The organism is Acidobacteriota bacterium, assembly GCA_040754075.1.
Classification (GTDB): Bacteria; Acidobacteriota; Blastocatellia; order UBA7656; family UBA7656; genus JBFMDH01.
Window position 1 is genome coordinate 1 of record JBFMDH010000018.1, and the last position, 57,671, is coordinate 57,671.

The 57,671-nt window shown below is 47.9% G+C and carries 47 protein-coding genes (1 of these 47 running past the window's edge); 18 read left to right on the top strand and 29 right to left on the bottom strand.

Translation table 11 applies throughout. The annotated features are described in order from the left end of the window. The first annotated feature begins 411 nt into the window (after positions 1 to 411). The 6 genes from AB1757_18625 to cutA all read left to right on the top strand — a co-directional run bounded on the left by AB1757_18625 (position 412) and on the right by cutA (position 10,147). Complete coding sequence (locus tag AB1757_18625) at positions 412 to 1,041, top strand: TetR/AcrR family transcriptional regulator (GenBank protein MEW6129060.1); 630 nt, start codon at positions 412 to 414, stop codon at positions 1,039 to 1,041. Positions 1,042 to 1,271: 230 nt separating this feature from the next. Then, positions 1,272 to 2,864 carry a carboxylesterase/lipase family protein gene (locus AB1757_18630; protein ID MEW6129061.1) on the top strand — a complete coding sequence of 531 codons (1,593 nt, stop codon included), beginning with the start codon at positions 1,272 to 1,274 and terminating at the stop codon, positions 2,862 to 2,864. Between the two features lie 79 nt (positions 2,865 to 2,943). Next, positions 2,944 to 3,924 (top strand): alpha/beta fold hydrolase, encoded by a 981-nt coding sequence (locus AB1757_18635; protein MEW6129062.1) that lies wholly within the window; start codon positions 2,944 to 2,946, stop codon positions 3,922 to 3,924. Positions 3,925 to 4,763: 839 nt separating this feature from the next. After that, positions 4,764 to 8,201, top strand: a complete 3,438-nt coding sequence (locus tag AB1757_18640) for a carboxypeptidase regulatory-like domain-containing protein (GenBank protein MEW6129063.1) — start codon at positions 4,764 to 4,766, stop codon at positions 8,199 to 8,201. Positions 8,202 to 8,539: 338 nt separating this feature from the next. Beyond that, positions 8,540 to 9,694 (top strand): alpha/beta hydrolase, encoded by a 1,155-nt coding sequence (locus AB1757_18645; GenBank protein ID MEW6129064.1) that lies wholly within the window; start codon positions 8,540 to 8,542, stop codon positions 9,692 to 9,694. A gap of 99 nt (positions 9,695 to 9,793) precedes the next feature. Further along, positions 9,794 to 10,147 (top strand): divalent-cation tolerance protein CutA, encoded by a 354-nt coding sequence (gene cutA, locus AB1757_18650; protein MEW6129065.1) that lies wholly within the window; start codon positions 9,794 to 9,796, stop codon positions 10,145 to 10,147. On the opposite strand, the gene AB1757_18655 is transcribed toward cutA, so the two are convergent. The 4 genes from AB1757_18655 to purH all read right to left on the bottom strand — a co-directional run bounded on the left by AB1757_18655 (position 10,131) and on the right by purH (position 15,873). Beyond that, a complete protein-coding gene (locus AB1757_18655) occupies positions 10,131 to 11,879 on the bottom strand; it encodes an amidohydrolase (protein MEW6129066.1) in 1,749 nt (582 codons plus the stop codon). The genes cutA and AB1757_18655 overlap by 17 nt on opposite strands. A gap of 8 nt (positions 11,880 to 11,887) precedes the next feature. Further along, complete coding sequence (locus AB1757_18660) at positions 11,888 to 12,778, bottom strand: hypothetical protein (GenBank protein MEW6129067.1); 891 nt, start codon at positions 12,776 to 12,778, stop codon at positions 11,888 to 11,890. Between the two features lie 71 nt (positions 12,779 to 12,849). Continuing rightward, the gene (locus AB1757_18665) at positions 12,850 to 14,229 is read right to left on the bottom strand and encodes an AAA family ATPase (GenBank protein ID MEW6129068.1); all 1,380 of its coding nucleotides are present in this window, start codon (positions 14,227 to 14,229) and stop codon (positions 12,850 to 12,852) included. A gap of 66 nt (positions 14,230 to 14,295) precedes the next feature. Next, a complete protein-coding gene (purH, locus tag AB1757_18670; protein ID MEW6129069.1) occupies positions 14,296 to 15,873 on the bottom strand; it encodes a bifunctional phosphoribosylaminoimidazolecarboxamide formyltransferase/IMP cyclohydrolase in 1,578 nt (525 codons plus the stop codon). A 191-nt stretch (positions 15,874 to 16,064) separates the two neighbouring features. On the opposite strand from purH, the gene AB1757_18675 reads away from it, so the two are divergent. Further along, positions 16,065 to 17,426, top strand: coding sequence for a sialidase family protein (locus tag AB1757_18675; GenBank protein MEW6129070.1), 1,362 nt, complete (start codon positions 16,065 to 16,067; stop codon positions 17,424 to 17,426). 147 nt (positions 17,427 to 17,573) lie between these two features. Here the strand turns inward: AB1757_18675 and AB1757_18680 are convergent, their stop codons facing one another. Then, positions 17,574 to 18,632: an alkaline phosphatase D family protein gene (locus tag AB1757_18680; protein MEW6129071.1), complete on the bottom strand. Its 1,059-nt coding sequence runs from the start codon at positions 18,630 to 18,632 to the stop codon at positions 17,574 to 17,576. Positions 18,633 to 18,855: 223 nt separating this feature from the next. Between AB1757_18680 and AB1757_18685 the strand changes: the two genes are divergently transcribed. From AB1757_18685 to AB1757_18695, 3 genes are all read left to right on the top strand, one after another. Continuing rightward, entirely contained in the window at positions 18,856 to 19,218 is a 363-nt protein-coding gene (locus AB1757_18685) for a 4Fe-4S ferredoxin (GenBank protein ID MEW6129072.1), read from the top strand. 25 nt (positions 19,219 to 19,243) lie between these two features. After that, positions 19,244 to 20,266, top strand: coding sequence for a proline racemase family protein (locus AB1757_18690; protein MEW6129073.1), 1,023 nt, complete (start codon positions 19,244 to 19,246; stop codon positions 20,264 to 20,266). A gap of 477 nt (positions 20,267 to 20,743) precedes the next feature. Beyond that, complete coding sequence (locus AB1757_18695) at positions 20,744 to 22,981, top strand: hypothetical protein (GenBank protein ID MEW6129074.1); 2,238 nt, start codon at positions 20,744 to 20,746, stop codon at positions 22,979 to 22,981. 151 nt (positions 22,982 to 23,132) lie between these two features. Here AB1757_18695 and AB1757_18700 read toward each other — a convergent pair whose 3' ends face one another. Further along, on the bottom strand, positions 23,133 to 23,462 hold the full coding sequence (locus AB1757_18700) for a helix-turn-helix domain-containing protein (GenBank protein MEW6129075.1): 330 nt from the start codon (positions 23,460 to 23,462) through the stop codon (positions 23,133 to 23,135). A gap of 108 nt (positions 23,463 to 23,570) precedes the next feature. On the opposite strand from AB1757_18700, the gene AB1757_18705 reads away from it, so the two are divergent. Then, positions 23,571 to 24,341, top strand: coding sequence for an SDR family oxidoreductase (locus tag AB1757_18705; GenBank protein ID MEW6129076.1), 771 nt, complete (start codon positions 23,571 to 23,573; stop codon positions 24,339 to 24,341). 218 nt (positions 24,342 to 24,559) lie between these two features. Here AB1757_18705 and AB1757_18710 read toward each other — a convergent pair whose 3' ends face one another. Continuing rightward, positions 24,560 to 25,342 (bottom strand): hypothetical protein, encoded by a 783-nt coding sequence (locus AB1757_18710; protein MEW6129077.1) that lies wholly within the window; start codon positions 25,340 to 25,342, stop codon positions 24,560 to 24,562. A gap of 35 nt (positions 25,343 to 25,377) precedes the next feature. Continuing rightward, positions 25,378 to 25,647, bottom strand: a complete 270-nt coding sequence (locus tag AB1757_18715; protein ID MEW6129078.1) for a hypothetical protein — start codon at positions 25,645 to 25,647, stop codon at positions 25,378 to 25,380. Positions 25,648 to 25,791: 144 nt separating this feature from the next. Between AB1757_18715 and AB1757_18720 the strand changes: the two genes are divergently transcribed. The 3 genes from AB1757_18720 (at position 25,792) to AB1757_18730 (ending at position 29,198) form a co-directional block, all read left to right on the top strand. Then, positions 25,792 to 28,011, top strand: coding sequence for a winged helix-turn-helix domain-containing protein (locus AB1757_18720; GenBank protein ID MEW6129079.1), 2,220 nt, complete (start codon positions 25,792 to 25,794; stop codon positions 28,009 to 28,011). 138 nt (positions 28,012 to 28,149) lie between these two features. Then, a complete protein-coding gene (locus tag AB1757_18725; GenBank protein ID MEW6129080.1) occupies positions 28,150 to 28,578 on the top strand; it encodes an ester cyclase in 429 nt (142 codons plus the stop codon). 134 nt (positions 28,579 to 28,712) lie between these two features. Next, positions 28,713 to 29,198 (top strand): RidA family protein, encoded by a 486-nt coding sequence (locus AB1757_18730; protein ID MEW6129081.1) that lies wholly within the window; start codon positions 28,713 to 28,715, stop codon positions 29,196 to 29,198. A gap of 16 nt (positions 29,199 to 29,214) precedes the next feature. Here the strand turns inward: AB1757_18730 and AB1757_18735 are convergent, their stop codons facing one another. From AB1757_18735 to AB1757_18815, 17 genes are all read right to left on the bottom strand, one after another. Then, positions 29,215 to 30,351 (bottom strand): FAD-dependent monooxygenase, encoded by a 1,137-nt coding sequence (locus AB1757_18735; GenBank protein ID MEW6129082.1) that lies wholly within the window; start codon positions 30,349 to 30,351, stop codon positions 29,215 to 29,217. Positions 30,352 to 30,360: 9 nt separating this feature from the next. Next, the gene (locus tag AB1757_18740) at positions 30,361 to 31,260 is read right to left on the bottom strand and encodes a HEAT repeat domain-containing protein (GenBank protein ID MEW6129083.1); all 900 of its coding nucleotides are present in this window, start codon (positions 31,258 to 31,260) and stop codon (positions 30,361 to 30,363) included. A 119-nt stretch (positions 31,261 to 31,379) separates the two neighbouring features. Further along, on the bottom strand, positions 31,380 to 31,952 hold the full coding sequence (locus AB1757_18745; protein MEW6129084.1) for a hypothetical protein: 573 nt from the start codon (positions 31,950 to 31,952) through the stop codon (positions 31,380 to 31,382). A 25-nt stretch (positions 31,953 to 31,977) separates the two neighbouring features. After that, the gene (locus AB1757_18750; protein MEW6129085.1) at positions 31,978 to 32,400 is read right to left on the bottom strand and encodes a DUF420 domain-containing protein; all 423 of its coding nucleotides are present in this window, start codon (positions 32,398 to 32,400) and stop codon (positions 31,978 to 31,980) included. Positions 32,401 to 32,498: 98 nt separating this feature from the next. Next, positions 32,499 to 32,762 carry a hypothetical protein gene (locus tag AB1757_18755; GenBank protein ID MEW6129086.1) on the bottom strand — a complete coding sequence of 88 codons (264 nt, stop codon included), beginning with the start codon at positions 32,760 to 32,762 and terminating at the stop codon, positions 32,499 to 32,501. Positions 32,763 to 32,782: 20 nt separating this feature from the next. Then, positions 32,783 to 33,370, bottom strand: coding sequence for a cytochrome C oxidase subunit IV family protein (locus AB1757_18760; GenBank protein MEW6129087.1), 588 nt, complete (start codon positions 33,368 to 33,370; stop codon positions 32,783 to 32,785). A 37-nt stretch (positions 33,371 to 33,407) separates the two neighbouring features. Continuing rightward, positions 33,408 to 34,082, bottom strand: a complete 675-nt coding sequence (locus AB1757_18765; protein MEW6129088.1) for a cytochrome c oxidase subunit 3 — start codon at positions 34,080 to 34,082, stop codon at positions 33,408 to 33,410. 21 nt (positions 34,083 to 34,103) lie between these two features. Beyond that, on the bottom strand, positions 34,104 to 34,802 hold the full coding sequence (locus AB1757_18770) for a cytochrome c oxidase subunit 3 (protein MEW6129089.1): 699 nt from the start codon (positions 34,800 to 34,802) through the stop codon (positions 34,104 to 34,106). Positions 34,803 to 34,974: 172 nt separating this feature from the next. Then, positions 34,975 to 36,789 carry a cbb3-type cytochrome c oxidase subunit I gene (locus tag AB1757_18775; protein MEW6129090.1) on the bottom strand — a complete coding sequence of 605 codons (1,815 nt, stop codon included), beginning with the start codon at positions 36,787 to 36,789 and terminating at the stop codon, positions 34,975 to 34,977. Positions 36,790 to 36,890: 101 nt separating this feature from the next. Beyond that, positions 36,891 to 37,757, bottom strand: coding sequence for a cytochrome c oxidase subunit II (gene coxB / locus AB1757_18780; protein ID MEW6129091.1), 867 nt, complete (start codon positions 37,755 to 37,757; stop codon positions 36,891 to 36,893). Positions 37,758 to 37,839: 82 nt separating this feature from the next. Beyond that, a complete protein-coding gene (gene cyoE, locus AB1757_18785) occupies positions 37,840 to 38,742 on the bottom strand; it encodes a heme o synthase (GenBank protein MEW6129092.1) in 903 nt (300 codons plus the stop codon). A gap of 5 nt (positions 38,743 to 38,747) precedes the next feature. Further along, entirely contained in the window at positions 38,748 to 39,698 is a 951-nt protein-coding gene (locus AB1757_18790) for a COX15/CtaA family protein (protein ID MEW6129093.1), read from the bottom strand. Between the two features lie 113 nt (positions 39,699 to 39,811). Then, positions 39,812 to 40,636 (bottom strand): hypothetical protein, encoded by an 825-nt coding sequence (locus AB1757_18795; protein ID MEW6129094.1) that lies wholly within the window; start codon positions 40,634 to 40,636, stop codon positions 39,812 to 39,814. Positions 40,637 to 40,715: 79 nt separating this feature from the next. Further along, on the bottom strand, positions 40,716 to 44,192 hold the full coding sequence (locus AB1757_18800) for a hypothetical protein (GenBank protein ID MEW6129095.1): 3,477 nt from the start codon (positions 44,190 to 44,192) through the stop codon (positions 40,716 to 40,718). A 95-nt stretch (positions 44,193 to 44,287) separates the two neighbouring features. Further along, a complete protein-coding gene (locus AB1757_18805; protein MEW6129096.1) occupies positions 44,288 to 45,241 on the bottom strand; it encodes a cytochrome C in 954 nt (317 codons plus the stop codon). Positions 45,242 to 45,470: 229 nt separating this feature from the next. Then, positions 45,471 to 46,433 (bottom strand): cytochrome b N-terminal domain-containing protein, encoded by a 963-nt coding sequence (locus AB1757_18810; protein ID MEW6129097.1) that lies wholly within the window; start codon positions 46,431 to 46,433, stop codon positions 45,471 to 45,473. A 123-nt stretch (positions 46,434 to 46,556) separates the two neighbouring features. After that, positions 46,557 to 47,315 (bottom strand): Rieske 2Fe-2S domain-containing protein, encoded by a 759-nt coding sequence (locus AB1757_18815; protein MEW6129098.1) that lies wholly within the window; start codon positions 47,313 to 47,315, stop codon positions 46,557 to 46,559. Between the two features lie 252 nt (positions 47,316 to 47,567). Here AB1757_18815 and AB1757_18820 point away from each other — a divergent pair, with 252 nt between their 5' ends. Next, on the top strand, positions 47,568 to 47,840 hold the full coding sequence (locus AB1757_18820; GenBank protein ID MEW6129099.1) for a glutaredoxin family protein: 273 nt from the start codon (positions 47,568 to 47,570) through the stop codon (positions 47,838 to 47,840). 422 nt (positions 47,841 to 48,262) lie between these two features. On the opposite strand, the gene AB1757_18825 is transcribed toward AB1757_18820, so the two are convergent. Then, the gene (locus AB1757_18825; protein ID MEW6129100.1) at positions 48,263 to 51,775 is read right to left on the bottom strand and encodes a S8 family serine peptidase; all 3,513 of its coding nucleotides are present in this window, start codon (positions 51,773 to 51,775) and stop codon (positions 48,263 to 48,265) included. A gap of 915 nt (positions 51,776 to 52,690) precedes the next feature. Here AB1757_18825 and nrdD point away from each other — a divergent pair. From nrdD to AB1757_18840, 3 genes are all read left to right on the top strand, one after another. Continuing rightward, positions 52,691 to 54,787 (top strand): anaerobic ribonucleoside-triphosphate reductase, encoded by a 2,097-nt coding sequence (nrdD, locus tag AB1757_18830; GenBank protein MEW6129101.1) that lies wholly within the window; start codon positions 52,691 to 52,693, stop codon positions 54,785 to 54,787. 85 nt (positions 54,788 to 54,872) lie between these two features. Beyond that, positions 54,873 to 55,334, top strand: coding sequence for a hypothetical protein (locus tag AB1757_18835; GenBank protein MEW6129102.1), 462 nt, complete (start codon positions 54,873 to 54,875; stop codon positions 55,332 to 55,334). 65 nt (positions 55,335 to 55,399) lie between these two features. Further along, positions 55,400 to 55,924: a metal-binding protein gene (locus AB1757_18840; protein ID MEW6129103.1), complete on the top strand. Its 525-nt coding sequence runs from the start codon at positions 55,400 to 55,402 to the stop codon at positions 55,922 to 55,924. 15 nt (positions 55,925 to 55,939) lie between these two features. Here the strand turns inward: AB1757_18840 and AB1757_18845 are convergent, their stop codons facing one another. From AB1757_18845 to AB1757_18855, 3 genes are all read right to left on the bottom strand, one after another. Beyond that, positions 55,940 to 56,887: a hypothetical protein gene (locus AB1757_18845; GenBank protein ID MEW6129104.1), complete on the bottom strand. Its 948-nt coding sequence runs from the start codon at positions 56,885 to 56,887 to the stop codon at positions 55,940 to 55,942. 67 nt (positions 56,888 to 56,954) lie between these two features. Continuing rightward, positions 56,955 to 57,329, bottom strand: coding sequence for a cupin domain-containing protein (locus AB1757_18850; GenBank protein MEW6129105.1), 375 nt, complete (start codon positions 57,327 to 57,329; stop codon positions 56,955 to 56,957). Positions 57,330 to 57,351: 22 nt separating this feature from the next. Further along, positions 57,352 to 57,671, bottom strand: partial view of a D-sedoheptulose 7-phosphate isomerase gene (locus AB1757_18855; protein ID MEW6129106.1) — the 3' portion only. The gene runs 259 nt beyond the window's last position; only the last 320 of its 579 coding nucleotides appear in the window; its start codon lies beyond the right edge, outside the window — the gene reads right to left on this strand; it ends in the stop codon at positions 57,352 to 57,354.

A 57,671-nucleotide genomic window follows, 5' to 3' on the forward strand; every position in this document is an offset into this window, starting at 1 on the left:
GGAAGAAAAACAGATAAAAATAGATTGGCAATTTTCCATAGAGTCTGCAAGAAGCAAATTGAACAGGCATTATGAGAAGGTCAATGCAGACAATCAGAAATATAACAAAACTTAAAAAACGGTGTACAAGTCTGTTTAAACAAATCTTTTGCCAACTTTTTGCTGTTAAATTTCCCATTCAATGATTTATGCCAGGGGTTCTTGAATTGAGGCAGATACAAAAATTTAATTGTTTGGTTTTGTTGGGTTGTCGAACGAACTTGACACTATTGAAATTGAAAAGTATTTTTTGGTCTTAAAAACAGAACCGTTAGATTGGTTGCAAAGAATCTGTGGGAAATAATATTAACTGATCAGGAGACATCCTTAAACGATTAAATTTGCTCCTGATGAAACGATAGTAACTAAATTATGAGCACCCACAAAAACCCCTTCACTCTCCCTGATAAAATTGAGCCTGACCGATTAGATAAAATTTTCCACGCGGCGGCGCAAATCATTTGCGAAAAAGGCTACGATGCAACCTCAATGAATGACATCGCCGATGCCGTTGGATTAACCAAGTCTGGCCTTTATCACCATATTTCAGGAAAACGCGATCTACTTTTTCGCATTATGAATTTTGGCATGGATGCCCTGGAAGAAAAGGTCATCACCCCGGCAAGACAAATTCCCGATGCCGAACAACGACTTAGAATCATCATCTCTAACCATGTTCAGTTAATCACCAATCGCAGCACTGCCCAAGGTACGAATCCGGTCACCATCGTTGTTGAAGAGGTCGCCGGATTAACTTTGCCTCAGCGACGTAAAATTGATCGCCGGAAACGCGCTTATATGGAATTGATCAGAGATACGATCTATCAATTGCGTGATGAAGATAAGTTGCGCGATATTGACCCGACCGCTGCCACCTTTAGTTTGCTCGGAATGATTCTCTGGGCTTCGCGATGGTACATTCCAGGTGGTCGTTTATCTCCTGAACAGGTCGCTGTAGAAGTTTCCAAAATGGCGTTAGGCGGTTTGCTACGCCACTCCTGAATCTCAGCCCTTCACATTTTTTTAGAAACTCATTGACAATATTTTCGACTCCATATATTATCCGACCGTCTGGTCGGTCGGATTCAGATAAAGGCTCTCTCAAACAAAAAATTGTAGCCGACGATGTAAAACAAATTTACCAAATTCGATTGGCTTACAAGCGTTTTAATCAAGGTTGATTTACATTTCCTTTTTTGATTGGTAAGTGATTCCATCCTCAGGGAGGTTATATGTCTCGCTATTTTCTGGCATTCATCTTAACCATTGGGTTGATTGGGTCAATCTACCTCGTGCCGCAGGCTTCTCCTTCCTCTACAGATAATTTCAACGGAATCATAAAGGTTGAAGATGGGCTAATTTCCGGTTCAACCCTTGAAGGCGTGCGCATTTTTAAAGGAATTCCCTATGCAGCGCCTCCGATTGGCAATCTTCGATGGAAACCGCCGCAACCGGCTTTACCCTGGAACGGGGTACGTGAATGTACTGAATATGGTCCGGATTGTCCGCAAGCCCCGTATGCACAAACATCCTTGTACTATGCACAACCCAGGAGACAGAGTGAGGATTGTCTCTATTTAAATATCTGGTCATCTGCCAAACCGGGGGAAGCGCAACCGGTAATGGTTTGGATTCACGGAGGAGCGTTGACGCGCGGGTCGGGCGCAACCAAAACTTATGATGGCACGAGCTTTGCCAAAAAAGGCGTCGTACTAGTTACTATCAACTACCGGTTAGGACCGCTTGGATACTTAGCCCATCCTGAATTAACCGCTGAATCGCCGAACCAATCCTCCGGCAATTATGGCATTCTCGATCAAATCACCGCCTTAAAATGGGTGCAAAAAAATATCCGCGCCTTTGGTGGCGACCCGAATCGCGTCACCATTTTCGGCGAATCGGCAGGCTCATGGAGTGTGAATGCGCTGGTCGCTTCCCCGTTAGCGAAAGGGCTTTTTCATCGCGCCATTGGTCAAAGTGGCGGGTCGTTTGGACCGATGACCTCCTTGAAGGAAGACAAAAAAGGCTTCATTTCAGCCGAAAAAATTGGTGCGGCATTTGGCAAAGCGATAGGCGCAGAATCATTGCAAGCGATGCGAACGGTTCCCGTAGAAAAAATTATCGAGGTTTTTAATAACGATATTGAAGGAAGGAAATTTCGCACTTCGCCGAATGTCGATGGCTGGGTCTTACCGGATGAGATTCGCAATATTTTCGCGAAAGGTAAACAAAATGCGGTGCCGGTTATCATCGGGTCGAATGCCAACGAAATGACCTCGCTTACGACACCGGCAATTCTCCCAAAAACAATGGCTGATTATCGCAAACGTGTAAAGTCGCAATATGGGGCGATGATAAAAGAATTCGATGCGATTTATCCGGTTCAAAACGAAGCGGACATCGCCGGAGCTATTCTGGGAAGTATGCGCGATGTAGCTTTCACATTACCGATGCGTACCTGGGCAAAGATGACCGGAACCGGAAAATCAAAAGCCTATCTCTACTATTTCAGTCACGTGCCCCCGAATCCGAATAGTAAATATCTTGGTGCTTATCACGCAGCAGAGATTGCCTATGTCTTTAACAATCTCAATCGACAAAATCTGCTTTTACAGGAAGCAGATTTTCAACTTGCCCAACTCATGATGAATTATTGGGTGAATTTTGCGAAAACCGGTAACCCGAATGGAAAAGGATTGCCGCAATGGACGGCGTATAATCAAAAAGAGGAGCCTTATCTCGAATTTGGAAATCCGGTTCGGTCTGGTAATCATTTATTAAAACCTCAACTTGATTTCATTGAGAAGTTTCAAAATCAACCTTAACGGTAGCATTTTTCGTTTGTATTTCTGAGGAAAATTAATGCGGCAACACAACCTGAAAATAACCGGATTCCTAACCATAATGTTGGTCTTAACCGGCATCACCATTTCGGCGCAACAGAATCAAACTCGTCCGCCCGACCCGGCAGCCGTTCGTCAATCTGCGGCTTCAACGTTTAAAGCGCCTGAAAATCTTGATTTTCGCACTGCCAATATTATCAGCGAAGGGGTGCGCCTACAGGCTGAACTATTCTCCTTAAAATCAATGGCAGGCAAATCCTTGCCAACCATTATTATGGCTCACGGTTGGGGCGGGACAGCGGCTAACTTTCGTTGGGATGCCGTTCAACTTGCTAATGCCGGGTATCTGGTTATTACCTTCGATTATCGCGGCTGGGGACAAAGCGATGGGCGACTGATTCTGGTTTCCCCTCCCGATAAAAAAGAGGGTCGAAAATTTACCGCACTGGTCGAAGAACTCCGCGAATATGTTGACCCCATCGAACAGACAACCGATTGGTTCAATGTCATCAATTGGGCAATGGGCGAACCCACCGTAGATAAAAACCGCATTGGGCTGCGTGGTTCCAGCTATTCCGGTGGGCATGTCTTTTATGTTGCGGCGCGCGACCCGCGCGTCAAAGCCATTGTCAGTCAGGTCGGCGCATTTGATTCTCGCTTGGTGGTAGCCGATGCCGAACAACTCAAAATTACTCAAACCGAAGCCACTCGGCGAGCGCGCGCTGAACTCGGCTACCCTGAACCACGCGCCAAAGTGATTGGCAATTTAATCGGTGCGCCCATTCGCGACAAATTGATGCATTACGCGCCAATCGAGGAAGCTTCAAAGGTCAAAGATTGCGCAGCACTTTTCATTGTCGCCGATAAAGAGGAGCTTTTCGATAACAAAGACCACGCAAAACTGGCTTATGAGCGAATGCCCGGAACCAAGAAAAAATATGTTTCGGTTCCCAATATCACGCACTATGGAATCTACAGAGAATCCAGAGAATTGGCGATTAAATTGGCAATCGAATGGTTCGATCAATATTTGAAAAAATAAATTATTGATTAAGCAATTTTCTCAAGAATAGATTATCAGATAACCGAATACTGGATTAATTGTGGCGCAAACCAAAATATAGATGAATTGCACAAATCAAGTTTGCGCCTCGAATTTGAAGCAAAACGGATGGCAGGCTGGTTAGACGGTTACGATTTAGTGTTCGTTCATTGAACCACATTCCGTCACCCGGTTCCATTCGTTACCGGCTTCAGTCAGTTTGGCGGGAGTATCATTATATGCAATCCCACAGAAGTTGTTCGCCAAAAGTCATGATGCTCTCGCCAACGTTCAATACCACCTCAACCTTACAGGGTTGAGAACGACTAATACTTTTGGCGTCATCAGTCGATTTCATACTGGATGGAAGCCGGCTTGATAAAAACATTCATTGTTTATGTTGTATTCCGGTCGATACGCCTGGATTCATATGGTTGTTGTTTTTTATTTCAGTTCATAAATTGGAAAATCAGGTAAGGCTCTCGATTCTCCAATCACCCTCGGACTCAAACAACTTCTGAAAGAAGATTCGGAATCTAGGTGTTTCATCACTCTCTACTGTAGAAAACTCCGTATCTTTATGTCATCAGCGTTTCGCTCCCCCTAAAACCTAGGGGTCGGGAATCGTCTATGACAAAGCCAATCGCTCAATTAAAACTCTGAGGATTTTGAAAATCCTAAAACCGGATATCCGCTCGCCGTTCCGGTTTACGCTACAAGGTTGTTCCTAAGGTAAGTGCTCTTTTCTTACCTTGATTGAAAACATGCGAGGAGGCAAAAGCCTGCTGCTCAAAACCCGCCGCATCCATAAAAGCGATGCGGACACAGGAGGATATTGTATGCAGTCTAAGCTAAGCTTTTTCATCCGTCTGCTTACCATTCTGACACTTTCCACACAAACAAATTTCCTGGCTCTCGCTCAGAATGCGACTGGTTCAATTAATGGCTCAGTGAAAGACCAAAGCGAAGCGATTATCACCAACGCCAACATCATCGCTAAAAATAAAGCAACCAACGCCACCAGAAGAGTCAAAGCCGGTGAAGATGGTGCCTTCACCTTTGATAATCTGCAACCCGGTCAATATGAAGTGAAAGCCGAAGCCGAAGGATTCACCACGCAAATCATTTCGCTCACCGTTGAAGTCGGAACCACCACCACGCAAAACTTTTCAATGAGTGTCGGCGCAGTTACCGATGTCATCGAAGTAACCGGAACTTCAACACCGATTATCAACAAAACCGATTCCAGTATTGGCGGGGTGGTCAACCGCAAACAGGTTGAAGAATTGCCTTTAAACGGGCGCAGTTTCCTATCGGTTGCGGGGTTGGAACCCGGCGTAACCGTAACCTATCAGGCAACCTCAGGGGTTTTAAATCAAAATGATTTTTTTCAAGTCGGCGTTGGCGGCGCACCGTCTTATATGACGACGATTTCGGTCGATGGGGCGCGGGTCAATGACCGAATCACTGGCGGCACTTCGCAGAATTTCTCATCGGAAACCGTGCAGGAATTTCAAATCAGCACCATCGGTTTCGACCTTTCAGCCGGTACGGTTTCATCAGGGGCAGTAAATGTCATTTCACGAAGCGGCGGAAATAATTTTCACGGCAGTGTCTTCTATTTTTATCGCGACCATAATCTCGCAGCCTTTTCCGGGCTTAGACGACCTTGCGACCCGATTGCCCGCAGCCCGCTTTGCAACAATACGGAATCTCGAAAACGCATTGAAGACCCGTTCTTCGTTCGACGCCAATACGGCGGGACATTTGGCGGACCCGTAAAAAAAGACCGCTTATTCTTTTTCGCCAATTATGAACGCAGCGACCAGGTCGGCGCGCAAACCGTCGCTTTCACAGACCCGCTGCTTTTTGGTTTCAATCACACCGCCAAAGTTCCTTTTGACCAACATCTGGTAGGCGGGCGCGTCGATTATCGCATCAGCGATAAACACACAGCATTTTTGCGAGGAAATATCGATAAAAACGACAGCATTTCAGGAACCGGTCTGGCATCAAACTGGATTGCATCGAGCAATTTTTCGTATCAGACCCAACTCAGCTTAACCAGTGTGCTGACCTCGAAACTCGTCAATGATTTTCGATTCTCTTATTCCTATTTCAGAAACCGTCTATTCCCGCCATCACAATCAGACTGCGAACAGCTTGCCGGTGATCCGGGTTTTTGTTTTGGTGTTGGCAGCACTTTAATTTCCTTCTTTGGTGGATTGTCGATTGGCAACAATGCCAACGTTCCGCAAGACAGACACCCGCGCACCTATCAATACACGGAAAATCTCAGTTGGACAAAAGGCGCACACCGTTTGCGTTTCGGTGGCAACTATGAACACGTCTACAGTCACGGAAGTTGGAACCGAAATTTCGCAGGGACACTCGCGACCTTTAACCCAACTACCATTTCAACAACCAACCCGGCTTTATACGCCACCTTACCGGCAAGTTTGAAGCTTGGTTATACGGGCCCAAGACCTACGTTTGCAGAACTGCTGCAACTTCCGGTGACGGGATCGCTGACCATCGGTATCGGCGACCCTAGCCAACCGGTTGCCTATCTTTACGACAAATTGAACACCAATAATCACCTCAGGTTTTATGCTCAGGACGCCTGGCAAATCCGCCAAAACTTTACTTTGAATTACGGACTTGCCTGGTCTTGGGAAGATAATGTGGTCTATCACGAACTCGATAAACCACAATACCTGAAACCGCTGGGAATCAGCCTTGGCAAGATTCCCCAGGATTTAAATAATTTTGATCCGGCATTGGGGTTTGCCTGGTCGGTTAATGATAAAACCGTCATTCGCACAAGCCTTTCCCTTCACCATATGTCTGCCAACCGCAGTTACCTCAAATTGCAAGACCAGATTTTAAGTGGTCCTGCCGGTAGCGGCTTAACCAGCGCCAGTTCGGCGGCGGTTCCCAATCCGAAATTCGGACAACCCGGTCAACCGGCATTTTTGACATTCAGCACCACCTCGCCGGTCGCTTTCTCGGCGCAAGAATTAATCAACTACATTCCAACCATCCTCAGTGTAGTAAATTCAAGAGCCTATACCGGAGAGGATATTTCCATTCGCAACATCGAGGTTCGTAAACAGGCGCCAACCTTTTTAACTGAAGGATTCTTTGATGAGAATTTTCACACGCCTTATACCATTCACCTGAACGCGGGTGTTCAGCGTGAAATCATGCGCAACCTTTCGGTGTCAGCCGATTTCGTCATGCGTCGAGGTGTGAAATTCGGCGCCTACGAAGGCTATATGGTGGATGTGAATCGCTGGAACCGCTTCAGCACCTACAACCTGCTGCCGAGTGGCACAGCGATTCCGGTGCGTAACCCGGTGATTCCTGCCTGTACAGGAACGCAGGCATCTGACCCCAAAGCTCAATGTTCAACGGGGGTCATTTATTACGGCAAACCGGGCATTTTGTCCCGCTATAGCGCGTTGAACGTTAAAGTCGATAAGCGATTCAGCAGTGGTTTCCAATTAACCGGCGCTTACGCGCTCGCTCGTTACACAACTTATGTTCCCCTGGGAATCGTCAATCCCAACAGCTTCGATGATGAATCGAAGAATTTCGGACTCAGTGGGGCGGTTCCCAAACATCAATTCACCTTCAGCGGCATCTGGGATTTGCCCGATTTTAAAGGCGACAATCGCTTCTTGCAGGGCGCTTTGAATGGCTGGCAACTTTCATCCATCATTCAAATGCGCAGCAAAGATTTCACTTCAGTTCAACTTGGCACCCTAGACCCGGAGGGTGATGGAACCTTTGTCTTTATGCTGCCGGGAACCACCATCAATGGGTTTGGTCGAGGGTTTGACGCTGATGATATTCGTCGATTGGTGAATGAATATAACGCCAGATACCCGGCACCTCAGACCGCCTTGCTCTCACAGATTACCCGCGCCCAACGCGATGCAGTGGGAACGCCTTTTCCTTATATCGTGTTACCGGAAAAATTTGATTCAGGCGACACCTTTATCACTCACGATTTACGATTGACGAGAGTGATTGCACTCACCGAAAAACTGCGATTGAATGTAATTGCTGAAGGTTTCAACATCTTCAATATCGCAAATTTAACCGGATTCAGCGGGTCGCTCGCCAGTGCTGCCTATATTCGCCCCACAGCGACTGTGCCGGGTCGCCCGAATCCCAACAATATTTTCGGACAACCGACCAACCGCGTCAGCCCGATTTTTGGAACGGGCGGACCACGCGCTTTTCAAATCGCCGCCAGATTACAGTTCTAAAAATTTTCAAAATGAACATTTCGAGGCTGATGGAATTATCCATCAGCCTTTTTTATTTATCGAAATATCTTCTTTTCAAGTTTTTTTAAATTGTCACGATTTACTGGATTTTTTATCCGACTGAACAAACCATTGATGGATAAAACTATTGCGCCAGACCACGCGCTATCCTAATATCCGATTGAGTTATCCTGAGAATTCACAATCGATGTTTGCATTGTGAGAATTCAGCCTGCCCCTAATCAGCTAATCGAAACATCATTCTCACTACGATTTTAAATCACAATTTTTCATCGGGCTGGTCTCGATGAATTGAATGTTTTTGAGAGGGTTGGTTTATGAAAATAACTTCACGCCTGATTACCTTGACCATTTCTGTATTTATTTTTGCCTTGATTGCAACCGGGCAAGATATGCCGGTAAGAACTACCTCGGTTCAAACCGAATATGAATGCATTCGTTTGATGAGTTCCAATAGAACCTTACCGCCGGGACCACCTGAACCATTCGTTACCTATCACCATGTCTGGAGTCCCAACCTTCACACCTACCGGTTTGCTTCCGGGGGCTTGAATCTGGCTTATAACGTTGAAGGTAAAGGCAAGGAATTAGCCATCGTCGTCGCTGGCGGGCCCGGGCTTCCGCGTGAATATTTTCAACCCGCGCTTGCGCCTCTCGGACAATATATGACGCTGGTTTATTATGACCGCCGCGCCGATGTGTTAAGCACTAAAACCAATCAATTCGTCTCGGTTTCCGAACTCGCGGATGATGTCAATGAACTGAGGAAAACTCTGGGTTATCGCCGGGTCACACTCATCGCTCATAGTTTCGGGGGGGCTATCGCACTCAATTACGCCTTGCGCTATCCTGAAAATGTCAAACGCTTGATACTGGTCAACACCTCTGCCTTTGTCGAAGACCAACGTGAGGTTGAAAAACGCTTGACCCAATCATTAAACACCGAAGAAATGGCGACCCTCAATCGCAATGATTTGCCTGGTCGAACCACGGTTTCCTGTGACACTGTGCGAAACCGCTATCGGGTATTTTTCCCGCATTACTTCAGAAAACCGCTCGAAGAATATTTAGCCGAAAGCAATCTTTACGCCGCCTATTTTGATGCGCTCGCCCGTAAGCTTTCATTCGTTACTCCCGAAGGAAAATTTGACGTTCGCTCAAGACTTGGAGAAATTAAGGTTCCGACTTTAGTCATCGCGGGTAAATATGATCTGGTTACGCCTATTCGTCACGCGGATGAATTGGCTCAGGGAATTCCCAATTCGCGTCTGGCAGTTTTCAAACACAGCGGTCACTTCGCTTTTATCGAAGAGAATTTTCTATTTACCGAATGGGTTCGCCAGTTCGTTACCTCAACCGTTGATTTGCAGGAGGATTTGGATATTCGCATCGAAATCGCTACACCCGGAAACGAAAAACCGGCTGATAAAACCAGCACCACGGATGGCGCAAAAGATCCAAACAATCGATAAATAAAATTTTATTGATTGATGAAAGCGCGGTGTTGATAATTCAACCCGCGCTTTTGTTTTGAACGAAAGCCAAAATAGCCGAGAAGAGTTGGCTCAATTATGAAAAAATCACTGGTAGTTATCTCAACCGTTCCCAATCTGGAAACCGCTTATGCAATTTCCGAATCTCTGGTTCGCGAACATCTGGCAGCCTGCGTAAATGTGATTCAAGGTATTCAATCGATTTACTGGTGGGAAGAAAAAGTCAATAAAGACGATGAATTACTCCTCTTCATTAAAACCACCAAAAAAGCCTATAAACGATTGGAAAAGCGCGTAAAGGAAATGCACCCGTACACCACCCCTGAAATCATTGCGCTGGAGATTAAGAAAGGCTCGAAGTCCTATTTAGACTGGTTAAATCAATCGGTTCTCTCGAAAACCAAAAAGAAAAAATCTAACGCATCGGTTTAATCTCCATTTTTTTATTCGATTTTCTATTCAGACTTTCTTGCCGGTAAATTTCTTTACCGCCTAGAAACGTCCGTATAACTTTCACTTGATGAATTTCAGTTTTGGGAATGGCAAACAGATTTTTATCAAGCACGATTAAATCGGCATTTTTTCCAACGGCAATTGAACCCGTCTCTTTCTCTTCAAAATTCACATACGCGCCATTGATGGTGTAACCGGCAAGGGTCGCCGGTAAATCAATGAGTTCTTCCGCGTGCCAGGCATCACCTTCACCAGCCGTCAGTCCTCGGCGAGTAACCGCAACCTGCATGGCATCCAAAGGGTTCATAGAGGTCACTGACCAATCACTGCCCATCGCGACAACCGCTCCCGAGCGCATCGCACTACCAATCGGGTACAACCAGCGTGAACGTTCCGCGCCTAAAAACGGTTCGGTGAGTTGTGTGATGTAGGGGTCTGCATAAGCCCACAAGGGTTGAAAGTTGGCTATCACATTCAGTTCGCGAAATCTGGGAATATCCTGCGGGTGAATCAATTCAAGGTGAGCGATGTGATGGCGAGAATCGCGTGAACCATTGATTTTCCGGGCATATTCGTAAGCATCCAGCGCCATTCGTACAGCCCGGTCACCGATGGCGTGTACGTGTATTTGAAAACCTTCGCGGTCTAAAGCCGCAACCATTTTATTTAAGGCATCGGGTTGCCAATTCGGTTTCCCGCGTTCGCCATTCATCCCAAGGTAGGGTTCCAGTAGCGCCGCCGTATGCGGTTCGATGACCCCATCCGCAAAAATTTTCACCGCAGTGGCGCGTAAATTTTTTCCCTGGTATTGCCGGCGCAATGATTTGAATCTGGCAATCTGCTGCAAACCATCATCCGGGTCTGCGTACAAAGCTGCAACTACGCGAGCCGTGAGTTCGCCGCGTCGATCCAATTCCTGATAGATTTCCAGTTCATCTTCATCAACGCTGGCGTCCTGCAAAGAAGTGATGCCGAAACCGGCAGCCATTTTCAATGCCCGCCGTAATCCTTCAAGCCGATCCGCTCTGGAATATTGGGGTAAAAATTTGCCGACCAACCCGGAAGCATCTTCACGCAAAGTGCCTGTGGGTTCGCCGGTCTCAGGGTCGCGTTCGATTCTGCCATTGGTTGGATTCGGTGTCTCTTTGGTGATCCCGGCAATTTCCAAGGCTTTTGAATTCACCCACGCTGAATGCCCATCGGCAGCAGTTAAATAAATCGGTCTATCGTTGGCAATTTTATCGAGCAGTGATTTGTGTGGATTGGCGTCTTTAAAAATAAATAATTGCCAGCCGCCGCCGCGAATCCATTTCGCCTGCGGGTGGGCGTCAACGAATTTACGAATGGTTTCTAAAACCTGATCTTCAGTTGTCGCTTCGTTGAGATTGCATTCGCCGAGTTCGACGCCTCCGCTGATGGGATGAACGTGAGAATCGTGAAATCCCGGCAATACAAACTTGCCCTGTAAATCAAGGACGCGAGTTTGCCTGCCTTGAAATTTTTTTGCGCCATTTGTGGAGCCGACATAAATGAATCGACCGTCTTTTATAGCAACCGCTTCTGCCCAGGTTCGCGCGCCATCAACCGTATAAATTGCACCGTTGCGCAATATCAAATCGGCAAAGGTGGGTGAACCGTTTTGGGCATTGAGAGATGTTGAAAATAAAAAACCGGTGAGAACGAAGATTAACAGGCGATTGATTTTTTTCATGAAGCTTTTTAGAACCCTTTGCTTTTCAGGTAGGTGACTGCTGCCTGGTAATACTGCTGGGCAAGCTGAATATCTTTTTCACAAACTGCATAAAAGGAACGGGCGCAATTCGTATGTGGCGAAGTTTCCGATAGCGCCAGATCAATGGTTAATTGCGCGTCATCCCGAAACAACGGATTCGGGTTGTCTTTGTTGAGAAAGGCGATATAGAGCGATTTAATAATCAACGCCCGCTCTCTCAGTAAATCTTCGCGGGTAACCGCTAAACGGAAAAAGTCGATAGTGACTTGAGCGCGCAGATAATTTTCAGAACCGGGATTGCCTTTTGGAATCGGCAGAATCCCTTGAAAGGTGATGATTTTTTCGGGGTCGGTATCAAGGCTGCCAATCGGATAGAGCAGGCAAGGCTTTTCGGTTTTCAGTTGTATGAAATTATCGCTGTCAACAAACCTTGCCGTCCCGAAAATCGGAAAGTAATCCGATTTACAGGTCGAATTGCAAACCTTACAGGTCGTCGCATAATTTCGGATATTGTAAGACAGCAAATAATAACCGACATCAGCTTTGTTGCCGGTGGTGAATGAATAATTGAGTTGCAAATCCTGTTTGATTTTCGCCGTGGGCCAGGCTCTCACTTTGCTCTTTGGGCGAAAATGTTCAACATCATGCTCGATTTTTCCCAACTCGCCGCCTTCAAGTTTGCGTTCACAATAGGCGCATTTTCCGCGTTGCAAAACCATATAAACATTTTTGATTTCGCTCCAGGTCCCTTGCGCTTCCTCGTATTTTTGCAATTGGCGAAATTTTTCGACTTTGGTTTTTGCAGCATTCAACCACCCGGCGGCTTCCGCTTCAACCAATTGTTCGAGTTTGGCTTTGGTAACTTTATAGCGAATCATTTCTTTGTCAGGTGAAATCCCAAGTTGGTTTATTAACAGTCTGGTGAATGCCTATTTTTTCTTTGAAAAACTTATAACTTTTTCTTAGTTGTTCCCTTTACCTTTGCCGAAATTTTTTTGCGGCTTCTGCGGTTATCAACTGACCTTTTCCGATTTACCTTTTCGACAAGCCCATGCGCTTGCGAATTATCGGCGCGAACCACTTCGTTTTGCCCGGCGAGCTTTCGCATGATTTCCAGTGCGGCTCTGGGGTCTTTTTCCGTCGCCTGTTTCGACAGGCTCTGCAATTCATCAACAAAACCGGGAGCGCGCGTGGTGGTCAGATTGAAATAGGAACTTAAAAGCACCTGCTCGGCATCCAGTCCATAAATCCGCTCGTCATATTTATGAACCTGCGACGCGCCGGTCGTATCGGTTTCCATAACGAAAATATTTTCTTTATGCAGGGAACCGGCAACAATCGGGCTATGAGTGGAAAAGACGAATTGCAGATTGGGAAGCGCTTTTGAAACCCTGGAAATTACCGACCGCTGCCATTCCGGGTGCAGGTGCAAATCAATTTCATCAACCAGCACGACGCCATAATTATCAACCAGTTTTGCGCCGCTCGGCGCTCCCATACAGATGTGATATAGCAAATCGGCAATCCAACCGATATAGGCGCGATAACCGTCAGACAGCGCGCCGAACGGAATTTTTATGCGTTCAAATTCAAAATGGTATTCGCCATTTTCAAATACACCGGAAAATTTCGCCTCATCGGGCAACAGCCGATTAATCAAATTGACTACCTGTTTATAGCGTCCGGGATTTTTGGTTTTAAATTCCGGCAACCAGACCGGAAGCGGCGTCAGCGGCACATCGCTCTCAAAAAGCCCCGCGACTCTTTGATAGCGAAGTAATCTCGATTTGGCGCGCGCGCTCGCATCGAATCTTCCGGTGTCTTCTACGCGACGGGTTGCGCCATAACCAACCACCAGAAACGCCGGGTTATTCTCATAAAACATATTGTGCCAGACCGCGCCTTTTTGCTGACCGGCAGACATGGCGCTTTCCGATTCAAGCCGCTCGGTTTCTCCGATGCGCAGGATTCGCGTAGTCATGTGCTCAACCCGCGTCACACCGCGTTTGGCAGTTCCATCAGCGTTCACATCCTGTGAGTGTAATAAAACTTCTGCGGTAACTCTGGCTTCCTGAATTTGTGTAGCTTTGCTGCCGGTTCGCCTGACCAGACGATAGGGCACATATCCCGATTGCGTAATCACCGGCGCAAGCGTCGCCAGGGCTATCGCTTTCAATGTGGTGGTTTTTCCTGCGCCGTTCATTCCCAGCAACAGATTGATGTTTTGTAAATCCGGTGCAGCCGCTTTCAGATTGCCGGGATACTGAAACTGCAACGCGGTATCTTTGAAACAACGCAGGTTTTCGATTTTTAATGAGGTTACATACAATTCGTTTAAACCTCTCTTAATGGTTAATTGTGTTTAATCCGTTTGGCGAAGTTTATAACAAAACCTTCAATGTTTGAAGTGCCGCATACCGGTTAAGACCATCGCCAGATTATGTTCGTTGGCTGCCTGAATAACCTCTTCATCACGCACAGAACCACCAGGTTGAATAATCGCTGTGATTCCGGCTTTAGCGGCTTCATCAACCCCGTCGCGAAAGGGGAAGAAAGCATCCGAAGCCAGCACGGTTCCGGTTAAAGGCAACTGGGCTTTCATTGCGCCGAATTTTACAGAATCCACGCGGCTCATCTGCCCCGCGCCGACGCCGACGAGTTGTCCTTCGTTCGCATACACGATGGCGTTGGATTTTACGTGTTTACAAAGCACCCAGGCGAATCGCAAGGCGCGCATTTCAGCTTCATCAGGTTGTCTAGATGAAACGACTCTTAATTTACCTTCATCAATCACGCCGCGATCTTTATCCTGAACCAATAGCCCGCCGCTAATCGAGCGGATATCGTATTGCGAGTTTTTTGAAGTGCGGGTTTTGATGAGGCGGAGATTTTTTTTGGCTTTGAATATATCAAGCGCCGAATCTTCATAATCCGGCGCGACTATCGCTTCAAAAAAAGTTCCGGCAATGGCGCGCGCGGCGGCTTCGGTAACTGTGCGGTTAAATCCGATAATTCCGCCGAAAGCCGAGACCGGGTCGGTGGCTTTGGCTTTTTCAAATGCTTCCTGAACATCAGCGCCGAGAGCCGCGCCGCAAGGGTTAGTGTGTTTAATAATGCAACAGGCGGTATCGGAAAAATCCGAGACCAATGACCACGCGGCTTCCAAATCAATCAGGTTATTGAATGAAAGTTCCTTGCCTTGCAATTTATCGGCGCGGGCAATTCCCTGCTCTTCAGAATCGGTGACATAAAGCGCGGCGCGTTGATGGGGGTTTTCACCATAACGCAGGTTCATCTCTTTGTTACCGAAAAACGTAAACGTCGCGGGCAATTCATCAATAGGTTTTTCGATGGTCAAAGTCTCGTTGGCGTCATTCAAGAACATCGAGTCATTTAAAAAGCTGGCGATTGCGGTGTCATATTTTGCAGTCGTGGCAAAGGCTTTTTTGGCTAAACCGAAACGGGTTTGCAAACTCAGGCTGCCATCCTGTTTATCCAATTCGTCGGCAATCGCATTGTAATCTTCGGATGAAGTGACGACCGCAACATCGTGAAAATTTTTCGCCGCCGAACGAATCATCGACGGTCCGCCGATGTCTATATTTTCGATGGCTTCTTCGGCGGTGACACCGGCTTTCGCAACCGTTTCGCGAAACGGATACAGGTTGACCACCACCATATCGATATATTCAATGGCGTTTTCGCTGACCTGCTTTTGATGTTCCGCATCTTCACGAATCGAAAGAATACCGCCGTGAACTTTGGGATGAAGGGTTTTCACCCGCCCGCCTAATATTTCAGGAAATCCGGTTAAATCCGCAATATCCCGCACAGCAATACCCGATTGTCTGAGCAGGTTGGCGGTTCCGCCTGTTGAGATAATTTCAACCGAATGATTTTTTAATCGACCTGCAAATTCGACGATGCCGCTCTTATCGGAAACACTAATCAATGCGCGTTTGACTTTATTCAAGGTGATCTCTCCTCTAAATAAAAAATGAAAAGTTGATAAGAATTCTGAGGCGAAACTTTATCACAACAGGGGAGATGCAATAAAATGTCTGCCTGTCAAAATTGTGTATTTGCCCAGTCAACGAATGATGATATGCAGTCTTTTGAGAATTTCATTCTCGCATTTTCCTAACTGATAAGGAGCAACTGTTGATGAAATTTTTTTGTAGCGGTCTGTTGAGTTTGTGTCTCATTGCCGGCAATGCCATCGCGCAATCGAACACCGTTGTTCGCATAAGCGATGACAAAGCCATTCAACCTGCCGAAGTCTCTATCGCCATCAATCCAACCAACCCTGACAACCTCATCGGTGTTTCATTCCAGTATGGCAGACCGGGCGGCACCAGCAATTTTGCCTACGTGACCAAGGATGGCGGCAAGACCTGGAAAACCATTGAGACCAAAAATGTCAAAGGCATCACTCAGGGCGATGATGTCATCACCTTTGATAGCCAAGGCGCGGCGCATCACGCTTTCATCGCCTTCACGGGGATTCGCGTGGTGAAGCCTAAACGCGCCGTGACCGGCATCATTGTCAACAGCAGCCGTGATGGCGGACTGAATTGGGATGAACCGGTTCCGGCAATTGACCACATCAACAGCGTCACCCCGTTTGAAGACAAACCGGCGATTTCAACCGACCGGTCTGCGACCTCTAAATTCAAAAATAATATTTATCTGGCGTGGACGCGATTTGATGAATACCAGGGGAAAGACCCGGATTGTAAATCACATATCTTTTTCACAGGTTCATCGGATGGCGGTAGAACTTTTGCCATGCCTTTCAAAATTTCCGATACCACGGGCGATTGCGCCGATGGCGACAACACCCTGGAAGGCGCGGTTCCGGCTGTCGGCATCAATGGCGAAGTCTATGTCGTCTGGGCGGGAGCGCAAGGTTTGTATTTCGATAAATCGATGGACGGCGGATTGAATTTCGGAAAAGATAAAATCATCAGCGATATGCCCGGCGGTTGGGATATTGAAATGGAAGGCATCAGCCGGGCTAACGGCATGCCGGTTACCAAAGTTGACACCAGCAACAGCCCGCATCGCGGCACCATTTATGTCAACTGGGTGGATACACGCAACGGCGACACAGACGTTTTTTTAATCTCATCAAAAGATGGTGGCGCGAGTTGGACAAAACCGTTGCGGGTTAATGATGACCCGGTGAAAAACGGCAAAGCGCAATTTTTTACCTGGATGGCGGTTGACCCTGTGGATGGTTCCATCAACATTATTTTTTATGACCGTCGGGATTTAAGCGGAACCAAGACCGGACTGACGATGGCGCGAAGCGTTGACGGCGGGAAAACCTTTGTCAATCACAAAGTGAATATCGAGCCGTTTGAATGCAATCAGGCAGTATTTTTCGGCGATTACAGCGGCATAGATGCTTATGGCGGATTGGTGACACCGATTTTTATGCACTTCGTTGAGGCAAGAAAACTGGCGGTATCGGCAGCGATTTTCAGATTCAAACCGGGGACACAGGAAACGGTTATTAAGTGATAAGTGATAAGTGATGAGTGATGAGTGATGAGCCGGAGGATTTAGAGTTACCTGACCGGTGTGTCACAGAAGCCCATTATCAATAATGAATTCTTGCAATAATATCTCTACTTTTCACTTTTCCTCATCACTCATCACTCATCCTCATTACTTAATCATGCCCGGTTGGAGCGTGCTCAAGCGGATTTTTCGTTGAATGTTGATGTCGCCATCTTCATCGAGGATTCTCAGAGCGATAACCGGATCGGGTTTCGACCAATCTATAGCAATCATGCCGAAATTATTTCCCCAGTTCATAGTGCCGATGCGATGACGGTTGGTTTCATATTTTCGCCAGTTCGGTGAAGCGTTATTCAACCCACTCGCGGTTAAATCATAAATCGGGTAGCCGACACCTGCATCAATCATCGAGAGTTCTGCCAGGTGGCGGTCGCCGCTGATGACGATGACGCCGCTCGCTTTGGTGTCACGAACCAGATTGAAAAATCGTTGACGTTCGAGCGGCAGGTTGCCCCATTTCTCCCAGCCGTGATCTTCGGCTATCAATTGAATGCTCGAGGCGATGATGCGCACTTCAGCGGGAACGCGCAACTGTTCTTCGAGCCATTTCCATTGCGCGTCACCGAGCATGGTTTTGGTCGAGTCATTATCGGGTTCATAACGACCTTGATTGGGCGCGCACGATGTGCAGCGTTTCAAGGGAGAACGAAAATAGCGGGTGTCCAGGAGAATGATTTGCACGCGCTTGCCCTCCGTGCCAAATACTTTGGCATCATAAACGCCTTCACGTCCGCGACGCGGCGAATCTTTCGGCTCGCCCCAAAAATCCAGGAATACTTTTTGTGATTCGACTCGCGCAGGGTAATTTGCGCCGCCATCATTCAATCCATAATCGTGATCATCCCAGGTCGCTAAAATCGGCGCGGTTTTTTTGAATTTTTGAAAGCCTTTTTCCCCGGCAAGCATTTCGTATTTCTGTTTTAAAACATTCATATCTTCGGTGTCGCCGTAAATATTATCGCCGATGAGTAAACTGAGTTGCGGTTTTTGCTCGACCATTTTTTCCCAGATGGGTTGCGCTTTGCCTTGCTGAACGCAGGACCCGATAACCATACGACTAACCGGTTGATCAGTTTTTTGCTTTTGAGCATATGAAGGTGGCAAAACACTGGCGATGATAAAAATAATGAATAAAATTTTTTTCACGAAATTTTCTCCTTGAGCAAAACTAAATTTTGATGCAACAAAACCATTTCATTTTCGGGTTAATAAAGCGCGGCAATCTTAGCATAGAGACAAAGGCACAACCAATTTACCAATTTGTTAATGTGTTGGTTTGTCATCCGCTTTTTTTATGATAAATTTTCAAAGTCAAATTGGATTCACTTCACCGGCAGTTGTCTCAATCAATAAATTTAGGAGAGTCTGAATGGAAGCTACAGCGGTAGTCGAAGGGTTGGTAAAACGTGAGCCTATGTCGCACGGTCGACCTGACCTCAGAAAAAAGAAGCCTAAAATCATTGCCGTGATTATGGACAATTGCACGGGTTGTGCAGGGTCGCCTGCATGCGCCGAATATTGCCCGGTAGAAGCCTGTATGTTCTGGGTTCCCGACGCCGATTATTTTCCGCTCGGACGCATCGAAGTTGACCCCAACCTCTGCATCGGCTGCAAGCTCTGTACCAGCAAAGGACCCGATGGCACTTTCCTTGAAGGCTGCCCCTGGGACGCCATTCAAATGATGGACACTTCCGAATGGGAAAACCGCACAGGCGTTGCTTTAAATCCGTAGTCGGTTATCGGCTACCGATGACCGTATGAACTGGAATCCTCCCGAACATTGGCAGCGCATCACCGCAATAGACGCGCACACCGCAGGCGAACCGTTTCGCGTCATCACCGGCGGCTTTCCCGAACTCAAGGGTGACACCATTCTCGAACGCCGTCGTTATGCCAAAGAAAATTTCGACCATCTCAGAACCGCGTTGATGTGGGAACCGCGCGGTCACGCCGATATGTACGGATGCCTGATTACGCCTCCGGTATCTGAACATGCAGACCTCGGCATTCTCTTCATTCATAACGAAGGCTTTTCCACCATGTGCGGTCACGGCATCATCGGCATCACTACGGTTGCGCTTGAAACCGGCATGCTGGCGATGCGTGAACCCGAAACGACTATTCGGATTGATACGCCCGCAGGGTTAGTGACTTCACACGCGAGAGTGAAAGACGGGCGGGTGCGCAGCGTCCATTTTCATAATGTCCCGTCATTTGTGCTGGCGTTGGATGAATGGGTCGAAGTGCCTGAGCTTGGTCGCGTGCGTTATGATTTAGCATTTGGCGGCGCGTTTTATGCGTTCGTTCAAGCCGCAGAGGTTGGATTGACTTGCGCGCCCAAAGATTTTCGCGCCCTGATTGAAAAGGGCATGCAGATTAAACGCGCAGTGATGGCAACGCGCGCCATCACTCATCCGTTTGAAGCGGATTTGAGTTTTTTATACGGCACGATTTTCATTGATAAACCACATTCACCGGATGCTCACAGCAGCAATGTCTGTGTGTTTGCCGAAGGCGAAGTTGACCGCTCGCCCACAGGAACAGGCGTCAGCGCCCGACTGGCGATTCATCATGCGAGGGGTGAAATCAAATCGGGTGAATCCATCAAAATCGAAAGTATAATCGGCAGCCGTTTCACCGGACGAGTTGTTAAAGAAACGACGTTTGGCAATCATGCGGCTATCATTCCCGAAGTCGAAGGCACAGCGAACCTCACCGGACGCCTTGAATTTTTCATCGACCCCGAAGACCCGTTAAGACATGGCTTTTTGCTGAGATAAGATAACCGTTAAACCGCAGTGATACATCTCTAATGAATTCACAAGCCCAAAAAAAGATTGCTTGTCATTCCATAAACCCAGGTCTGTTCGGTTCGATAGCCATAGTGTCGCGTTCGCATCAAATTACGAACCTCATCCAATAATTTAGAGATAATGGTTGACCTTCGATTAACAATGGTTCGGACAATTTTTTTTATCAGTTGTCGCGTGCTTCAGCGCGTGGCAATTGATATTTCTATTTTTCAAAAGCTGTCCTGAGTATTGATTAAATAAACTTGACGGTTCTCAGGCAATAGCCTATAAATCGATGCGGAATTGCTCACAAAACTCAATTGATTTAATGGAAACATGAAAACGATATGCGGTTATTGATTAATAGCAAGTCGGAATTAGATGCAGGTGCGTCTATATCATGTTAGTCCCAGAATATGAGTTGATCACGTATTAATATCTAAAAGATGATTCAGGAGATTTCCTATGTCTCAAGCGCCTTTGCCTCGCGAATTGGTATCATTGGTCCATTATGTAGAGCTTAACAAGGCTGGCTGGTGGGATAAGGCTATCCAGCGGCTCATTGTTGCCTCTGTTTGGTTATCTAGCAACAATCCGACCTACGACGAGATTTTAAGTGGTATACACACGTACTTTCAAATAGACATAGACAGAGCCAGGGCTAGAAGTCAGTTGAGCACATTGCTTTCAACTGGGGTTCTAGTGTCTTTACCTGGCGAACTTTTCAAAATATCAGAAAGTTTTATTACTCAATTCGAAAAAGATCTGGCAGAGGCAGAGAGAATTGAGTACGAGGCAAAAAAGATTTTCACAGCGGCTATTCAGCAGCATTGCTCCTCTCTTGACCCTCAAGACGCTTGGCAAAAGTTTAATGAACAATTCCTTCTACCATTGGTTCGTGATATTGGGGCCAACACTTACAATTTGATATCGGGAACACATACAAACCTTCATACAATCAAATTTGAGGATTTTCTCCAGAACTATCCTCCTGAGTTTCATAAACCCTTTCGCGCTGCTCTTAACATATTCTTGAATCCGAAGAACCCCGATGTTCGCTCATATATACTGCGGTCTTTAAATGCTTGGTTTTTTCTCGAAGCCAGTAACCTTCGCGAAGAAACTTTAAGCTCGTTGACAAAAATGGCCAACCTGAGACCTTCATTTACATTCTTCATTGACACAAATTTCTTATTCTCAGTACTAGGTCTTCACGAGAATCCTTCTAATGAAGCCGCTCTTCTATTGACTCAAACGGTTAAGCATCTTACGGGTAAAGTTTCAGTAAAACTATTTGTGCTGCCACCGACTTTAGACGAAACAAGACGCGTATTGACAGCGGTGGAGTTGAACATTAAAGATTTGAGACTGACACCGAATCTGGCCGAAGCCGCTTTAGAAACACCCCTTAGCGGAATGGCACAAAAGTTCATTCGTGACTCGTTAAAGGATAATGCCCCACCAAGCGCAGAACTATACATCAATCCCTATGTTAGAGACTTAATCACTATCATTAGATCAAGAGGAGCTGATCTTTATAATGAAAGACTTGATAATTACAAAACTGATCAGCGTGTAATTGATGACATCAACGTAGCCTTGAATCATCAAAAAAATTTGAAAGGCAAGACCAAGACTTACGAACAACTGGAGCACGATATTATCCTCTGGCACTTTGTACAAGACAAACGCCCTACTAGGATAGAGTCACCACTTGATGCTCATTATTGGATTGTAACAGTTGATTACCGTTTCATGGGTTACGACGAGTTCAAACGACGTGGTTCGGAAGAGAACATTCCAATTTGTATTCATCCGACAACCCTCATAAACTTGCTTCAATTCTGGATAGCTAGAACACCAGAGTTTGAAGAAGCATTGCTCAGTAGTATGCGGCTACCATTTCTCTTCCAAGAGTTTGATCCACAAGCAGAGCGAGTTACGATTCGTATTCTTGAGGCATTGGGAAGATTTGAAAACGTTGGTGATATCCCGAAAGAAACCGTGACCGCTATCTTAATTAACGAGGCACTTCGTCAAAAACTATCAAGAGAGGCAGATGCAGAGAAGGATATTGAACTTGTAAGAGAGGCGCTGGTTGAGGAATATCAGAAAGCCTCTCAGAGACTAAAGGAATTATCTGAAGAATCTGAACACCATAAGAGAGAAGCTCTACATTTTAAGACAGACGCAGATCAGAAACAGGCAGCAATTGGATCCCTCCAAGAGATGATACAAACACAAGAAGAAAAACTTTTGAGTACCGATCAGCGATTGCAAGAAGAACAGAAAGTACGCGAATCCTTACAAGAAAAAGTTAATCAGCTTGGTGAGGTTTTGCATTTAACTAGGGAAGAGTATAAAAGGAGAAAAGTCATATTGGATCTCAAGGCTGAGAAACAAGCGCGTCGAAGGTTATGGATATATCTTTCTTTTTTGGGTTTGGTATATTTGGGCTTAGCTATTTCAATTTACATTTTCACTTGGAATGTGATGGAGCCTTGGACATACCTCATAGGCTTGGGGGTCTTGTTGGTTAGTTACGCATACTTTGCTGTTACTCTTCAAGAAGCATCTCCTACAGGGATATATCAACAAATTGTCATAAGGAGAAAACGCAAGATATATAAGGAGACAGGATTTGACTTGGAAGAATATGAGGGACTTGTGAGCCGAATGGCATCTTCAGACACGACCTTTTAATTCTAATGTGATATTCGCAACTGGGACTAAAGATGACATCCAGCGGAGGACGCGAAGCGAATTTCTTATCGTATTTTGAGTGCTCCGCGCAGTCTCGCCGATGCGAGGCGCTGGTTGGCTTTTGTGATTTATCGCCGAAAAGCTAAAACTTTTATGGTTTCTTTTGTACTTCGATTTCGTATTGCAGTTCTTCCACTTGTTTGAGAATTTCAAGTAATTTTTTTCCGATTCCCGTGAGCTTGTATTCGACTCGCGGCGGAACTTCGGAAAAACTGAGTCGCTCGATGATGCCGAAACCGGTCATTCTTCGCAGACAATCAGTCTGAACTTTCGTCGTCAACCCTTCGATGGCTCTGGTCATCGCGCCGGGACGATCAACCCCTTGGGCAATCGAAAATAAAATCTGCCGCGACCATTTGCAACCGATGACGCTTTCGTAAATCGTCGTTGTCGATAACTTTTTTTCTTCTGTGTTTGCCATAATATACACCGCAAAGTGCCTACCTCACCAAAAAGTGCAGACTGTTGGTGTGAGGCAGTAACGATTATAGTTCTCCGGTTTTAAATCGAAAACAACCAGGAGAACATTATGAATGATTTTGAAAATAAAACGGCGTTGATCATTGGCGGCAATAGCGGCATCGGACGCGAAACCGCGCGACTCTTGCTCGAAGGCAATGCAAAAGTTACGGTTGTCGGACGCCATCAACAAAAACTTGCGGCGACAGTTGCCGCGTTACAGCATCTTGGCGACATCACCGCCTGGCAAAGCGATTTGGCGAACCGCGACGAAAGCGCCAATCTGGTACAGCGCATTGCCGAAGAATTGCCCAGGGTCAATTTGCTGGTTAATTCGGCTGGCGTTTTTCTGCCCAAATCGTTTCTCGAACACACGCCAAACGATTACGACAGCTATTTGGAGATTAATCGCAGCAGTTTCTTTGTCACTCAGCAAGCCGCAAAAAATATGACCGCAGAGAAACAAGGCGGCGCAATCGTCAATGTCGGCTCAATGTGGGCGCATCAAGCGGTTAAAGCCACACCCAGTTCGGCTTATTCAATGGCAAAAGCCGGACTTCATTCTTTAACGCAACACCTGGCAATGGAACTTGCCGACGCCAACATTCGCGTAAACGCGGTTGCCCCCGCCGTCGTCGAAACGACGATTTATGAGGCATTCATTGAACCGTCGAAAGTTCACGAAACCTTGCAGGGCTTTAATGCTTTTCACCCCATCGGGCGCATTGGGACAGCCCAAGACGTAGCCGAAACCATTGTCTTTTTGCTCTCGGACAAAGCCTCCTGGGTAACCGGAGCGGTGTGGAATGTTGACGGCGGTGTAATGTCCGGCAGAAATTGATGATGCCTTTTAGCCGATGGCGATTGACATTAAAATGCTTGAGGTCGAATCCGGTTTCGGGAAATGCCCGTTTGCAAGACGGGGTTTTATCATTGATAAACGCTTGCAGGCAGAAATAAAGGGCGAGGACAAATCCTTCGCCCTTTCAATTTCATTCATCCCGAACAGGTTCGCGCATGGTGATGATTTTGAATTATTGCCCGATGCGCCAAATCGAATCAGTGAATCACGATACCGAAACTGAATGTTATATTATCGCTTCGTCTTCCCGTCGATGAAATTGGGTTGAATGGTCCCGAAATCACTTTCCAATTGCGGTCACCTGCAAATATCGGATGGTAGTCAATCTCGAATACCCGAACATCAATCCGCTTTCCGGCGCGAATATCAATTCCGCCGCCGAGTTTCATGGCAAAACTCGTCTCACGATCCTGCCCGTCAAAATTGAATTGTGGAAACAGGTCTAACACCTGCGCCTGTCGGTCTGTGTAACGCGCCGCGCCGATGAGCGCGTGAGCGAACGGTTTGATTTGCGCCTCCTTGCTGTTGTTTTTGACCTGCACGCCGACAAGAAAATTGTAAAGCCGTTCTCTGGTCGTGATGGTTTGGGTTACGCCCGGCGGTGTGAAGTTATCATCAAATCGGTCGTCTTTGAAATGTCCCGTGAAATCGCCTTTGATGCCAAAGTATTTCGACAGATTGAAAGTAATCGAAGCATCAAATCCGTTGAAGCTGCGCCGGTCGCAGAAGAATTTCTGGAGGTTTCCGCCAATCATCTCGCCGGTTGCGCTACTGCACAGGTCGCTAAAAGTCTGGCTTCCGCCCGGACTGGTAAAGGTCACGCTTTCAGTGATGGTTTTGGTTGCAGCCAGTGAATAACCGCCGAAAATTTCCACCTTGTGATAATCACCCGCGCTTTGTCCGAAACCGTGTATAACGAAAACGACCAACAACAAGGTGAGGGATTGCAAAATTGATAACCAAATTTTTTTAATATTCATAAACTCTCCTAATCAGTTTGATGTTGCGTCCGAGGTCATTCACACCCGAAAAAGTTTTGCCTGAGCGATGCGAGGCAAATCAACAGAGTGCCATCGGCATTTTCGGCAAAATGAAGCGAGCCGTTTTCGACGCGGCGGAATAGTTCGCGCTGGCTGGCTTTGGCAATCGCGGCGGCTTCTTGCAGGTCAACCATTTTGACTTCAACTTGGCATAACTGACAGCGGATGCCTGGCGACGGTCTGCGGCTGATGAGCCAAAGACGCTCTTTTTCAATGGTGATTTTTGCTCTTCTGGTTTTCTTCATAACCGTTTTCCTATGCTTTTTTGCCGAAAACTTTTCGTGCTAGAATGACTCGCTTTTCAAGCGTGGAGGCGATTATCGGCGAAACGCGAAATAAAAATCTTCAACGGCGTTTCAATTTTTTATCAACTGTTTCTCAACCGCTTTATGGGTAAACAAATCAAGCGTTTCTATGAGTTTGGCGATTTTCGGATTGATTCAGTCAACCGCCGTCTGCTGCGCGACGGAGAGGTTGTGGCGCTCAAGGCAAAGGCGGTTGAGACGTTGTTGATTTTGCTTGAACACCGGGGCGATGTGGTGGAGAAGGATGATTTGATGAATCGCCTTTGGGCAAACAACTTTGTCGAAGAAGCAAATCTCACGCAAAATATCTACACGCTTCGCAAAGCTCTCGGCGGCGAGTATATCGAAACCATTCCGCGACGCGGCTATCGGTTTACGGCGGAAGTCAAAGAATGGGAAGACGGGTTTTCGGATGAACTGATTCTCGTGCGTGAAAAAACCAAAATGAACGTCAGCTACAAGGAAGAGGTTGACGACACACCGGAAGAACGCGAACAACCAACCGCCGCCGAAAAACCAATAACCGAATCGCTCAGTCAGCGCCTAAAACCGCAATGGCTTACCGTCGGGTTAATCATCATCGCAACCGCGCTCGCGGCTCTGTTTTTTTTCTGGATGCGCCCTGCAAAAATTGCTTTTGAAAAGGTGAATCTGGCAAAGTTGACAACCACAGGGAACGTCTGGAAAGTCGCGGTTTCGCCGGACGGAAAATATCTGGCGTTTGTGGTGAACCAAGCCAATCAGCAAAGCCTGTGGCTGCGGCAACTCGGCACGGGCAAAGATTTGCAACTCACGTCACCGACACAGACGCAGTTTTACGGTCTGACTTTTACACACGATGGAAATTATCTTTATTACACCAGTCGGGGAAAGAATCGTCCGGGAACGCTTTATCGACTGGCGGCTTTGGGCGGAGAGCCATTGAAAATTTCCGAAGGCGTGGATTCGCCTCCTGCGCTAGCGCCTGATGATGCGCATATCGCTTTCCTGCGATTCAGCGCGCAAGACCGCGCCCTCATCGTTGCCAACGCGGATGGCACACAGGAAAAAAAACTCGCTGCCTCGCCTCAAGCCGACACCTCAATTCAACCGGATTCTTTCGTGTTAGCGCCCGAATGGGATGTGCCTCCGCCCGCCTGGTCGCCGGATGGTAAAACCATCGCCTGCACGGTCGGCATTCCGGCATCGGATGGCAGGTACGAAACCATTTGGGGATTTGATACAGACAGTGGCGCGTCGCGCCCATTGACTTCTGAACGCTTTGAAGAGGTCGGACGCCCCGAATGGTTGTCGGATGGGAGCGGCTTGATTGCGGCAGCGGCTAAACAGGGAACCGGATTCGTCTATCAAATCTGGCACATTGACTTTCCGTCGGGCGCGGCGCGAAAAATCACCAATGATTTAAACGACTACCGCGATATGAGCGTCACCCGCGATGGCAAAACGGTGATTGCCGTGCAAGCCGAACGGAAAGCCAACATCAACATCGCCTCAATGGATGACCTAAACAGCGTCAGGCAAATTACCTTTTCCAATTACGACGGCATTAACGGTTTGTCGTGGACACCGGACGATAAAATCGTTTTCACGCGGCTTGCGCCCGGTGAACAGAATTTGTGGATAACCGATTTGGATGGCAGTGAACCGCGCGCCTTAACCACGCATCAGGGCTTTATCATTCAACCGGTGGGGTCACCCGACGGACGTTATGTGGTTTTCGCATCCAACCGCGCCGGACGTGCGCATATCTGGAGAATTGATGTTGACGGCAGAAATCCTTTGGAATTAACCGGCGGCTTTGAAGACATCCAGCCAAGCATCACACCGGACGGTCAGCAGGTTGTCTTTAAATCTTCATCGGCACAGCTTTTCCGCGTCGGAATCGGTGGCGGTGAGGCTGAACGGATATTCGGTAATCTGCCCGATAGCTTGCTTACCTATCCAACGGTTTCGCCCAACGGGAAAGCGCTTGCCTTTTATTATCGTGCCAATTCAACCGCGCCGATTAAATGGGCGGTCATGCCGATTGGCGGTGGCGAACCCCGCGTGATTGGCGATTTGCCGACGATGGGCGCACGGTACGCCTGGACACCTGACGGGCAAGGGTTGGCGTTTGCGCCATTGCAAAACCCTGCGGGAAATATCTGGATTCAACCTCTTGATGGCAGCCCGCCGAAACAACTGACCTTCTGGAAACCCGAACGAATTTTTTCATTTGGCTGGTCGAAAGACGGCAAAAAACTGGCATTCGCCACCGGCACGCAAAGCAGCGACGTCGTATCAATCAGCGACGCTCAGGATTAGATTTCATTTTGTTTCAAAAGCAAATTAAAACCTAAAGCTGAATTGTTTCCTTTGAAATCCGGGAGTAAAGTATTTTTCAATTCTGAAACTAACGCCATGACGTCGCGGGAAATTAGCCTGAAAAAAGGAGAGTTACCAATGACCCAAAACGACACCTTATTGCATCGTTGGTTTGAAACGGTCTGGAATCAGGGGCGAGCCGAAGCGATTGACGAAATGTTTGATTGTGAGGGCATTGCTCATGGACTCACAGACCAACAAGGCAATGAGCTTTGCGGGCCCCAAGGCTATAAACCTTTCTATGAAAGCTTTCGCAATGCCTTTCCGGACATCCGGGTGATGGTCGAAGATACCGTGGAAGAAGGCGATAAAATCGCCGCTCGTTGTAAAGTAATCGCCACTCATACCGGCGAAGGATTAGGCATTTCACCAACCGGCAAGCCCGTCGAATTTACCGGCATGACGATTGTTCGCGTGAAGGATGGAAAAATTATCGAAGCCTGGAACAATTTCGATTTTATGACGATGTTTCAGCAGCTTGGCGCAATCGCACTCCCAGTCGATTAGAATATTGAAAGCCTTGCAGGGGTGAATAATTCAACGAAAATGTTTGCGACTCCTCGTGAAATAACTATGGTTTGCTTTACAAGCATTGCCAATTCAGCAGGCAAATTTATTTAAAATGAAAAAGGTTAATAACCATGTCTAAAATCGAAGACCGACTGAATGAACTTGGATTGGTTTTACCGCCACCACTGACTCCGCCTCCGGGCATCGTTTTGCCATTTGAATTTGTCAGACTCAACGGCAAGCGGGCAATTATTTCAGGACACGGGCCACAAAATCCTGATGGCTCGCTGGCTGAACCGCTCGGCAAAGTGGGGCGCGAATTAACCGTTGAACAAGGTTACCGGGCAGCGCGGCTTACGGCGCTTTCCATACTTGGCAGCCTTAAACGCGCGCTTGGCGACCTCGACCGCGTCACCGCCTGGGTAAGAATTTTCGGCATGGTTAATTCTGCACCCGGTTTCAATCGACAACCGAACGTCATCAATGGCTTTTCGGATTTGATACTTGAACTTTACGGTTTGGTGATTGGCGCACACGCGCGTAGCGCCGTCGGACTTGCCGAACTTCCTTTCGACATTCCGGTTGAGATTGAAGGCGAGGTTGAAATTAGCGATTGAATTGAAGCGACCCGGTTCAACCGTTCTGCCGCAGCCAGTTTTCGTAAGCTGCGATGAAATTCGGGTCGCGCCGACGCAGGCGTTCGTGATTGATTTTTTTACTCCGCGTCATGAATTTATAAGCAAAAGGTATCGGTTCAAGCTTGAGTTCGTCTTTGGCGTTTTCAAATAAAATCAGACTGGCATAAGCCGCGTCCTGTAAATCATCAACAAATGGTTTACGAGTATTCTCGAAATCAACCAGGGTTTCCGGCACCTCTTTGCCAGGCGCGAATGATTGCGCGAGGGCGATGGCATCTTCGAGCGCGAGTTTCGTGCCCGACCCGATAGAAAAATGCGCCGTATGCAAAGCGTCCCCAAGCAGCACGATATTCCGATGATGCCAGTGTTGATTTTTCACCAGTAAAAAATTGAGCCATTTGACGAAGTTGTTGGTTAGCAAACGGTGTCCCTGCAAGTCGTCTTTAAAAACCGCTTCCAGATAGTTGCAGGTTTGCGCTTCATTCATTTCATTCAACCCGGCCTGTTGCCATACGGCTTCACTGCATTCAACGATAAACGTGCTGGTCGTTTTATTGAATTTATAAGAATGGGCAATGAAAAGCCCGGCTTGGTTTTCCCGGAAGGTCAGCGTCAAGCCATGAAAAAGTTGATGCGTGCCAAGCCAGATATATTTATTATGGCGCACTGCAATTGACGGCTGAAAGGCATCGCTATAGGTGCGACGAACCAAACTGTTCGCGCCGTCTGCGCCAACGATTAAATCGGCATCCTTGATGGTTTCGACATCAGTAATATTCGTGCTGAACCTGAGATTAACGCCGAGTTCCGCGCACCGGCGTTGCAAAATATTTAAAAAAGTAATTCGCGCAATGCCTGAGAAGTGATTGCCATAGACGCTGATTTTTTCTCCGCGATGAACAATGTCAACGTTGTCCCAGATTTCACAGTTGGCGAGAATTTCTTTAAACGAAGGCTCATCACTTTCTTCAAGATATGAAAATGTGCGGTCGGAAAAAACGATTCCCCACCCGAAGGTGTCACTGGCTTTATCGCGCTCAAAAATGGTGATGTCGCGCCCAGGGTCTTGTCGCTTCATCAAAATCGCAAAATACAATCCTGCGGGACCACCACCAACAATATTTATTTTCATCTTCTCACTTTATCTTCCGTTTCGTTTACGAATCGCTTCCAGCGTGTTCAAAGCCTGTTGTCGCACCGCATCAGACATTCCGGTCATCTGTCCGGTGTAGCGTTGAATTGCGGGAATATCTTCCGTTTGTCCGACAAGGTATAACGCCTTCAAGGTTTCAAATGCCTGTTCGACAGACGGCGCGATGGTAATCAACTCATCGCCGATTTTAACCGTTGATTTATCGGCAACGAGTATCGCTTGAATGCGCGCATCGTCAGTCGAGCGAACTTCGACGATTTGCCCATCGGCTTTTTTAATTCTGGCAAGCGGGGTGTTTTCGGAAATGGCGCGACCTTCTTCGGAGATCAGGAGTTCAATCTCGCCATCGGTTTCTGCTCTGAGAGTTTGCGATTCAAGCATGGCAAGCAATTCTTTGCGCCCCGATGGGTCATTGAAACGAACCAGTTGTAAAGCGGCGTTATGGCGAACCCCGGCGTTGGCATCCTGCAACAACTCAAGCAGCGATTGATGAAACTCCTGAGATTGATTGTCCTGTCCCATCGTCCACGCTGCCATTTTACGAACCTGCGGCGCTTCATTTTTTGCGGTCGCTACAATCAACGGATACCATCGCTGCACTGACTGATCGCCCTCGATAATTTTGTTGCCGATGTAAGAAAGCGCGTGTTGCACATTGCGGGGTTTTTCTTTGTCGGTTAGATATTGCTGAATTTTTTCATCTGAAAGCGGACGACCAAACCATGAACCATACCACGACAGAAAAGGGATGAAGATAAACAGAAAAATCACCACAATCATCGCCCAGGGGTATCGCCGTTTGGCATTGGTCACCGGTATGGCGTCGAGCAATTCAATATCTCGATCAACCGATGATGAATCATTATTTTGCTTATTCTCGCTATTCACAACGAATTCTCTTTGAATGAATTTATTCTCGTTTCGGTTTTCCGATTCTAGATTTTACCTGCTGTTTAAGCAACCTGTCGAAATCGGATTAAAAAGGGAAAGTTTTATTGGTTGTTTTATCATCGTTGATGTTGGTAAACCGTTTTCGTCCGGTTATTCCTCACCGTGCAAGCGCCCGCCATGAAAGATTGAATAAATAATGATTCACTTGACGCCAACGCTTTGCGAAACGAGGCGTTCATGAGCGAACTCGAAGCCCGCACTGCCGCAAACGTAAGTCCCGCGTAAGCCACCAGGGTTGCGGCAATCGGCATATCATTTAATAAGAGATTGAAGAAGAAAATCAGCGACACAACCCCGCCAACCGTCACCCATAATCTGATGGCTGAATTTGCATTGGCAAGATAAAACACCACAATTTGAATCGGTACAGCAAGCAGTAACCGGAACTCTCTGGTTACCAATGCCACAAGGATTGCCGCAAGCGCCGCGAGAATTAACAGCACGGATAGCGATGAGATAAAAATTTTATTTACTCTGGAATTGTAAACGGCTGACCATTCTGCCGCCGCCAGCGGGTCTACGCCAAAGCTGACTTTTTTATCTTTAAGCGATTGTTGTAACTCGGCAAAAGTTTGAAAAGGCAATGCATCGGCGAGCTTTTTAAATTCAACCTGCTTTTCTATTGGCATTGGTAATTCGATTGAGGCTAAAAAATCAACGCGATGGAAACAGATGGTAAAGCATCAGGTAAACAATCACCCCGGTTACTGATACAAACAGCCATATCGGATAGGTCCAGCGCGCCACCCGACGATGTCTCTGAAATTGATTACGCAAAGCGCGAACCAGCGTGGTGATGACAAACGGCACCATGACTGCCGCAAGAATGGTATGCGGAATCAAAATCGAAAGATAGGTGATACGCGCCCAACCGGGACCTTGAAAGCGAACCGAACCAACGTTGTAGTGATAAATCAGATAGCAGATTAAAAACAGTATCGAAGCGGTCACTGCGCCAAGCATGCACAGACGATGAGTGTTCATATTGCGGCGACGAATCATCAAATATCCGGCGATTAAAAATACCGCGCTGGTGGCATTCAAACAGGCATTAAGGGTTGGAAAAAATTGAATCATATGGTTTTTAGTGTACCCACTTTTCGACAGACAAAAAGCACGAACGTTCGCTTTGAAATTTTCTGAAACGATGTTCGTGCCTTCAAAAATATTTAAAATTATTTTCCGTCACTGAGGAATTCCCGGTTTTGGTAGCCCTGAAAATTTCGATAGCGATAAATCAAACCGAAAATCCCGACAAACATCGCCACCGGCGGAATGAATAAAACCAGAATCGCCAGGTTCATGGTGCTGGCTGCCTGTTTTGCCCCCGCAGCATTTTCTAAAGTTTGCCGGCACATCGCGCATTGCGCAAAGTTCGGCTCGGCAATAAAAAGCACAATGGCGACCGCCAGAAGCAGAATCCAAAATCGACTACGCATACTTCACCTTACTTTTATCTTTACTCTTCCGCATGAACCTTTTGAATCGCCGGGTCAGGGCGGTTATTAAACAAGCGATTCCCATCCGGGAATAAAATCGCAAATAAACAGAGCAACACAATCATCACCGGAATCACCGTCAGGATGAATGGTTTGGTTTCAAATTTCATGTGCATGAAATACGCCACAATCATTGCCGCTTTAATCAAAGACAGTCCAATGAGAATGATTAACATGGTAATCACGCCGACTTTGTAATAACCGAGCACCACTTCAATTCCCGTCAGTAACAGCAAGCCGCCCCAGATAAAGATATTTTCCCGGTTGGAACCGCCATGATGGTCATCGTGAGCGTCTTCGACCGGGGTAATGTCTTCGGGAAACGGTTGCGCGACCAAACCTTTTTTCTTCGCCCAGAGATAGGGTGGCACGGCAAATAACAGAGCTAATAACAGGCTCACTAAAATCAAAAACAGGTCATCGGTTCCAGACCTCAGCATATTGGCTCCGGTTGCTGCGGCAATCACCACACAAATACCCGACAGCCCCAGTAATACCAGATTCAATATTTTCGATTCTCGCTCTTGTTTTTCTTGGGTGTGCTCCATAACTTTTTCCTTTGCCCTTGAAATTCATCCTCACATATTAATGCGGCAGGTTGGTCAGTTTGTGATCCATATCTACGGACATGATGTAAATCAACGGGAAGACAAACATCCAAACCAAATCAACGAAGTGCCAATACAAACCGCAGGTTTCTATGTCTTCGGGAGTCATCTTACGAATGCGCGTGGCAATCAATCCCAGATAAATCACCCCCGTGAAGACGTGAAACATATGCAGTCCGGTGATGCCGAAAAATGCCGAACCGAACAGGATTGACGCATTTGGCCAAACCTTCAGCCATTCCTGCGGCAAGCTGTTGAAGTAGAGTCCTTCGCTCATTAAATGGTTCCATTCCGTCATGTGCAGGATGATGAACATCGAGCCGAAAAACATCGTCGCCCAAATCCAATAACGCGCCAGTCTTTTCTTGCCGCGCTTTCCGGCATCAACGGCAAAAACCATAGTCAAACTCGAAGACAGCAGCACTAAGGTCATCACGGTTGAAAAGATGATGCTCGGATTAAACGGAAAAGGTGTGGGCCAATCCTGACTTGAAAACCGCGCATAGCTATAGGCAATCAACAATGCCGCAAAAGTCAGGGCATCCGACATGATGAACAACCACATTCCCAGTTTTCTATGCCCGATGCGGTACGGTAACGCGCCGCCATCCCATTCACCCGTTAAGACTCCGACTTCCGGTGCGTCAGACATCCATTCACCTCCAAAATGTTTTTAGAAGAAAAACAACAATACAAATAAATAAATCCACAAGCCATCCATGAAATGCCAGTACAGAGAGGTCACTTCAACGGCATTGCGTTTTCGCTCGGTTATTCTGAGTTTAAGCGCAGCCAGGGTCACATACGAGAGCGCCATCACCCCGCCGATTAAATGCACAGCGTGCAACCCGGAGAGGATATAAAAAAATGAACTGTGGGGATGGCTGCTCAGATAAATTCCCTGCCCCGCAAGCTGTCGCCACGCAATCACCTGCCCGATAAGAAAGATCGCGCCGAGCGCCGTGGTGATAACCAGCCAATTTTTGAATTGTTCATATTGATTTTTCTTTAAGGCGCGCCGGGCAAATTCAAAAGTGATGCTGCTGATTAAAATCACCCCTGTGGTAATCCACAACGCCGAAGGGATTTGCAAAGGAAACCAGTCTTTCGCCAAGCCCCCGCTATCTTTATCGATTTGCCGGATGATGTAGGCGCTGGTTAATGCCACAAAGAGCATGGCAACACTGATAATTCCCAGCCACATACCGATTTTATACTTCTTCGGCTCGATAGCATCATCGCGCGAAAAGCCCGGCGGCCAATCCGGGTGATTGGGGTCATTGCCTTGCGGCCCGCCGCCATCTCCACCCATGTGTTGTCCACCACCTGCGCCGATTCCCGGCTTAACATTGATTCCTGAAACTGCCATCATTTCCATCTCTTTAATTGCGGATTGCGAAATGCGGATTGCGGATTGATTAGTGCCCGCCAGTTATAATTAAATCGCAATTGGTAATTGCCTCCGTATTAGAAGCGGATCAAGCAAATCTGCCAGTGATTAGCACCGGGCAATCCGCATTTCGCAATCCGCAATCCACAATTGTTTAATCTCCATGAACCTTTGCGCCCGGCGGTTCGGTTTGCATCGAGTAATCCTTGGCTTCACCGGGTACGCTGAATTCATAAGGTCCCCGATACACCACAGGTTCCACGCCCCCGAAATTATCGAACGGCGGCGGCGAAGGAATATCCCATTCCAGCGTAGTCGCTTCCCACGGGTTGACCTCGGCTTTCTTACCCTTGGCGAGACTCCAGAACACGTTGAATAGAAACACAAATTGCGCGGCGATGGTAATAATTACCATTATTGTTATGAACCGGTGTAAAGGCATCACACTCTTTAGAAAATTTAATTCGTCATGGGTCGAATAACGCCGAGGCGCGCCGACCAGTCCCATTACATGAAATGGAATGAATATCGCATTGACGCCAATGAAAGAGATAAAGAAATGCAGTTTCCCCAAACCTTCATTCATCTTGCGACCAAACATTTTCGGGAACCAGAAATAGGTTCCGGTGAAGATGCCGAAGATCGCCGCCACCCCCATAATCAAATGAAAATGCCCCACCGGGAAATAGGTGTCGTGAAGCGAGATGTCAACCGTTGTCTGTCCCAGGAAAAGCCCTGTGATACCGCCCGAAACGAAAAGCGAGACAAACCCCAACGAAAACAGCATCGGCGTATCAAAACGGATTTGACTGTTCCAGAGGGTTCCCAGCCAGTTAAAGGTTTTAATTGCCGAAGGCACGCCAATCGTCAGCGTGATGAGTGAAAAGGCGATGGCGGTTCGCGGATCCATCCCACTCATAAACATATGGTGTCCCCAGACGAAAAAGCCTAATAAGCCAATCGCAAAAATTGCATAGACCATCGCTTTGTAACCGAATACCGGTTTGCGCGCGAAGGTTGACAGCACATGGGAAGTCAGCCCCATACCCGGAAGGATGGCGATGTAGACTTCCGGGTGTCCAAAAAACCAGAACAGATGCTGCCACAAAATCGGCGACCCGCCCGATTGTTCGGTCTCCGATGAAATCAATTTACCGCTGACATAGGTTCCGGTTGGAATGAAGAAACTGGTGCCGCCCAGTTGATCGAATAACAGCAGCACGCCTGCGGCTAAAAGCACCGGGAATGAAAGCAGCGAAAGCACCGCAGTGGTAAACCATGCCCAGCAAGTCAGCGGCAAGCGCATTAGCGATAACCCTTTGGTTCGCATATTGAGCATCGTGGTGATGAAATTTAACGAACCCAGCAACGACGCGACACAGAAGAAAGCAATACTCGTCACCCATAGCTGAACGCCAAGCCCTTGCCCGGGTCCTGCAATATCGCCAAGCGCACTGAGCGGCGCATAACCTGTCCAGCCTCCGATGGGTCCCAAGGTCGTCGCCGTACAAAAGAGCGCGGCAATCGCAAAGGCTAACGCAATAAAGGTTGTCCAGAAAGACAACATATTGAGAAGCGGAAATGCCATGTCAGCCGCGCCGATTTGAATCGGCAGAAAATAATTTCCGAATCCTCCCTGCGGCGCAGTCGTCAATACGAAAAACACCATGATGGTGCCGTGCATCGTAACCAGTGACAGGTACATCTCCGGGGTGATGACCCCGTTTGGCGCGGCTTCTGGAAACAGCGTCTTCAAAAACCCGAACGCCTGTCCAGGATAGGCGAGTTGTAAGCGCATCAAAAGAGAAAGTCCCATTCCGACAAATGCCGAAAATAGCGCCAGAAAGAAATACTGAATACCGATTACCTTATGGTCTAAACTGAAAACATATTTCCGCCACCAGGTCGTCGGGGGGGCATGATGATGCGCGCCGCCAGACTCATGGGTTGGATGTATGACTTCTGCCATCGCTTCCTCCTAAAGGATTCAGGGGTTGACTGCAAATAAAAATTAAGCCTGAAAAGATGATTGAAATTTGTGCTGCCAGTTGAAATTTAAACCAGCTGAAATCAATTCGCCGCGATTACTTTTGAACTATTGACTTCGTATCGTTCCATCAATTGTCCCAAGCGCTCTTTGTATTTTTCGGGAGTCATCGCGGTTAAAGCGTCATAATCTTCCTGCGGCAAAACCAATAAAAAAGTTTTCATATTGAAATGCAGCGAGCCGCAGAGTTCGGCACAGGCGATTTCATATTTGCCCACTTCCGTTGCTTTGAAATGAATGCGGACATTCATTCCCGGAACCGCGTCCTGTTTGATTCTAAGCGCAGGAACGAAGAGACTGTGAATCACATCTTTGGAACGGATGCGCAACGCGACCGGACGTTTTTCTGGAACCACAAGCGTTGAAATCTGAATATCGTCTTTGCCGTTGGGGTCGTCAGGGTCTACGCCGACGAAATTCAAAGACCCGTCATTGATGAATTTGGTATTGGTTTTACCGGTGACGCCATCGGCTCCGGGGTAATGAAAATTCCATTGGAATTGTTGCGCCACAACTTCGATATTGGTGGCTTCGGCATCGCTCGGTTGATTGAGGTGAATGCCTGCCCAGACGATTTGTCCATACACGGCGACGACGACGAAAACCACAGCCGTAATTACTGTCCAGACGGCTTCGAGTTTATTATTGCCGTGGGTATATTTTGACCGCTCATTGCCTTTTCTTCCGTAGCGAAAAACTGCCCATGCCAATGCCAGTTGACAGGTAATAAAGGCAAAGCCGACCACCACAAGGGTGCGGTTAAATTGGTCATCAACCTTAGGCCCGTGCTCCGAGATGGGATGAACGAACCACCAGTTTCCGCTCCAGAATGTCCATGCCGAACCGACCGTTAAAGCGACAAGTAATAATGCCAATAGGATTTTGCTCATAAACCCCTCTAAGAGAAGATGTGATGCCAGAGGCTGATGAGCCGGAAAACCATCAATTCATTGCTGCATCAACAACTGACACCTAACGGTTAATCACCATCAATCCGAAAAGAATTGGCAAATAGAGAACTGAAGCCAACAGCAACTGCCGGGCTTGCCATTTGGTTCTCTGCATTGCAGTGCGAATGCTGACGAATAAAAACGCCAGTCCAAGCGCGCACGCGCCAGCGAAATAAATTTTCCCCGAAATATTTACTAGAGTCGGCAATAAACTCACAGGCAAAAGCAACAACGTATACGTGACGATTTGTTGCCCTGTGACTTTGCCTTCGGGTTCAACGACCGGCAACATTTTGATTCCGGCTTTGGCGTAATCTTCGCGATACATCCAGGCAATCGCCAAAAAATGCGGGAACTGCCACAAAAACAAAATCGCAAACAATATCCAGCCTTCGATGCTCAGATAACCGCGCGCTGCAACCCAACCGACAAGCGGCGGCATCGCCCCCGGAAACGCGCCCCAAAATGTTGAAAGCGTCGTGCGGGTTTTGAGCGGCGTGTAAATCAACAAATAAGTCGCCGCGGTGATGACTCCGAGAAGCGCGGTCAGCGAATTCACTGTCCATGCCAGATAAACATTCGCCAGAACGATTAATCCCATGCCAAAGATAAACGCCTGTCTGGCATTCAATTTTCCGGTCGGCAACGGTCTCGCTTTGGTGCGTAACATCAACGCATCGAGGTCACGTTCCATCCATTGATTGATGGTCGCAATTCCCGATGAGAGAACGCTCACGCCTAAAATGAGATTAAAGAGTTTCAACCAGTCAATTCCCTGCTCAACTCCCAGACAAAAGCCCGCGATGGTCGTCAGCACAACTAAAAACGTGATGCGCGGTTTGGTGAGTTCAACAAAGGCGCGCAGCTTTTCCCGCACCGGCAATTCGGCGACATCGTCGTTTAGAATTCTATTTACGGATTCCATTTCGATTACACCGTCGCCTTTCTTGCCGAAGACATAGCCTTCTCATTCACACCGGCGTTTTGCGGAGCCAGCACCTTGTAGCAACGCGCGGTCAATACCACCATCGCCGCCAAAGTTAATGCCCCAACCACGACGTGGGATGCGGTCAGTGAAATCATCGGTTCAAGCGGTTGCGGGTCATCTTTTGAAGCCACCCGCGCAAAGTAAGCCGCGATTCCGAGTCCCACCTGCAATATCATTAAGCCCAAGACTGCCCAAGCCGGACGGCGAATCCATCGCTCATCGTGCCTGGTTAGCACTGCTGATGCTGTCCAGATAATCAAACCTGCAACCAAACCGGCTCCGACAATGTGCGGGATGATGCCCCACGCGCCATGTCGAAACCCCGCGCCTAAAACCAGTTGCAATAAAACCGCGCCGATGGTTGCCACCGTCAAGGTTCTAAGCGCCACCCCACCTTCATCTTTTATGGTCTGACGTTCAACAAACCAACCGCGTGAAGTGAAGACCGCAAGCGCCACGATCAAACCGAAAAAGCTCTGTGCGATGAGCGCGTGCGGCACAGCGATTTGCGGTTTATAAGCCGGAAACCAAACTCGTATGCCGCCGATTGCCGCTTGTGCAACGACGCCAACAAAAGCCAGCAGCGCGAGGGTTTTCACCCATTTGCGTTTTTCGGAAAACCAGATTGAAAGAGCCAGTAAAAAAGTGGTGAAACCCACGACACCTGCAATGAACCGGTGCGAATATTCATAGCGCACATTTGCAATGAAATTGTCAGAATGAATCAACCAGCGTCCGAATGACAGGGGCCAATCAGGAACCGAATCCCCGGCTTCGTTACTGGTAACGAGCGCACCGGCAACCAGCAAAATAATAATTAAAAAAGCTAAGAAAATTGCGAAATAATGGAGCCAGATTTTAGGCTCGAAACCTACATCTACTTGCTTACTCAAAACTACAAACCTCGATTCGTTAATTTGATAAACGACAAGTAAAGCATAGAACTCATCATTCAACAAATCTGATAACGAACGACGCGCCCCCATCAGAGCGCGTCGTAAAATCATTAAGGAACAATCAACGCCGGTTCAACCGTGAGCGATGTCGGAATGAATGCGGCTTTCGGCGAGAAGGTGAGATCCTGCACCTTCGATTCTTTCGCCGTAACTTCGATGCTCATCTGTTTTTCGCCCAACTTTTCGTGAAAGGCAATCAACGTATATTTGCCCGGCGGCACATTTTTAATTGAGAAAGAGCCGTCTTTGCCGCTCACTGCATAAAACGGATGACCGAGAACGCCGATATGCGCAACCATCCAGGGGTGTTGATTACATTTCACCGGAATCAGAGTTTCAGCTTTTTTAAAAACCTCTTTAAACGGCGCTTGCCCGGCGGATTGCACTTTGTTCCATTCGGGATTATTTTTCGGCGATGGGTGAACGTTATGCGTTGTCTGGTCACTGTTGCGAATTTCCAAAGTTTGCCCGACCTGAACGCCTAAAACGCGCGGCGTGTAACGACAACCATGCTGGTCGAGAACCACGACCTCTGACGGAGCGCCGAATTCAAATTTATCGGCGTTGCCGCCTTTCAAATAGACGAAGACGTTTTGCAAATTGCCGTTTTCTACCAGCACATCATCATTGAGTTTATCGCCTTCGGCGCGAACACAATTGGCGTCCTGACTCATATCAATTTTCGCGCGTTCGGGAGCCGTGCCATCGAATTTAATCACGCCTTTGATTTCTCCTTCATCGGCTTTCGATTCGTATTTGGCTTTTTTAGGAGTATCTAAATTCTCCTCCAGGTTTTTCTTCTTAGGCTTACAATTGGCAACCATCATCGCCAGGACGACAATTGCCAGCAGTAAAATTGCAGACTTCTTGAACATTACCTTTCCTCCTTTTCGTGAATACCAGATTGCTTTGCATCAATGCCTGATGCCTTAGAAAAAATCGCAAATTGGTATTCTAACGACCCGCTCCCGTCTGAGAAAGTTTATCCGTCTTGCGCTTGCCGGTTGCTGCTGTCTTATTCGCCTCAGCAGGTTTTTGTCCGGCTGGCGCAGGTGCAGGCGCGGCTCCGCTTGCGGCTCCCGCTTTCAATCTTCCCTGTTCATCAGGGGTAATCTGGAACATATACCGTACCAGTAAATCCGCATGGTCTTTGGTATAGGTTTGAATTTGCGGCGAGGTCACGCCTTTCATAATCCAGCGGTCGTGCTCAGGAATGGTGTCGCGTTCAAACAGCCCCGAAGGCATAGCGGTTCCGGGACTGATGATTTGCGGTTCCAGCATCCAACGCCTTGTCCATTCGGGTTTCAATCGCTCTTTGGCAATCAGGAAATTCGGCGCGGTGGCTTTGGCATCGTGCGCCGCATCGCCAGTCATATGACATTTCAAACAAGGTGCCGCCTGTGAACTGAACATGGCGCGCGCCATGGTCTGTTCATCCGGCGTCAACTGCTCCATCGGCTCAGGCATATAAGGCATCTGTTGCGAAGATGCGCCCATAAAGAAATTGACCAACGCCTGCAATTCATTCTGCGAGAAATTAAATGTCGGCATCCTGACTTTCAAGTAAGAACGCACACCGTTTCGACTTACGCCCCACTGCCGCCCCAATGTCCAGGCTTGCTCGATGGCTCCGTTTGCCTGCGCGGGTTGCGCAGTTGCGAGCGGCGGACCGGGTTTGGCGGGAGCCGCAGCCGCAGGTTTCGCCTGCGCGGGTTGTCCCGTCAAATGGGCTGCCATAGCCTGTTTCACGGCATTCGCATCACCCGAACTGAGCGATGGGTCTTTCAAAAATTTCAACAACCATTCGGGATTGACGCGCGCCCCCTGGGTGGTCAGGCGCGGCGGCAACATTTCCGCTTGCCCCTGATAAATCGGCACCGTGCTGATTGCCGTTTCGGGTTGTCCGATTAACACATTGTGACAACCCATGCAGTTATATTTCTGTACGACCCACCAACCGTCCTGCACGGCTTTCTTTTGACCTGTAGGGGTGTAACGCATCGAAGCCGGGAGCGGGGTTTCAACACTGCCTAATAAAAACGTGGTCAAGGCATCAATATCCGGTTTTTCCAGATAGATATTGGGCATCTTCAAACGCTCTTCGGGCGGCTTCTCTTTGCCTTTATCGTAGATTCCCGGATTGCGCAGTTTATTCTCAAAAAATCCTTTATGGTCGTACCACTTGCGACCTTCGCCATTGGTGTAGGGGTCTTCTCCGCGTTTTGCCGGTTCGGTAAGCAAGGCAAAGTCGAGGCGTTCAATCGGCTTGCTGCCTTCGGGCGTGAGTTCCGTGCCGATGCGTTGCTCTTCTTCAAGACCGCTGATTTCATGACAACCGGCGCATCCGTAAGTTTTCGCGAGTTTTTCGCCTTTTGCCGCAAGTTCTTTGTCATCCATAAAGGATGCCGCCGGGTAGCCTTCATTCTTTTTCAAAGAGAATAAGAATGTCGCAACATCGCGGGCTTCTGATTCGGTTAAGCGGAAATTCGGCATCACGGTCATATTGTGAATTTGTAATTCACGACCATCAACCGGACTCTTTGAATGCTCATCATCAAACAGGAACGGTTTGCCAACCTTCTTATAATCATCGGGCAGCAAATCTTTTTTGGCGAATGGCGAAAAGGGAGTCAGGCGTTTGCGCGGATTATAAATCCAGCGCACGATGTAATCGTAGTTGGCTTTCTCGCCAACCCTTGAAAGGTTCGCGGCAAAATGTCCGCCAACGATACCTTTTCCTGTGCCAATGGCTTCTCCGTCAATGGCGTGACAAGCCAGACAGCCAATGGATTTGAAAATCTCTCTGCCATTGTTGGCATCGCCCATCGTTTGAGTTTGAACTTTGACATCCAACGCCTTCTGCCAGATGAACGCCGAGATGGCTTGAATTTCATCATCATCCAAACGGAAAGACGGCATCTTGGTTCCCGGTCGAAATGCCTGCGGGTCTTTGAGCCAACCCGGGATCCAATCCTTCACCAATTTCGCTTTAATCTCTTTCAGATTGGGTCCGACTTTTTTGGCGTCCTGCATTAAATACTTCGATTGTCTTTCATATTCGGCGATTTTGGCGTCGAGTTGACTGATGAGTTGCGGAATTTCAACGCCGGCGCGATTGCGCAGTCGTCGCGTTTCATCTTCGTCTGTAGCATTATCGGCAGCCGCGTTGGTCTCTTTAATTTCTCGCAACCGAACTTCGCGTTCGAGTTCCAGAAGGCGAATTTGTTGCCGGGCATTGGCAAGCGCATCGGTTTCGCGGTCATACCCTTCATAACGGTGACATCCTGTGCAACCGCGAACCTGGAAAAGTTGTTTACCATCATTGAGCGTGGTCGCCATTTGCGTCACACGGTCAGCTTTGTGGCATTGATTACAACCAGCCTGCACATTCTCTTTGTAATAGAGCGGCCAGAGCCAGTGTTTATAACGACCGTGCCCTTTTTCAACCGAAACGGTTCCGCGACCATTGCCACCATGACAGAGCGAACACCCGAAGCGTTCGGGGTCATGAGTTTTTAAGAGGTCTTGATTGGGATGCGAAGCAAAGGCGATGGATTTTTCATCCACCTCGCGCTCATCGTTTGCCATGTTGACCGGCTTGATTGGCAACGGTTCGCGAATTCCCAGATGGCAGGATTCACAACGGTCAACAACATCGCCTTCTTTGACATGAATCTGTTTAATTTTGAATTCAAACTTTTCGACCTTATCTTCAAGCTGGCTGATTTGCTGGCTGCTTAAACCAATCACGTTATCCTGCAAATAGGTATCGTAATTTTTCTTAGCTTGGGAAACCGGTTTATTCAATACCACGACTTCGGCGGCAAGCGCAGCTTTGCGGTCGTTCAACTCATTATATTTTTTCTCCAGTTCATAAAAGTCCATCGAGACTTTCTGTTCATTGCCGGCGTTGTCATGGAGTTTGATGGTATCTTTCTCTTTTTTCTTGTTGGCGATTTCGTCACGGTATTTTTGGCGTCCGCTTTCCGGCGCATTTTCGAGGTTGAAGGTTTTTGCAGCAACCCAGGCGCGGGTATCTTGAAATTTAGGCGTAATGTCATCGAGTTGCTGGTTGATGGCGCGGGTTTCTGCCTCAATCTCTTTTAATCGCGGTGTCGCCTTTTTAGTTTCATCATCCAATTTTTCTTTGAAATCGACATATTCGGGAGTGGCTCTCACTTCGGCTTCGGTTCTCCCCTGGCGAGCTTTCACGCGTTCGAGATAATCGGCGTAGCGTGTGACAAATTCCTGCTGATAGGTTTTCCAGGGTCTTTGCGTGATGATTTCGTCATACATCGACCAGAGCATGACGGCAACCAGCGCCAACGCAGAAAGCAGGATTGGAAAACTCAATGATTTTTCAGCAATCGGATCCGGTTTAGGGGTTTCAGTTGTTTTTTTCTCCAATGCCTCATTCACATTATCAGCCATTTTAAAACCTCCAATTTAGTCATTGGTCGTTCGTCATTGGCAAAACTTTGGTTATGTTGACGCGCTTCAACCAATGACACCTGACGAAGGACGAATCAGATATTGAACCAGGGAGTCACCATTACATATTTGATTCTGAATAACTGGCGAGCGAGTAATTTCACCGGCATCGCCCACAATACAGTGATTGCAAAAAACTGAAATATCGAATACTGCAAGAAGGTGGTGCGCTCGAAAATTTTCTTATCGAATTGCGTGCGGGTAACGATTTTGTGAGTTAAAAAACCCGCCACGGCAAAGAAAATTCCGACCACTACCGCGCCAATCAATCCTTTCCAGGGTTGTTGTCCGGCAAACGTCAGCCCCCAATTCACCAGAATATCCGGCAAATCGCGGTTGACTTCGTAAGGCACGGTGTTGTGATCCCAGGTTTGTCCGGGCCAAAACCACACCCATCCGGGACCGCGCATAAAAGTGCCGATGATAATCAACGCCACCCAGGTCGCAAAGCCGATTAAAAAAGCGCCGACCGCAATCTTTCGCTGCTTCCAGGTGTAATAACCGGAGCCGAGCGGGTTGGCGTCAACATACGGAAACACCATCAAACCGATGAGAATCAAGGTTGGCATCACCACCCCGGCAATCCACGGGTCGAAATAAACCAACATTTCTTGAAGCCCCAGAAAGTACCAGGGCGCTTTCGATGGATTCATCGTCAGGTTGGGATTCGATGGCTCTTCGAGCGGCGCATTAAGTCCTATCGACCAGACATACAGAATAATCGTGACAATGACCGCTGCCAGGAATTCCACACGCAGCAGATAAGGCCAGACGTGCAATTCTTTCGCCCATCCGCTTTGAAAGGGCAAGGTTTTGCGATGATGGGTTTTCGCCATCTGCGGGTTTTGTTCCAACTCGCCAACCAGCCGGTCATTCGCCAGTGCCTGTTTGAATCCGAGCCAGGTAAAAAACGGTATCAGAAACAGCATTGCGACAATCGGAATATTGTCCGGCAAGGTGGTGATTTCCCATAATTGATGCCAATCCATATTTCCTCCATTGCGGATTGCGGATTGCGGATTGCGGATTTTCAGATTCGCTTTCCGATTCCAGATTGATGGTTGCGAAATACTAAGTAGGTAGGAAGTAGTTCTTTTACACGAAACACGCAAAAAAGCCTGAAAAATAGCTGATTCTTGTCAAATAACTTTTTTCCACCTACTTAATTGATCAACTTTTTGTCAATCCGCATTTCGCAATCCGCAATCCGCAATTGAATTACTTTCCTGCGGCTCCTTTAACCGAACGCGCGCCAGCCGCTTTCATTTCGGATTCGAGCATAACCGGTGCGGGACCTGAAATGCCGCCATCTTTACGGACACGCCAGAAATGCACAGCAAGCAAGACACTGACGATGGTCGGAATCGCGATGCAGTGCCAGATGTAACTGCGCAGCAAGGCATTGGCATCAACGATTGACCCGCCAAGCAAAGCGAAGCGCACATCGTTATATTGCGTCATGCCCATCTGCACGCCGAACGGACCTTCATTGCCGAGCATTGGCGAAGCTTTTGCCATATTGGTGCCGACGGTTACCGCCCAGAATCCCAACTGGTCATCGGGTAACAGATAGCCTGTAAAACTGAGCAACAAGGTTAAGGTCAATAGCACCACACCGACCGCCCAGTTAAATTCTCTCGGCGTTTTGTATGAACCGGTGAGCACCACGCGAAACATATGCAGCCAGGTGGTAATGACCATCAAATGCGCTCCCCAGCGGTGCATATTGCGCAGCAGTTTGCCGAAAGGCACATCGTTTTCAAGATAAATAATGTCCTGATACGCCATGCCTTTGCTCGGATGGTAATAAAACATCAGCAAGATGCCGGTGAAGGTCAACACGATAAACAGATAAAAAGTTATACCGCCCATTCCCCAGGTATAACTGAAGCGCACCGCGTCACGATTAACCTTTGCCGGGTGCAGGTGCAAAAAGACGTTGGTTAAAACGCCCAGTGAGCGCGCGCGCGGGGTCGGTTCGTGTTTGACGCGAAAGATGGATTTATAGAGCTGAGTTTTCGTCGGGTCTTTGAGATTTTCCAGTTCGGATTGTAAATTCTCTTTACTGGTTTTGGTCTTCATTAAGGCGATGTCTTCTTTGATTCCTTCGCGAAGTTTATCGACCAACCCGACACTAGACTCAGGTCGCTTTTGCAGTAGCTCAGGCTTTTCAGGTTCCATACAAACTCTCCTAAGTGAGCAGGGTTGTCACACGATTACCCGCCCGTGTGACAAAGAAATGTTCAATCTGTGACTGAACCGAAAAATGATTCATAGGTTATCAATGAGAAAAGTTGCAAAGAATCAGACCTGTAAGAACGCCCCCGGGTCATCAAATTGGCTCTTCTCGCCTTTTGGAAACGAATAAAGTTTCGCCGTATCAACCACGATTTGTCCGGTCGGGTCGAGCGCCACTTGTGCTCTATCCATCGGACGCGGCGCGGGACCTTCAAAGTTGATACCTTCAAAGGTATAGCCGCTGCCGTGGCACGGACATTTGAATTTATTTTCACTGGGTTTCCAATCAGGCGTGCATCCCAGATGCGTACAACGAGCGTAAATCACGAACAGCTTTTCAGAATTACGGACTACCCAGATGCGGTATTGTTGTTGAAATTTGGTATCCACCCCAAACCCGAAGTCTGACGGGTAGCCGATGCGAAAAGCTGTGGGCGGTTCAAACAGGGTTCTCGGAAGGAAGAACCTCAGGAACATGAAGAAACAGGTAGTTAAAAAGCCAATCAATGAAGTCCATACGATAACCCGGCGCATGGCATTGACCGGCGTATCGCTGTCTGTGCCCTCGACCACCGCTTTGCTTTTCGCGGCAGCCGATGACCCGACCGTTGACGGTTTGGCGGGTGCGGCGGCAGTCGGTTTCGGTGGCGCAGGTTTAGCAGGAGCAACCGGTTTAGGCGGAGGAGTAGGTTTATCACCTGCGGGTGTTTCAGGTGAAGCTGTTTTTCCGTTTGTGGCTGTTTCAAGCGCCGGTGGCGCTTCCGTTTTAACCTCAACTTCAGACGTAGGAGTCGCGTCTTGTTTGCTGTCTTGCTCTGTGTTCATACTGAAGGGTCTCCATAACTGCTGTTAATGAATAAATATGAAAGTAAAATGCCTGAGTGAAAATCCCGGACAAGCCTTCCCCCAAAACTCCGTATGAATATTACTGAGCTATCTTATTTTTTTCCCAAACAACTTTTGAAAATGATTATACAAAGACTATCTTTTGAAGCGGCACTTTTATAGCATGAGCGTTCTTTGAGTGTCAAAGCGATTGATGAAAATTTCTAATCCATTGAATCAAAACTTTTCATTATGAAGAACACAAACCCACCAGCTAAAGCCATTGTCACCATCTACACGCGCCCCGGTTGTCACCTCTGCGAAGATGCCAAAGCCAACATTTTGGCTTCCGGTTATGCATCCTGTTTCACCATTGAGGAAATAAATATTGACGAAGATGAAACCCTGAAACAACAGTTTCAATACGATATTCCGGTCATCCGAATAAACGGCATCAAAGTTTTCAAACACTTCGTTGACCCGAAAGCATTCGCCCGCAAATTCAAACGAATTGCCGGCATCTAAAATTACCACGCTTGCTTTGGTTTACTCTTTAGAGCGGTTTGCGATTGAGTTTACTCAGCCGCTGTTGAGGAAGCGGTCTTTGACCGCGAATGACGGAAAACGCGGTCAAAGACCGCTTCCTCAACTTGAGTAAATCGTTTTGCAAACGGCTATAAGTGCTGGCTTGAGGTTATGAAAGGTCTCAACCATAGCGGTTTGCAAATGCATGTAAGCATAAATGTAGGGGCAGCCCTGGTGGCTGCCCGGATTTTGCGAAGCAAAATGATAGTCATCACTTGCAGGCAATGCCCCGAAAAGGCAAAGGAAATTAGCCTGTTGTGCAGCCACAGGTCAATGAAGTTCTTCACATCCCACCGGCTGCACCGCTGGCTAATCTCCGCTACGCCTGTGGCGCAGTTCAATGAACGAGCATCTTGGATCAATTACTCCAACGCTGCCGGGGTGCAAGTGACGCGCTCGCCGCGAAGCATCACATCATCAATAAACCAGCCTGCGCCTTTGCCGATGGTGTCCGCGCCGATGCGGAAGCGAATAATCACAGACTTCCCGGCATAGCTGCTTAAATCCACCACCACCTGCTTGAACGCTCCGAGTTGTCCGTCTACCCAGGCGGGGCGGTCTGCCAACGGATTATCCAAAAAGCTATTGATTTCACCGGTATATTTCCCTTGCAGGATTTTTGCGCCGAGGTCTTCAAACGCGCCCCCGGCAACCGAAATTTCCAACACCCCGCCATCATAACTGCCAAACTCGAATTCATAGGTGTGATAGAAAACCAGTTGCAGATTCTTTAAATCCGTCGGTAAAGCAATCGCTATGGTGTCGAGATGGGCGTCCGATTGAATATTGGGATTCGATGAAAACCACGACCTTGCTCCGGTGCGGAAGCGCTTGGTTGATACTGACCAGGTGTCAATGGCGAGTCCTTTCTTTTTCTTCTTTTTATTGGTAATCCCTGTGTCATGCGTCCATTTCGATTCGTCGATTTCAACGCTATCGCTGAAAACTTCGATAGTCTGAAAATTGCCGACACGCAAAGTGATGGGGATTTTAGAAACCGCAGCGTTCGGCGCATTCACCTCAAGCGTGAATTGCAAAGTTGTGCCACAGGCTACGCTGCGATTGATATTGAATATAAATGGCGTGGTGTTTTCACCCGTTGCATTGGGCGCAATGTTGCCAAAATTGGCGGTCGCGGTTGAAACCGTAATGCCGGTTGTCGAGCTTGAAAGCGTTCCGGTTGCGCCGTTCATCGCCACCAGCGAAACGTTCTTTAAATTCACCTGCAACGAAATATCTTCACCGGGATCGAGATGGCTGTCGGCTCCGCCCGATACGTTGACGGTGGAAAGCGTCGCTACCGGCACATCTTTTTTCTCGCCGTTATAAATCACCAGCGCAAAATCCTGGTCAGATAAATCCGCATTATTCGGCACCCCATCACCCGCGATATTGGCGGCGCGAATGCGCACAGCGAAGGTCCCGGTGGTTCCAGCCGGAAGCCAGACCGCTTCGACATTATCTTTAGAATTCGCCTGCCCGTCGGGTTGAGATTTGTCTTCAATGAAATTATTGCCGCGAAAGGTCTGCCCATTAATCGTAACTTCCAAATCGAGGTCATTGACCCACGAAGCGAAGGCTGAAAATCCCGGCGCATCCGAATACGCCAGCGTCACGCGAAACGGTTGCGTAGCATCTTTGATTTCACCTGAGAAGACGAATTCCTGTCCGCTGTCGGAAAAGGTGTGCGTTTGATTGATGAAAATTTTCGCGGCGCTATCGAATGCCCGTCCGAGATTTAAAAGCCCCCAGCCCTGCAACGGATGCGGCAGATTACCTTTCACCTCGGCGCTGGTCATATAAGTTGTGGTGTTCAGCATCAATGCTTTAATCAACGCGACACTTGGTTCTTCGCCACGATTCAACAAATGCTGACGAACCAACGCTGCTGCGCCGGCAACTATCGGGGTTGAATGGCTGGTGCCCGACGACCAGGTGTAGAGTTTCTGATTGGTTGGAAACCAGAAGTCTTCTGCGCCTGTACCCCCACAGATGCCGTTACCGGCAAAGTCCGGGTGCTGTGAAGCCGCGCCTTGAATATGCGTACCCGGCGCAACAATGTCCGGTTTAATGCGTCCGTCGTCCAGGGGGCCGCCCGATGAAAAAAAGGCGATTTCATTGGCATTATCCGAATCCGTATCCCGCACGCCGCAACCATCTATGCCGCCGCCTCTGGCGCTTTCACTGGCGCCAACCGAAATTAAATTTTTTCCGCTGCCGGGCGAATCGATGCGTGTGAGCGAACCGCCATTGCCAGCCGCAAAACATAAAACCATCTCCTGATTGCCAGCTTGACTGGTCACCGCGTCGCGCGACCTTGAATCATATTCCTGGGCGTCGAGTGTATAGGAGTTCGTCCCCGCCCCCCAACTGTTTGAGGAAATGCGCGCGCCATCTGTGTAAGCTTCCGCAATCAATTTTGAAAACGGTTCGCTCAAGCCAAACCGGCCATCGGATTTAAATATTTTTGAAGAACCGAGTGAAGCAAACGGCGCGATGCCTAAACCGTAGTTGTAATTTGCCGAATCACGAAATGCCGATTCGGTCGCGGTGTTGTAGCCCCCGGCAATCGACAGATTAATCGTTCCGTGTCCTGCTAAATCCGAAGCATCGAGTTCGTTAGTATATTCGCGCGCGTAAATCACCCGGCTTTGATTTGCGGCGTCGAGAAAATCGCGATGCAGATTGGCAGTCGCCGTTGAACCGCGATCAATGCCGGAATCGGTCACATCAATCGCGAAATTGAAGCGCGAAGCCAAGCCATTCGTTTGTAACCAATTCATATAACCGGGACCTTCGGGTTCTTTGCCGTCGTTTTTTAAACGACCGGTGATGATTTGATTGGCGCGTTCATCGCGCAACACGGGCACTGTCCACCCCTCTATGTTGACGACGTTTTTCAAAGCGGCAATCTCGGCAATGCGATTGGCAGCAACCGAGATTTTAATGTTGGTTAAATTCAAAACCGCATAGGGCTTGAAAATAATTGACTGCGCTATTTTTTGAATCTTCTTGAGGTCTTTCGCATCGCTTTTATCTCTGGCGCGCGCCACTTGAATGCTGATGGAAAGTTCTTCCGCTTCGTTCAATTTTTCAACCAGCGCCGGATGAATTTTATACTCGCTTTTAAATTCGCCTTCCCATTGAATAAAGGCTTGGTTGCGCCTTGCAAAATCGTTTATGGCGCTGGCGATTAACAAACTCGAATCGGCATTTTCGCGAATCAAATAGGCATTGTTCGGCACATAACCGATGATTTCCACGCCGGTCGATTGCAACCTGTCTAACCAGTCTTGTTTAATCGGGCCGGCGAATTGAATGAGCCGCAATCGCGCTTCACCGGCAATCTCTTTTCGATGCAGCGGCAGGGTCAGATTGTCTGTATCAGCGTTTGCCGACTGCTCCACACCCATAAAATTTTCATCCTGGGTGGTGTCAATTTTTCCTGCACGCAAAAACAGGATGTTGTAATCATCGCGTAAATCGAATTGCGCGCCTGTTGATTGGCTTTCCAGTTGAGCAGTTTCGAGTCCCTGCGCGCGCGCGCGCCGGTTTGCTTGATGGCTTTCAATTTGAGTTAAGGAATTTTGATTGGCGATAAAAAGTTTGTAAGAACCATAATCGGCGATTTCCATACCACCTGAACTTTTAATCCCATTGATGGATGCGAGGTCGTGGCTGGCGACTACGATTTTATGGATATTCCCGACGCTGCGGTAAGCCACATTTTTGTCGGGCGTAGCGGATGCAAAGGTTTTTGCCGATTTTTTTACCCTGGTTGCATCAAGGTCAAAATTTTTTGACTGAAAATCGGCATCAACGATGGAGATGGTCAAGAACAAGGCAATAATGAAAAACAAAAACCCTCTTTTCATAGGTTCTCCCTTTATCAAATGGTCTGGCGCACGGACGCTTTCTGCTGTTGCAGGAAAGTTACTCGAAACGAAGCTTATTTTTGACTTGTGAGCGGCGCAATTATAGCTTATCGAGTTAAGCAGTAAAAGTTTACTATAAGTAAATTTCTATTTTATTTAAGGACTATCTCTTAGAATCCGCTGTGCGAATCTCCACAGGGTTTCACCTATTGTTATAATGAGCATCAAAAATCCCCATAGAATTATTAGTCCACCCAAAATTTTAAAATAGTCATTGAAATACATTGTCATGACCCAGCCCAAAAGACCCATCAAAGGAAGGTATAGCCAAAACAAAGTTCTAAAGATAAGTAGATATTTCGGGCTTCTGTCGGGTATTTGATGTCGTGCCATCAAGGCTTTCATTGAGAAGAATGCGGGAGGGGGAATTAAATAATGAATAGGAAAACGAATTACTTTATGAATCAATTGACTGCCAATTTTGATTTCCACTTTGATTTGCGCTGGACAACTGGAGGGAAAACCCGGATCAGCCTGAAAGCCACATATCTCAGTAAACTTGAACTCTTCGGATAGGGAGCCCGAAATGTTGGTTATTCCATTATTAGTTGCACGAAAAAGAAAGAAGGGAAACCCAAAGCTAAAAGAATTCAGTGGATTTGATATTGAATGTTGACGAAACTTAATTGACTCATCGGTGAAGTCAGTTTCCGAAGCGAGATAAGTTCCTCGTAAATCATTTTCGATTCTCTGATAAAGGTCAGGCACCATGCAATTTAATGTTTAAAGAAGTTTTCCGGTTTATGCAATATACAATTGGAAAATTCAAGTCAATCAAAGTTTCAGCTTGGAAATAAGCTTTTGAATTTTCCAATCCTTGCTTCCCCTCTCTAAAACCAGTATCTTACCTCAGCGATGGAGCCAAGCGATTTTCAAACCGAAACCAAAGACCTGATAGCCACCGAAGACATCGGCGAACTCGAACTGCTCGTCCGCCGTTCGGATGAAGAGGTCGCGATTTTTGATTCGCAACGCATCGCCGACGCTCTGGTTCGCGAAGCCGGTATCGACCCTGACCTTGCCAATCACATCAGCCTCGAAGTCAAACAGTTCATTCATAAACTCGGTTTTCGTTCGCTCAGTTCCTCGCTGATTCGCGGTCTGGTTGACGCCAAACTCCTTGAACTCGGACTTGAAGACGCGCACCGTTCGCACACGCGCCTCGGTGTGCCGCTTTATGATGTTGACCGCATCATTCATAGCACCGCCCGCGAAAATGCTACGCAACCATACGGGCCTGAAGGCACCAGTTTGATTCTCGCCGAAGCCATCAAACGCGAATACGCCATTTTAAATGTCTTTTCCGAACCCATCGCTAATGCCCACGCGGTCGGCGATATACATATTCACGGCATCGGCGCGATTGACCGCCCACATTCATTAATCTCAACCGTCGATTATCTGAAACAATTCGGCATCGCTTTGCCGAGAGGGTTTGCGAGTTCGCGCCCGGCACGTCGCGCAGAGGTGTTGGTCGCCCATCTCATCAAATTTTCCGCGTCTTTACAGGGTTTTTTGGCTGGTCCGGTCATCTGGGATTCGTTGAATTTCGCCATCGCGCCGTTTTTATCCGACCTCAGCGAAGCGCAAATCAAACAACTGGCGCAAAATCTGGTGTTTGAATTTTCGGCTCCGGCGGTGGCGCGCGGCGGTCAGGTGATTGCCGCCGATTTACATCTGGATTGGGACGCCCCTGCCTATTTGAAACAGCGCAAAGCCATCGGCGCAGGCGGGCAGGAATTGCAAAAAACTTATGGCGAGTTCAATGACGAGGCGCATCGTTTTGCAACGGCATTGCTTGAAGCCTTTCTCGAAGGCGATGGGTCGGGTCGGGCTTTCCTGACGCCGCGTTTGATTTTGCACATCAACCAGCATTTCAATGCCATTCCGGGCTATCGCGCCGTTTTAGATATTGCCAGTCGTATAGCGGTAGAACGCGGTGGATTGGTGATTGCTTTTGACCGCGAAGATGAAACCGCCTTTTATAGACGCTATGGCATCAATGATGAAAAGGGATTGGAACGCGCCGCCAATCACGCGCTGCGCGCCGTCCAATTTCAAACCGTTTCCCTGAATTTGCCGCGCGTCGGATTTCTTGCTGCCGATAATCACGTTCGGGTGTTTGAAGAACTCAGCCGGGTGATGGAAATCGCTGCACAGGCGCATCTGGAAAAGCGTGTCTTTCTGGAAAAGCTCCTGGCGCTCGGTGACAGCGGGCCACTTGCGGGATTGACGACCAGAGCCAGCGGCGCGCCGTTTATTAAACTCAACTGGTCAACCCACGGCATCGCCATCGTCGGACTCAATGAACTCTGCCGAACGCTTTATGACGCCAATCTCGACACCTCAACCGAAGCAATGGAATTTGCGCTTAAAGTATTGACCCATCTCAAACGCGAAACCGAAAGACTGTCGAATAAACACAAGGTGAAATTCGTGTTGACCGGTCAAACCTCGGAAATGACTGCCAGTCGGTTGGCGCGTTTGGATTGGCGGTTTTTCGGGGATGCGGCGGCAAAAGTGGTTTGCGGCGATCTGGAATCGGGCGCGATTTATTACACCGATGGCGCGCGGTTGATTTCAAGTTCACATTATTCCATCCTCGACCGCATCAAAGCCGAAGGCGCTTTTCACGAATTCGGCTTTCTCGATGCCGCAACCGAAGTCTGGTTTGGTGAGCAATCGCCACAATCCGAAGATATGGCGCGCATGATTTCTCAAGCTTTCTATCAATCCAATTGTTCCGGTCTGGTGTTTTGCCCGGAATTTACCGTCTGTTCAAACTGTTCGCACATTGCCAAAGGCTTACTCGCCGTATGCCCCAATTGCCAGTCCGAAAAAGTCGCGGGACTTGCTTTTGCAGGCGACCACTACGGCATCACTTCGACCTGGGACGGCGGACGACTGGCTGAGTTGAGAGATAGAAGAAGAGTTGACCCGGCGGAAATTTAATTCGCTTACCCAAGCCCCGCCATTCATCAGGTTGAAATGAACCTGCATTAAACCCGCATCGTAAGCCAGGGCGGAGGAAAAAATCATGTACTGTTCAACTTGTGGCAATCGCCTGATTCAAGGGTTGAAATATTGCAACCAATGTGGCGCAAAAATCGAAAATAATCCTGAAGATAAATCTTCGGGAAACACCGATAAAATTGTCGGACGTTTATCATTTGCCATGATTTGGGTGGCGTTATTCGGGTTCATCGCGACTTTTCTGGTGGTCGAGAATCTGGTGAAAACCGGTTCGCCTGCCGGGATGTTGGCGTCGGTTTTATTTTTTCTCCTTGGCACCGTTTTCGGCATTTCTTATCTGTTAATCAGAGAAATTTCCAAAACCCTCGAATTCAACCGGCAAATGATTTTGAGAGCGCGCGATAAACCTGTAGCCGTTCGCGACACTGCGCCTCAGCAAATCGAGGCTCCCAAAGAAGTCATTTCGGTAACCGAAAACACCACACGCAATTTTGAGCCGGCTTATGGAGAGAAAAATTCGCCTTAACGCCCGGTTTAATGGGTTGATTTATTTTCATCCACAGATTGGTTTTATTGACTGAATAACCCCATATGCCATCAGGTCGAACCCACGATAAAATCACAATTTTTTTAACCTTGCCTATCGCGGCGGCAACCTACTATTTCACCCGCGATTGGCTACTCACAACCATCGTCACCGTCGGGTTATTATTCGGCGGGTTGATGTTCGGACCCGACCTCGATACCCAAAGCGTTCATTACACACGCTGGGGACCGCTAAGATTCATCTGGTGGCCCTATAAAGTTGCCTTTTCGCATCGTTCGAGATTTTCACACGGCATTCTTTTCGGCACTATTATTCGCATCATCTATTTTTTACTGGTGGTGACGATTTTGGTGGCGCTCACGCTTTATGCGCGGGATTGGTACAATCAGGAAAATACCAGAAGTGTGGCTCAGGTTCACGATGCCTTCACTCGCGTCCTTGAAATCATCAAACCGATTAAACGCGAATATCTGCTGGCGGCATTTGCCGGTCTTTGGATTGGCGCGGCGAGTCACACGGCAAGCGATGTGCTCGGCTCATTTTTTAAGAGCGTAAAAAAATCGCTTTAAACAACCACCAAAAATTTATTCGGCTAAAATTGCAGCGGCGAGCAAGGGAATCATGATTTCGTGGTGCCCCGTGAAAGAAAAGCCGCGCCCGACACCTGCAACCGGACGCTTCACGACATTGGTAAGCGGGCGATAATGTTGAATGAAATCGAAATTCGCGGTGGTGAAATTTTTCAGTTCATATCCGAGGTTGCGAACCACCGTCACGGTTTTTAAAAAGACTTCCGGTAACAGCACCGCCGAACCGAGATTCAAATAAACCCCACCGTCATGCAAATCGCGAACGATGGAACAGAGCAGGCGAAAATCCTGTAAAGAGGTTTTGCCGATGCTCGCGCCATCGGCGTTGCGATGAATGTGCGTGATGTCCGTGCCAACCGCGACGTGAACGGTCAGCGGAATTTGCGCCGCATATGATGCGCAGAGCAATGAATATTTCGCAAAGGGTGGATTCATCGAATGAATTCGTTTGGCAACGCTTTCACCCATTCCGAGATTGACGAGGCTTCCTTGAGTAATCGCCTCGTTAATTAGCGTGCCGGTCTCTTCAGCCATGCCGAAGGTGCCGGTGCCGAGCGTGGCGTCTACGTCTTCGGAAGTTTGCCCGACCAAAGCGATTTCAAAATCGTGAATGACCGCTGAACCATTTAACACCAAGGCTGAGATAAACCCTTGCTTCATCAACTCAATCAATATTGGCGCAAGTCCGGTTTTTATAACGTGACCGCCAAGACCAACGATGATGGCGCGTTTGCCAAGTTTGGCTTGGCGAATCAGCCGCGCCAGTTCTCTGAGGTCTTTCGCCGCGAGAATATTGGGAATTGAATCGAGTAGCGGTTTAGCGTTTGCGGCATCATTCAAAGGGTTGGCGAAATCTTCGACGGTGACCTTGCTTGAACGTGACGCCAGCGGGTAGGTCGACAGTGCTGAAATATCTAACGGCTCGTATTTATAATGCGACATTGTTGGCTCAACAGATTAAGCGATTGGTAAACCAATCAAACGGCAAATTCTAAAATTTAATCTTCGTTCAATCGAGCATCGGTAACGGTTCACTGGCGTTGCGTTCGCCGCCCTCTGGCCCGTAAAACAATACCCAGACCACCAGATCATCGGAAAAATTTTCAAAGCGATGCACTTCCCCGGCGGCGGCAAATAAAAAATCGCCCGGCTCAAAAGTCAAGCGATGCTCTTCACACACATATTCGCCTCGACCTTGCGCGACAATGTAAACCTCATCGCGGGTATGCGGGGTTTGCAAATCGGTTTTATGCGGCACATAAATTTTTACCAGCATACTCCCGTGTTCAAATAAGGCGACCGATAGTTCGCCCTGTGGTCCAGGCAATTGCGCCATCGCTTCTTCAATGGTGGCTTTGCGTTTGCTATCAAATTTCAGGCTCATTTCATTGCTCCCTTATTCTCAATCAATCAGGATTGGGAAAAACGGCTTCCTGCACGAGTTCACATAGAATGTGACCGATGGTGATATGGGTTTCTTGAATATGTTGTGTATTATCCGCTTCAACCACCAACGCACAATCGGCAAGCGGGGCAAGCGTTCCGCCATTGCGTCCGGCGAAGGCAATCACTTTCATCTTGATATTTTTTGCCGCGTGAACGGCGCGGATGACATTGGGTGAATTGCCGCTGGTTGAAATGGCAATCAACACATCGCCCGGTCTTCCCAACGCTTTTACCTGCCGTTCAAAGAGTTCGGCAAATGACGCATCATTGCCAACCGAAG

What these genes read in the sequence shown, in the direction of transcription:
- AB1757_18825 (MEW6129100.1), bottom strand. Translation starts at nt 51,775, where the DNA reads ATGAAAAGAGGGTTTTTGTTTTTCATTATTGCCTTGTTCTTGACCATC.
- AB1757_18710 (MEW6129077.1), bottom strand. Translation starts at nt 25,342, where the DNA reads ATGAATATTAAAAAAATTTGGTTATCAATTTTGCAATCCCTCACCTTG.
- AB1757_18715 (MEW6129078.1), bottom strand. Translation starts at nt 25,647, where the DNA reads ATGAAGAAAACCAGAAGAGCAAAAATCACCATTGAAAAAGAGCGTCTT.
- AB1757_18645 (MEW6129064.1), top strand. Translation starts at nt 8,540, where the DNA reads ATGAAAATAACTTCACGCCTGATTACCTTGACCATTTCTGTATTTATT.
- AB1757_18630 (MEW6129061.1), top strand. Translation starts at nt 1,272, where the DNA reads ATGTCTCGCTATTTTCTGGCATTCATCTTAACCATTGGGTTGATTGGG.
- AB1757_18835 (MEW6129102.1), top strand. Translation starts at nt 54,873, where the DNA reads ATGTACTGTTCAACTTGTGGCAATCGCCTGATTCAAGGGTTGAAATAT.
- AB1757_18675 (MEW6129070.1), top strand. Translation starts at nt 16,065, where the DNA reads ATGAAATTTTTTTGTAGCGGTCTGTTGAGTTTGTGTCTCATTGCCGGC.
- AB1757_18800 (MEW6129095.1), bottom strand. Translation starts at nt 44,192, where the DNA reads ATGGCTGATAATGTGAATGAGGCATTGGAGAAAAAAACAACTGAAACC.
- AB1757_18690 (MEW6129073.1), top strand. Translation starts at nt 19,244, where the DNA reads ATGAACTGGAATCCTCCCGAACATTGGCAGCGCATCACCGCAATAGAC.
- AB1757_18840 (MEW6129103.1), top strand. Translation starts at nt 55,400, where the DNA reads ATGCCATCAGGTCGAACCCACGATAAAATCACAATTTTTTTAACCTTG.
- AB1757_18720 (MEW6129079.1), top strand. Translation starts at nt 25,792, where the DNA reads ATGGGTAAACAAATCAAGCGTTTCTATGAGTTTGGCGATTTTCGGATT.
- AB1757_18625 (MEW6129060.1), top strand. Translation starts at nt 412, where the DNA reads ATGAGCACCCACAAAAACCCCTTCACTCTCCCTGATAAAATTGAGCCT.
- AB1757_18815 (MEW6129098.1), bottom strand. Translation starts at nt 47,315, where the DNA reads ATGAACACAGAGCAAGACAGCAAACAAGACGCGACTCCTACGTCTGAA.
- AB1757_18795 (MEW6129094.1), bottom strand. Translation starts at nt 40,636, where the DNA reads ATGTTCAAGAAGTCTGCAATTTTACTGCTGGCAATTGTCGTCCTGGCG.
- AB1757_18775 (MEW6129090.1), bottom strand. Translation starts at nt 36,789, where the DNA reads ATGGCAGAAGTCATACATCCAACCCATGAGTCTGGCGGCGCGCATCAT.
- AB1757_18635 (MEW6129062.1), top strand. Translation starts at nt 2,944, where the DNA reads ATGTTGGTCTTAACCGGCATCACCATTTCGGCGCAACAGAATCAAACT.
- AB1757_18695 (MEW6129074.1), top strand. Translation starts at nt 20,744, where the DNA reads ATGTCTCAAGCGCCTTTGCCTCGCGAATTGGTATCATTGGTCCATTAT.
- AB1757_18730 (MEW6129081.1), top strand. Translation starts at nt 28,713, where the DNA reads ATGTCTAAAATCGAAGACCGACTGAATGAACTTGGATTGGTTTTACCG.
- cutA (MEW6129065.1), top strand. Translation starts at nt 9,794, where the DNA reads ATGAAAAAATCACTGGTAGTTATCTCAACCGTTCCCAATCTGGAAACC.
- AB1757_18750 (MEW6129085.1), bottom strand. Translation starts at nt 32,400, where the DNA reads ATGATTCAATTTTTTCCAACCCTTAATGCCTGTTTGAATGCCACCAGC.
- AB1757_18660 (MEW6129067.1), bottom strand. Translation starts at nt 12,778, where the DNA reads ATGATTCGCTATAAAGTTACCAAAGCCAAACTCGAACAATTGGTTGAA.
- coxB (MEW6129091.1), bottom strand. Translation starts at nt 37,757, where the DNA reads ATGAGCAAAATCCTATTGGCATTATTACTTGTCGCTTTAACGGTCGGT.
- cyoE (MEW6129092.1), bottom strand. Translation starts at nt 38,742, where the DNA reads ATGGAATCCGTAAATAGAATTCTAAACGACGATGTCGCCGAATTGCCG.
- AB1757_18655 (MEW6129066.1), bottom strand. Translation starts at nt 11,879, where the DNA reads ATGAAAAAAATCAATCGCCTGTTAATCTTCGTTCTCACCGGTTTTTTA.
- AB1757_18760 (MEW6129087.1), bottom strand. Translation starts at nt 33,370, where the DNA reads ATGGAGCACACCCAAGAAAAACAAGAGCGAGAATCGAAAATATTGAAT.
- AB1757_18770 (MEW6129089.1), bottom strand. Translation starts at nt 34,802, where the DNA reads ATGATGGCAGTTTCAGGAATCAATGTTAAGCCGGGAATCGGCGCAGGT.
- AB1757_18845 (MEW6129104.1), bottom strand. Translation starts at nt 56,887, where the DNA reads ATGTCGCATTATAAATACGAGCCGTTAGATATTTCAGCACTGTCGACC.
- AB1757_18685 (MEW6129072.1), top strand. Translation starts at nt 18,856, where the DNA reads ATGGAAGCTACAGCGGTAGTCGAAGGGTTGGTAAAACGTGAGCCTATG.
- AB1757_18700 (MEW6129075.1), bottom strand. Translation starts at nt 23,462, where the DNA reads ATGGCAAACACAGAAGAAAAAAAGTTATCGACAACGACGATTTACGAA.
- AB1757_18725 (MEW6129080.1), top strand. Translation starts at nt 28,150, where the DNA reads ATGACCCAAAACGACACCTTATTGCATCGTTGGTTTGAAACGGTCTGG.
- AB1757_18705 (MEW6129076.1), top strand. Translation starts at nt 23,571, where the DNA reads ATGAATGATTTTGAAAATAAAACGGCGTTGATCATTGGCGGCAATAGC.
- AB1757_18735 (MEW6129082.1), bottom strand. Translation starts at nt 30,351, where the DNA reads ATGAAAATAAATATTGTTGGTGGTGGTCCCGCAGGATTGTATTTTGCG.
- AB1757_18745 (MEW6129084.1), bottom strand. Translation starts at nt 31,952, where the DNA reads ATGCCAATAGAAAAGCAGGTTGAATTTAAAAAGCTCGCCGATGCATTG.
- AB1757_18765 (MEW6129088.1), bottom strand. Translation starts at nt 34,082, where the DNA reads ATGTCTGACGCACCGGAAGTCGGAGTCTTAACGGGTGAATGGGATGGC.
- AB1757_18850 (MEW6129105.1), bottom strand. Translation starts at nt 57,329, where the DNA reads ATGAGCCTGAAATTTGATAGCAAACGCAAAGCCACCATTGAAGAAGCG.
- nrdD (MEW6129101.1), top strand. Translation starts at nt 52,691, where the DNA reads ATGGAGCCAAGCGATTTTCAAACCGAAACCAAAGACCTGATAGCCACC.
- AB1757_18640 (MEW6129063.1), top strand. Translation starts at nt 4,764, where the DNA reads ATGCAGTCTAAGCTAAGCTTTTTCATCCGTCTGCTTACCATTCTGACA.
- AB1757_18820 (MEW6129099.1), top strand. Translation starts at nt 47,568, where the DNA reads ATGAAGAACACAAACCCACCAGCTAAAGCCATTGTCACCATCTACACG.
- AB1757_18810 (MEW6129097.1), bottom strand. Translation starts at nt 46,433, where the DNA reads ATGGAACCTGAAAAGCCTGAGCTACTGCAAAAGCGACCTGAGTCTAGT.
- AB1757_18805 (MEW6129096.1), bottom strand. Translation starts at nt 45,241, where the DNA reads ATGGATTGGCATCAATTATGGGAAATCACCACCTTGCCGGACAATATT.
- AB1757_18755 (MEW6129086.1), bottom strand. Translation starts at nt 32,762, where the DNA reads ATGCGTAGTCGATTTTGGATTCTGCTTCTGGCGGTCGCCATTGTGCTT.